The following is a 43573-nucleotide window of genomic DNA, read 5'->3' on the forward strand; positions in this document are numbered from 1 at the left end:
ATCAAGAGACAAAATATATGAGAGGTATTTCAATAAATGAGATAGTAGAACATGTTGTTGTTGATAGGAGGGTAAAGAAGCCTAGGGGTAGGTCTTACTCATTAGAATTTGAAAGGACTAACATTTCCAGAAGATCGGCAGAAGGAAGTGTAGGCACTTTAGCTGCTATGTCCTTAATAACAGAAAAGATTATGCACCCATATAAGTTTTTGGTTTCAACTATTCGAGGGCAACAAGTTTTAATTGAATTAGAGAAGCGTAAGCAAAATATAAACCGAATAGAGGAGAGATAATATAATGGCGAAAAAATTTTTGAAGAATGAAGTAGCGGTGAAAATGACTATGGTCGGTTTTGGACAAGCGGGAACTAGAATGGTAGATAAGTTTGCTGAATATACCTACACGGACGGTACAGCAGTTTATAATTGTCTTGCATTGAATAGTAATGACGGAGATTTAGCAGAACTGAAACATGTTCCAAAAAGTAATCAAGTTTCATTGAAATTAGGCGGTTTAGGTAAGAATCCAGAACGCGCTATAAAGGTTTTAGAATCTAACGATGAAGCTAAAGATAGGTTGAAAAATTTTATAACGGAGCGTGTTCGACCATCTGACGAATTAGTGTTATTCTTTGCAGGATTAGGTGGTGGTACGGGTACATCTACAATTATTAAAGCGATTGAAGAATTCACTGCTTATCATAATAAACCTGTAATTGCTGAAGAACTTAAAAATATGGCAATGAAAATTCCTAGAGAAGAATTAATAGAAAATCAGCAAAAATATGCAAGAATTGCATTTAATAATGCAATAGAGCGTAAGGATTTCATTAAAATGGGGATTGTAGTTACACTGCCAGTTAGAGCGGATGGACCAGATGTGTTAAGACAAGTAAATAAGTTTTCTCAAGAAATATGGAAATTAGCAAATAATCCAGCAAAAGGCGTTGCATTTGTTGTATTTGCAGATAATCAACATTTTTATGATGAGTTTAAAGGGTTAAACGAAAATGAGAAAAAGGGCATTACAAATTCACGAGACTATGCAAATCAGCGCATTGGAGATATTATTCATGAGTTAAATACAGCAGCAAATGGTGGAGGAACATCTGTAATTCTAGATTCTCAGGACTTTAAGCGGATTTTACTAGAAAAAACAGGTTGTTTAGTAATCAATAAAGTTTCGCGGAATATGAATCAAATTGAAAATAGTAAAGAGATTGTAGATTTGTTTACAGAGTCCTTGAAAGGAAGCTCCTTCCATCACCCCATAGACCTGATGAAGACAAATGAAAATGGAGATTTAGAAGCATCAAAGATACATCATTTTGGTATGTTAGCAATTTTAGATGAACAAAAAAATATCGATGATTCATTTATGGATGATGCAAAAGTCGAAGTGACAAACAGACTCCCTATTAACGGCACTGTTTTTAATGGCTATTTAGTCAGTAAAAATGATTTTATGGGGAGTGTATATACGTTTTATAAAACAGATGCACTCCCATCTAGATTATCGAAAGGATTAGTTGAAGAATATAATGAATTTAAAGCAAAACAAAGCCAAATTCATTATACAAAATCCCAAATTACTACTATTAATGAACAAGACTTAGATGATGATTTTAATATTAAATTTGGGGATTATTTCGAATTAGAGCCAGTTGAAGATGACATATCTGAAAAAAAAAGTGATGAAGCATTAGAAGCATTTATGGATCCAGATACCATGTTTGGAGTGGAATAGAAAAATAAGCCTGGAATTTACCAGGCTTATTTTTCTATTTTTAATGTATTTTTCATGTGTTCAATCATATTCTCATCAATATAGTTCTCTATGAAAAGTTGTTTTTTCGCAAGGTCTTCTTCTTTTTTAAACCAACCCACTTTCTTAATACGAGTTTCTTCTGATTGTGTACTCCATTCTTTTTCGGCCTTTTTTCTCAATTCCTTACGTGCTCTATGCTGGATTATCATATTATCTAGCCGTTCTTGTCTTTGGCGCGCTTTTAACATTTCAGGATTCTCTGGTTTAGGTAATATAGTGTGTATAGTATCTTTAAGTTGTTCTTGATATTTTAATTCAATAGTTTGCAAATGCATTTGAACCTTTTGCTCTACTATTCTTTCAATAGTAGTTGCTATTTCATGCATGTTAAATTGAGCTGAGATTTCACTGGTTTGATTTTCTGGAGAAACGGGTCTTAGTTCAAATTGATGTGGTAAAAGCTCAATAATTGCATCTAGTGACCATTTTTCATCCCTCTTTAGCTTTATAAATAAAGCTATGTCTAAATCCAGGGTGTTATATAGTTTTTCATTTGTATTATTGGTTCTTAATGTACCGTGTATCCCCTTTTCTTCTAGAGTATTAAACCAATTGTATACAGTGTTATGATGCCGGCCCACTAATTTTGAGAATTCTGTTATTCTCCATGCTTTTTCAAAAATATCTTCATGACTAGAATGTCCGTTTGTATTATTGGTATCATGTTCAATCATTGTTATACCTCCTTAGAATATAATGGTAAAGACAAAATAGAATTAACATAGCAATGAACATTAACATGTTGAGTAGTTTTCGATAGCGCGAAACTCAATACCTCCTATTAATTGAGATTTACATAAAATATATAATTAACATGTAAAAACACGTACCTGTATGATGGTATAAAATACAGATTTGAATGAACCTACTATCAATGTTATGTCGATAAAAAAATAAGTGCTATTGCTATAAGATTGATAAATAAAACCTATATTAATGATAAGGAAATATAAGTGATTTGTAAACAAATTATATGAGGCCTACAAATATTAAAAAGAAAGTCTTATACTAAGGATAATAAAAATATACAGTGATATTAAAGTAACTAGTGCTAGGTTGATGATTATTAACGGTTGCGAATACTCATACCATAATCTAAAATTGCTATATTTAATGAATGCGAGTAAAACACTATAATGAGACAACCTTCGCTGACTTATTCAACGAATTATACCGAAAGAAATACTCTATTAATGACCGCTACAGCCAGAGCTTTCAAACTTATAGTTCACGAAATAGATTCAAATACCTTGTCAATGTCGTGTTCATAATTCATAGGAAATGTAACTAGAGAGTGGCACTTTCTTCAACTTACGCGATTAATCAAAGGATTTGGTTCGAATCCTTTGTGCGTGGTAGACTCAATTGAGGTAGTGATTACATATCAACACTTCCCTCAAGATAAACAAATAACACAACATGTCAATTCTACATTTCATATCAATGGACAATCAATCTGTTAGTGCGAACGATGCTCCCAGGAGAGATTGTCTTTAAATCATCGAGATAGTGTATGTCAAAATTATTTCTAAAGATGGTAACAACAAACAACACCGGAAGTATTGATATGTAATTGACAATTAACATATCAATACTAAAATTAAACCGAGAAATGGAGTGTGTTCGATTCGTATTGACATGAGGTTAATAAATCAACGTATAATCAATCTAATTTCAAAACATAGCTTATTACTTAATCTATGTGCAGAGTGATCAATTTTAGTAGATGGAGTTTAATTGTTTTAGAAAATACAGTTTCAAATTGTGCAGTTAATCAAAAAATTAAGCGTAAAACTTATTTTTATATACTTCTATAGTAGACGCAATTGATATGTTAAAGGTTTGTCAACAGTGCCTCTGGTGATTAGGAGAAAATAATATACCAATTGCGTATTCCATATCAGTAACAGATTGCTTAGTGTGAATAAGGTTTCGGAAAAATAAAATCGTATTCATACTGTTAATGTTATTTTTATGTGGTATTAACAGCAAGTGACGAAACAAACATCGACATGTTAATATCAATCTACATGTCGATGACAACAAGAGTGTTATGTGTATTATTCGCATTAACATGAAATGAATATGATATATATATATTGGGATTTAATATTGAAAGCTTGTTAAAGAAGGTTTATTACTGGCAATGTACTTCTAGAGCAGTCTATTTTAATAGACAATCACTTCATTTGGAAAATGAGAATTTGATAAATGCATATTAATATTATGTCAATGGTAACTCTGTGCAATCAGAAATCAATAATATAACATGTCAATTCTACATTCTATATTAATGATAAATCGACTTACTAGTGTGAACGATGTTCTGAGAGAAGGAGTTGTTATTTCAATTAATTGTATTATACTTTGTTATTCTCTCCTGATATTAACAATAAGTACGGCGGGAGATTTGACATGTCAATGTTAGGTTATATGTCAATTATAAAAGTGACGATAGAAGACATTGTTATTGTAGTTTTTATTAATAAAAGAGTAAATTTTTGGATATCTTGGGGTTTAATATAAACAGTTCCACGAGATTTTTAGAAAGAAATGGTGAATCGGTGTTTTTAATATCAAACAATGAAGAATAATAGCGAGGAAGTGATACATGTTAATGTTTAAAATAGGATATATCAATATTATTTTGAATATTGACAGGAGATCGATAACTATAAATTTCGTGATATGCTAGTGGGAGCATGGACAGTTGTTTGTGGGTGGGGGGAAGAAGGAAAACTGTGACAAGAATTGATTAAGGAGAGCTCAGGTATAGATATAGGCGTTACTCACAAGAACAACTTAATCACTTTTTGGGTATGAAAGGGAAAATGCAGGTAAATAAAATGGTGATAGGATACTGTAGAGTTCGCTTGCCTAAACAGAAAGATGATTTGGAAAAACAAATTGATAACGTAAAAACGTATATGTTTGCTACAAGTTATCCATTTGAAATCATCACTGATATAGGGAGTGGGATTAACTATAATAAAAGGGGATTACATCAACTAATTGACCAGGCCACTCATTCGGAAGTAGAAAAGATTGTTATTCTATCTAAAGATCGGTTCATTTGATTCGGGTATGATCGAAAACGGATGTAATACATATGGAACGACTATTGAGGTCATTGACCATACAGAAAAGACCGAGGAACAAGAATGAGTAGAAGATTTCATTCAGATTGTCACTGTTTTCAGCTGTAGACTGCAAGGTAAAAGAGCCCATAAAGCAAAAAGATGGGTAAGGAGTTAATGGAAAATGATACTTGCGAGGAAAGTAAGAATAAGACCAAATAAAGAACAAGAACAGCAACTTTGGAAATCCGTTGGAACAGCCTGATGGGCTTATAACTGGACATTAGGTAAACAAGAAGAACATCACAAGTACGGTGGTAATTTTCTATCTGACGGCATCCTTCGTAAAGAATGAATAGTTCTGAAACAAACAGAAGAATACGTATGGCTATACGAAGTATCCAATAACATGACAAAGCAAGCGATCAAAGATGCTTGTGAAGCATATAAGCGATTCTTCAAGGGACTGGCTGATAAACCACGTTTCAAAAGCAGAAGAAAATCTAAGCCGTCTTTTTAGAATGATAATGTGAAGTTGAAAGTTCGAAATAACGAAGTGTGGATTGAAAAAGTTGGATGGATGAAAACTTCAGAATCATTACCAGTCGATGTCAAGTATACGAATCCACGTATTCATTTCGACGGGAAGTATTGATATTTGTCCGTTGGCGTAGAAAACAAGTGTTCCAAAATAGAATGAACAGATGTCTCACTAGGTATTAATGTTGGTATGAAGGAGCTGACTGTTTGCTCGGATGGAGAGAAAAAGAAACATATCAACAAAACCCAGACAGTAAAAAAGGGAGAGAAACGCCTTCGTAGGTTGCAACGTTGTAAATGTCAACATAAACATGTACATGTTTAATCATTTTCTTTACTGAAATGATCTTTAATTCGATACGATTGCCCCACAATGCTCACAACTGTGGCATGATGTAAGACACGATCTAGTATGGCATTCGCAATTTTAGGATCTTGAAAAACTTCATCCCATGACTTGAAATTAACATTCGTAGTTAAGATCGTACTTCGTTTTTCATAACGCATATCAATGAGTTGGAAGAATAGTTTTGCATCCTCCGGATCAATTGGTAAATATCCAATTTCATCAATAATAAGTAATTTATACTTTGTATAGTGTTTTAATCGAGATTCTAAGCGATTCTCAATTTTTGCACGTTTTAAATTTTGAAGTAGATCATGACATTTAATAAAATAAGTACTTGTTCGTTTTTTAGCTGCTGCTATACCAATTGATGTTGCTAAATGAGTCTTACCTACACCACTTGGGCCTAAAAATATTATGTTTTCTTGTTGTTCTAAGAAACGTAGAGAAATAAAATCTAAGATTTGTTGTTTATTAATACTTGGTTGGAATTCAAAATCAAATGCATCAACCTCCTTTCGATGAGGAAATGCCCCCATTTTCACCATAGAATGAATCATATTTTGTTCTCTTACGTCAATTTCATAATTTGTAAGCTTAACAAGCGCTTCCACGAATGACAATTGGTTATTAATACTAAAATCAACGACTTTTCCTAAATGTTGAGCCATTTGTTTTAATTTTAAATATTCTAGGTTTGTTGTTAATTGTTGATAGCTATTGTTCATTTTTATATACCTCACCAATTACGGATAAATTTTATTTCGCTAAATTGTCAATATTCGGATAGTTAGATAATGACTTTGCCAATGCTTTTTTACAGTGTTCTTCTTTATAATTGAGCTTAGATTGGCTGACTTTATGTTGTACGATTAACTTCATGTTATGATAAACATATATTTGATTATCATAAACTTGTAGACAGACGGTCTTACCTTGATAATCAGGTGGTACTGAGTATTGATTTGTAAGATATCATTCCTGATGTATTCACTTTTACAAGCTTATGTTTAATCTTATAGGAATCTCTTATTGTACTCTGGGGGAGTGGCTGTAAGAGATACTTTTCTTGTTTTAAAGCGAACATAGGAATCTTTCCAGTTCCTTGATGAAACATTTGATTAATTCTTGTACATAACTTTTGTACGAAATTATGTAGCTCTTCAAAAGTGAGTTTGCCTTGATAGGCATGAATTTCATCTAAAAGCTTCATTGGTGCTTCTATTTTTTCCCTTTGTATTTGGACGTCCTGCAATACAGGGTTGTACCTTAAAACCAAAGTCTTGGGCAAATTGTGCAAACTTATTATTAATTATCCCTGAAAAGTGTTCTGTTCGTGCTTCGTCCATGACAGTCTTCATATTATCTGTAACGATTACCTTCGGTACACCACCAAACGTTTCAAATGCCTCTGTCATAAATGATAGTAATACACTTTGAGATTTTGAAATGTTTAAATGAAAAACTCTAAACCGTGAATAAGATAATAAAAGTACAGCCACGTTTACATAGACGATTTCACCATCTTTTGTTTCAAATTTGATGCTTTTTTTCCAATCTAATTGTGCTTGTTCACCAGGAGAAGTTTCATATCGAAATTTTCCCGAATTGCTTGAAACAGTTCGTTTCCCTTCCTCGAAATACTTTTTGAATTCTGGTTTTCTATTAATGTAAGCACGAAAAGTAGACTGTGAACATTGTAAGCCATGATTATCTGTTAGATACTGCCATAGTACCCGCATATAATAAAAGGTTTGTTTAGAATTATCCGATAAAAGATCTACAATTACTTCATAATGTCCATCAATTTTTGATGTTTTCTTTTTTGTACCCTTTGGTGTAAAACCATTCATATACTTATCAATGGTACGTCGATCAACATTCAATTCTCTTGCCAACTGACTTTTATTTACTTTCATCTTTAAGTTCTCCATTAAATTTTTAAAATTAGGCAAGTCTGTAAGACTTTTAACCTCAAATTCTGTTGGAATATCTAGTTTGATATACACACCTAACCACCTCAGAATTAGTATGTATAATCCTGTTGAAAATGTACATGTTTATTCAAGCGTTACTGTACATATTTAAACTAGCATTTATACAATGTCAAATTTCTCGCAAATATGAAATGAATAAGGAGGGAAACTGTTTTATCAAAACCGGCAACATGATAAAAGTCGAAAAGAACATACAACACTTGCATAGAAGGTCGACCAATATCAGAATAAATTATCTTCATCAAGTCACAAAAGATATCGTGAAAACCAAGCCATATCGAATTGTGATGGAACCTGGAACATCAAAGGAATGATGAAGAATAAGCATTTGTCTAAAGCTATTGCAAAACAATGCTTATATGAGCTTACGCGACAAATTCAATATAAAGCGAAAAATATGGTATTGAATTTATGGAAGCTGATACATGGTATCCATCTTCTAAGATGTGCTCAAGTTGTGGAAGCATCAAGAAAAATCTAAAGCTATCTGATTGCATATACAAATGTGCTTATAGTCATGTCATAGATCGGGATTTGAATGCAGCCATCAACTTGTCATGAACCAAACGTTATGGCTAATATGTAGGATGCGTTGTATCCGAATTTATGCCCTCGGAGAGTTCTATCAAACAGTAGTTGCTTTGGGCAAAACCGGATTCGTAGAACAGGGAAATAAACAAACTTTATAGACTTTTATAAGGTTTTGGAAATGGGGCTGCGCACGTTTAGTCAATCAAGAATCCCATCTGTTACATCGAAAGGTGTAGGACTTGTAGCTTTAGCTATGGGAGTGTCAAAAGAAATATATCAAAAACAGGATTTTGAGGGATATAATCCGTGTTCATTCCTTATGGAAATAGTGGAAAATCAAATTTAGTATACAAGCATATGATATTTATCATTCAGTTAGAAAGAGATAAAAAGTAGCGCAAAAGATAATTTCAATTATCTTTTGCGTTACTTTTGGGATAGAGTAATGAAAGATAACAATATATAACAGTATTAAGGTAACCAACTTTTAAGGGTTTCCATTAAGTCTTTTGCGCCTTCCTGGCTTAAAATTAAACGTCCGTCATACAATTCAATTTGATTTTCAGATGTTTGTCCTGTGATGAAACAAGCCCCAGGCTGTTGCTTGATGCGAACAGTTCCTTCTAGCACATACATTTCTACAGAAGTATTGGGAAGAAAATCGAGCGTCCGTCGTATCTCTTTAGGAAGAACAATTCTTCCTAAATCATCCACTCTGCGCATAACCCCTGTTTTTTTCATAAGATTCCTACTTTCCTTTTTGAATAGTATGTCCAATGTTTTACTTGTATACAATAAAATGTAACTACTATCAGATTTTTATTCCTTTTCTATTCGCTTGTGATATGTCTGATGCGAAATAAGAGGAAGTTTGTAATATATGTGATAACCATTTTATTTAGTAAAGAATGTCAAGTTTCAATCTAATTCTAACTTACGTATTATTATAATAATAAATTTTTATATAGGGGTACGTCTTTTCTTATCCACTACAATAGAGATATGACATGGGGTATTATGTAAAAATAGAGCGGGTTAAAGAAATTAATGTTAGGTAATTTAGAGCCTAACATTATTGAAATTCTGAAATTAATGGTGCAGTGAAAACAAAAATCAAAACAAGTACTCCCAAGGGAAGACGCTTTTATTTAGATATCAAAGATCGGGGATAAAAAATAATGAAGATTAACACGGCATATCAAGTATCTTTAATAATACATAGGGGGAAATATAGGATTGGAGGGGAGTAACACATGCCCATCAACTTAAGGATAGACACAATATTAACTTTTGTTCATTTGAACTTAAACTTTCCCCACAAGGGAGCCAGTTATTAAATTTCAGCACGCCAAATAACCCCTAACGGGTTTCATTTTTTTCTTATGCAACTTTCTTTTGCTTGCAACATCCACTATACTCATAGATAACACCCATGATATCAAAGACGGTTTTCTTCTCGTATCGATGAGATTTCCGCCCGTTTTTCTCTAGAAGGTGGAACAGGCGGATTAAAAGCTTTGTTATCTCTTGGGTGTCTTTCTGTATAGCTTGATAGAGAAGAAATAGATGATCTTGAATCATTCCAATCGCTTTATATTCACTTAATTCCTTTTGCTTCTTCTGTAACAACAGTTGACGCATTTTAAACATCGTAGAAGAACATAAGAAAATAGCAATCAGTTTCCCATATAAATGGCACTCTATTCGTTCTCGTTTGACAGTGCGACAATGATCAATATCAAATAATGATTTCCACGTTTTAAAAACAATTTCAATCTGCCAACGTAAGGAGTAGAGTTCATGGACTTGCTTCATCGAAACCCACTCCCACGGAGTGTTGGTTACATATACATTTAGCCCAGATAATATTTTGCTTTTTTGTGAATACGGTTTTCCTTTTTTCTTTTCACTTTCTATTTGTTTTTTCTGTCGTTCTCGTAATTGCTGTTCTGTTAGACGATACAGGACCAATCGGGCAAACAAAACTTTTTGATCTCCAACATAAACATTACCTACTTCATAAGTTTCACCAGGTAACAAGCGTCCCACCATCATTTCTAAATTGACTTTCATATATTCTGTTTGTTTTTTGATGTCCCCATTTTTAAAGTATTCTGGGTTTGGATTTTTTACATATACATTCGTATTTAACTTTAATCGAGAAATATAATAGGTCCCACGTTGATCCATTTGATCTAAGTCCTCTAATGAAAAATACCCTAAATCACGAATACATAAATCTCCTGGTCGTAACGTATCTAAACATTCCGTTCCGAATGTTTTATCATTATTTTTTCCAGGCCCCACTTGGAAATTCAGAAATTGTCCACTATGTAAATCATATTCTAATTGAATTTTAATCCCAGCTGTTTGCGCACAACCACCTGAACCAGGATAGATATGTTCTAAAGTATTAGGCACTTGAAACATGGTGGCATCCATGATACGAATACGTTTAAAATAATTATAAAGATGATTAGAAATATGAGTTTGCTCACAGATTTTTTGTTGTAACAACAAAGAGAAAATATGCTTTAAAAATAACACTGATTTTTCATTAAAGCGTTTATTTAAGCCCTCGGGGCTAAGTACAGTACCTGTAACTGCGTGAAGCCTACTACATAATCGGACTAAAGGATCACTGGCCACTCTTTGGCTAATCCAAACACAAATAGTAGCTAAATCTGATCCTGAAAATTTGCGTTTTCTCTTTACAAATTTCATCTCTCTTGCGAGTTTTTCCAAAAAATCAGGTGTGATATAGCGCTGTAATTCTTCTGCAAATGGCTGTAACTCCTCTTGAATCGAGCGATTCATAAAAAAACGTCACCCTTCCTTATAGTCTATTAAGAAAGAATAACGTTTTTTTGTATTTGGGGGTAGTAAAAATGCTTAAGTTGATGGGCATGGGGGAGTAACAGTTGAACTAAATCTATAAAACTTTATAAAAGCCCCTCTAATTATTATAAAGATTGAATTATAATAATTAGAGAGGTGATATAGATGAAGTACTATTCCATAGGTGAGTTTGCTAATTTAATAGGGAAGACAACGCAAACATTAAGAAACTGGGATAAACAAAATGTTTTTAAACCACATCACGTAACAGATAGTGGGTATCGATATTACTCACAAGAACAACTTAATCACTTCTTGGGTATTAAAGGTGAAATGCAGGTAAACAAAATAGTGATAGGGTACTGTAGAGTGAGCTCTCATAAACAGAAAGATGATTTGGAAAGACAAATTGATAACGTAAAAACGTATATGTTTGCTAAAGGCTATCAATTTGAAATCATCAGTGATATAGGAAGTGGGATTACCTATAATAAAAAGGGCTTAAATCAACTAATTGATAAGGTCACTCATTCGGAAGTAGAAAAGATTGTTATTCTGTATAAAGATCGGTTAATTCGATTCGGGTATGAATTAATCGAAAACTTATGTGATAAATACGGAACGACTATTGAGGTCATTGACCATACCGAAAAGACCGAGGAACAAGAATTAGTAGAAGATTTCATTCAGATTGTCACTGTTTTCAGTTGTAGATTGCAAGGTAAAAGAGCCAATAAAGCCAAGAGGATGATTAAGGAGTTGATGGAAAATGATACTTGCGAGGAAAGTAAGAATAAGACCAAATAAAGAACAAGAACATCAACTTTGGAAATCGGTTGGAACAGCCCGATGGGCTTATAACTGGACATGAGGTAAACAAGAAGAAAATCACAAGCACGGTGGTAAATTTCTATCTGATGGCATCCTTCGTAAAGAATGAACAGTTCTGAAACAAACAGAAGAATATGTATGGCTATACGAAGTATCCAATAACATGAAAAAGCAAGCGATCAAAGATGCTTGTGAAGCATATAAGCGATTCTTCAAGGGACTGGCTGATAAACCACGTTTCAAAAGCAGAAGAAAATCCAAGCCATCTTTTTACAATGATAATGTGAAATTGAAAGTTCGAAATAACGAAGTGTTGATTGAAAAAATTGGATGGATGAAAACTTCAGAATCATTACCAGTCGATATAAAGTATACGAATCCACGTATTCATTTCGACGGGAAGTATTGGTATTTGTCCGTTGGCGTAGAAAACGAGTGTCACAAAATAGAATGAACAGATGTCTCTCTAGGTATTGATGTTGGTGTGAAGGAACTGGCTGTTAGCTCGGATGGAGAGAAAAAGAAAAATATCAACAAAACACAAACAGTAAAAAAGGTAGAGAAATGCCTTCGTAGGTTGCAACGTCAAGTTTCTCGCAAATATGAAATGAATAAGGAGGGAAACCGTTTCATCAAAACCGGCAACATGATAAAAGTCGAAAAGAAAATACAACACTTGCATAGAAGGTTGACCAATATCAGAACAAATTATCTTCATCAAGTCACGAAAGATATCGTGAAAACCAAGCCATATCGAATCGTGATGGAAACCTTGAACATCAAAGGAATGATGAAGAATAAGCACTTGTCTAAAGCTATTGCAAAACAATGCTTATACGAGCTTACGCGACAAATTCAATATAAAAGCAAAAAATACGGTATTGAATTTATGGAAGCTGATACATGGTATCCATCTTCTAAGATGTGTTCAAGTTGTGGAAGCATCAAGAAAGATCTAAAGCTATCTGATCGCATATACAAATGTACTTGTAGTCATGTCATAGATCGGGATTTGAATGCAGCCATCAACTTGTCACGTTATGAATTAGTCAATTAACACCTGAACGTTATGGCTAATATGTAGGATGCGTTGTATCCGAATTTACGCCCTCGGAGAGTTCTATCAAACGGTAGTAGCTTTGGCAAAACCGGACTCGTAGAACAGGGAAATAAACAAACTTTATAGACTTTTATAAGGTTTTGGCAACGGAGGAAGTATGGACAGATGTTTTTTCATATTTTAACGTACTAATGAAAGGGAGTCTTTTTCCTCAAAAATTTTGCAATATGATATAATCCGTCTTATAAAAGCAAAGGATTGATATAACATGAAATTAGACATTAACAATCATTCAGTATTCTTATTGGAGTATCGTCTTGTACTAGTTGTGAAATACAGAAGAAATGTATTTGATGATGCGATATCAAACTATGCAAAAGACATGTTTGTACGATTGTCTGAAGGCTATAATATAATGTTAATGGAATCATGATATAGATCATATTCATATTTTATTCAAGGTACATCCGAATACAGAAATGACAAGGTTCATTAATGCATATAAGAGTGTAAGTTCTCGATTGATTAAAAAAGACTTTCCAAAAGTAAAACAGAAGTCTTGTTACATCGCGGAAAAACCGGTAATTCTATTGTAAGAATTACCGGTTTTTTGTAACGTGAAAGAAGAATAAAGTGTGTATATTTTCATTCTACATATAAGCCAATTGCGGCCACGATTGCTTCAGAAGCGTATTCCCATTTTCCATCTGTTAGAGTTCCTAATTGTTGTCCAATCTGAGATAGGAGATTAGGCGTAATCGGAATACCAAAATATTGAGCAATGATTGCACCGATAGGTGCCGTAATTTTCGTCCATCCACCACGATCGATTTTAATTTCTAAATTTTTGATTTCTCCAGCTTCTTTTACAAATCGATAGTATACTTGATCATCCAGGCGAAAACTTAAGTGATGCGAAATTTGGCCATTTACGACAGTTTGATTGCCCTTTTTAGAAATATAAGCCGGTTTTACATTGAATTCATGATCGAATACTTTTAATTTTTTAATTTCAGGCCCTAACATAGCTGCTTGAACCGCTTTATCTAGATTATTCATCGGAATTGCATCTAGAGTTTGTGTTTGTTCAATAAATTTGGGTGAAAACACATGAACGGCTTGTATGTACTGCGGAGGTGTTTTTTTTTCAGCAGCAAATGCGCATGTGGAAGGTCCTGTTATCAATATTGCAGCAAGAGCTGTTGTACCAATTACTTTATACGGTTTCATATTCGTATTCCTCCTTGTGCCTCTTTTTTGTGAAACTTGTCAAATCGTGTCATTTTTAAGATTGGGACCATCATATCACAAGAAAAAACAAATGGGAAGATTAAATTCTGAATTTGGGTATATGTCATTCGCTATATAATGATTAAAAATAACAAAAAACAGAATTCTCCGTTTGCTTAAACGTCCAGCCAACCAATCTATTTCAGATAAAGGAATAAGTTTTATAAACAAATTATGTTTCTTTTGTTATCATAAGAAAAAAGAAAAAATAGGGGAGAATGGAATATGGATGCAAAAGTAACGAGAATTCGAATTATAAATATACAAGAACAACATTGTCGTGGATGTGAATACCTACTAGGCTCTTATCAACATTGCATTGAGAATTGTGAATGGGGAAAAGAAGTGTATCAGTTAGGAAAAAGTTTGTCTGGAGAGGAAAATACGAGTAAAAAGAACGCAGAATGGAAATGGGATCAGTTATGTGAGGATACGGTTCAATTACGGAATACGGGTCTGGACTATGTGGAAATCGCAAAGTGTTTAAAATGTCGCGTCAGTAGCTTACGTGAGCATTTGAAAAAGCGAGGATTATATAAATAATAGACCAATGATTTAAATGTCAGGATGATGTGGTCGTTGTTTGAAATTCATACCGTTGTTCTTATTAGAGAAGGTGCATTTACTGTAATTGATGAGCATAAGTGATATTCTAGCAAAACACAGCCAAAACTTGAGCTCAGGTTTTGGCTGTATAATATATGGTACATGTAAAATTGAATTTTAATTTTTCCATCTGTTAATTCTAAAATAGCTATGAGTTCTATTATACCATTATTTCTATTTTTTCTCTTTGCATGAACCCCAGATTTTAAGGTGGAGGCCTGTTTAAGCTTTATTATATAAAAAGGTGATAATACTAGTTTCTCTACTATGTTTTTTAGTATCCATGTGAGTTTTAAATTCCTGTAAAATCTAAAATAACGTCTTCATATACTTGTTTTGTATGCAACAATATAATTCCTCCATCATTTCGTTTGTCCATCGCTCTATTCATTTATTTAAAAAGGAATAACGTTTTCTTGTATTTGGGGTAGTAAAATTTTTAAGTGAATAGACATGTATGGTGAGGCCTAATAATAAACTCTTCAACTCATTGGATATTAAAAAACTTTGTAACAAAATCGAAAGAGGCCATACATCCTTTATCTTTTTGTTTTTTTCTTTTTAAATTTGCTTAATACTTCATAAACAATTGGAACAATAAGAAGTGTTAATAACGTTGAACTTGTTAATCCACCAATTACTGTTACACCAAGTCCTTTAGAAATTAAGCCGCTACCTTCAAATCCTAATGCAAGCGGGATAAGAGCTCCGATTGTTGCAATTGCAGTCATTAAAATTGGACGCAAGCGTGTTGCACCAGCTTCTAATAAAGCTTCACGTGTTGATAAACCTTCATTTTCTTTATGAATAACGCGGTCGATAAGCACGATTGCGTTTGTTACAACGATACCGATTAACATAAGCGCCCCAATCATTGCAGATACACTTAATGTTTCACCAGAGATTAATAAGGCAACAAGAGCCCCAATAATTGTGAATGGTAGCGAGAATAAAATTGCGAATGGTGCAAGGGCACCGCCAAATGTAACGACAAGAACGAAGTATACAATGGCAATCGCAGCTAACATCGCTAGGCCAAGTTGCTTGAATGATTCTTGAATATCTTTAGTAACACCGCCCATAGAAACATCTACACCAGAAGGAAGATCCATTTTATCTACTTCTTTTTGGACTGCAGCAGATGCTTTTGAAACGTCATCAGATGTTAATTTTGCACTAACCTCTGCATAAACACGGCCATCTCGGTGTGTTACTGTATTCGATGTTTCACCTTCTTTTACAGTCATAACATCTTTCACAGCTACTTCATTACCAAGTGGTGTTGTAATTTTGCGATTTGTTAAGTCATCGATTGTTTCATAATTTTGTTTTTCAGCTTCTACATATACATTGATATCTTTACCGTCTTTTTTAATAGTTGTCAGAACAGGGCGGTCATGTTGATTAGAAAGTCCCATTCCAATTTGAGCAGCCGTTAAGCCCATTTTACTTAGCTTTTCTTGATCTGCGACTAAAGTGTACTCTGCATATGTTTTTGCAATACTAGAATCTATATCTTTTAAGTCTTTATTTTTTTTCATGATATTTTGAATATCTTTTACGACAGGCTTAATGTCTTCTGAGCTATCTCCGTAAACGTATAGTTTAATTTCATTACTACCGCCACTTGCTCCGAAGTCTTGGTTTTTCCATTCACCTTTCCCAGACATCTTCTGTAAATCTTTAACGACTTGTTCTTTTTCTTTTTCGAAGTTTTTCGTGTCGTTATCATATTGAACGAAGAACATAGCTTGATTTGTTTGACCAGGGCTCATTGGGTTCTCTCCACCTAATGAGAACTGAATTGTTTTCACGTCTTTATTATCTTGGAAGTGCTTTTCAGCTTTCGTTGCAATTTTTTCAACGTCTTCTAATGTTTGACCTGGTTCAGGTTTGTATGTTGCGATAATCATTTTTTCTTCTTCAGAAGGTAAGAAACTTACACCGATAACGGGCACAAGTGCGAGACTACCAACTAATAGAAGGACAGCAATACTAGATGTAATAATTTTGTGATTTAAAGCCCATTCAAGTATACGTTTATACCCATTTGCTAATTTGCTCGGTTTCTCTTCATGATGTACCTCTTTTTCTCTCATGCTTTCTTTCTTAAATAAGGAATGAGCAAGCATTGGTACGATTGTAACAGCCACTAGTAACGACGCTAATAAAGCGAAGACGATAGTTAAGGCAAATGGTAAGAACATTTCACCAATCATACCTTTTACAAGTCCTAGAGGTAAGAATACAGCGATTGTCACAATGGTAGAAGACATAATAGGGATAAACATTTCTTTCGTAGCTTCACGAATTAAATCTTTTCCGCGCAATTTCTCTTCTGATAACGACATACGTCGGTAAATATTTTCAATAACAACAATTGAGTCATCAACAACACGGCCTATAGCCACTGTCATTGCTCCAAGCGTCATAATGTTAAGCGTAATATCCATTTGCTTTATGACTAAAACAGCAATTAATAAAGAAAGTGGTATTGAAACGACAGAGATTAACGTTGTTCGAATATTTCGTAGGAACAGCATAATAATAACAATCGCAAAGATAGCACCGAAAATTGCTTTGCTCAGCATTGTTTCAACTGATTTTTCAATAGGTGCACCTTGGTCGAATGTTGAAATGATCTCTAAATCTTTATATTTTTTCTCAAGATTTTTTACTTTATCTTTTACTGCATTTACAACATCAACTGTATTTGCATCAGAGGCCTTCACAATTTGAATTCCAATTGCTTCTTTTCCATTTGTTCGAGAAATGGATTCTGCTTTCCCAACTTCTTTAATGTCAGCAATTTCGTCTAATGTAACTGTTGGAATTCCGTTCATAGCAGCTGGATTCATTTGCGGCGTTTGTGCACCAGCGCCAGCATTTTGACTACCTTGACCGTTAGGTGATGAAGGTATAGCTGGGATTTTAAGTTCTTTTAACGCTTTAATCGTTGTAATATTGCCATCTACAACAACTGATTTTTCCGTGTCTTTAAACGTGTATAAGCCAAGTGGTAAAGATACGTCCGATCCCTTAATCACATTTTTTACAGTATCTTCACTTAGTCCTAATTCTTTCATTTTATCTTTCTTGAAGACGAGCTGTACTTCATCTACTTGTTGACCTGCAATTTGAACAGATGCAACACCATCAAGTCCTTTTAATCCTGGTACAACATTTTTCTCTACATTTTCAGTTAAGGTAGCTAAAGATTCATTCTTGCTTGCTACGCTTAACGAAATAACAGGAAAAGCATTGAAGTTTACTCGTGAAACTTTAGGATCTTTAACACCTTCTGGGAGTTTCACATTCGTGAGAGCCTCTTTAATTTCCGTTTCTGCTTTTTCCATATTTTTATCAAAATCGTATTCTACTTGAATAGAAGATGCGTTTTGAAAAGATGATGAGCTCACAACGTTAACACCGCTTAAATTTTGTAGTTGTTCTTCCATCGGCTTTGAAACTTTATCAGCTACTTCTTCTGGTGTAGCACCAGGATAGACCGTAGTTACTGTCACAATCGGTGTTGTAATATCAGGAATTGTTTCCAGCTTCATATTGAGTCCAGAGTAGATCCCTGCAATAGTAACAATAATGGTTAGTAGCCAAACTGCGAACTTATTTTTTAACGAGAAATTGATGATTGTATTCATGTTTAGCTCCTTTTCATATGTATTGGAAATGGATCAATTGATAGGATTTACAGTAAAAAAAGAGTGATACTATACTGAAATAGTTCTCCATACTATACGTAAAATACAATTATTTTATTCGATGCTGGACAGAAGTTGTAATGCATTTTATTATATATTGAAAAATAAAATTTAATTGTTGTAATTTCGTTTATGTTTAATATGGCTAATTTGAATTTTAATGGATACCAAGGAAATGGTATTTATAAATGCATAAAAAGTCAATTGAAAATGTCTCGATCTTAAGTCTTAGTTATATTCTATATAAGAAAAAAACAGGAGTTTGAAGACTCCTGTTTTTCGATATACAATGAATTATTAGTATAGGTAAAAAACGTAAGAAACGAGGAATTATCTAAAATAATGTAATCATATATGATGAGGACATTTATTTTGCAATTTATGGAGATGATATAGACCGTGTGAAACAAAGAGAGCCTCTTTAAGAAAGGGGGTTACATGTTATTTAATTTGTCATTATAGAAAAAATGAGTTTTACGAAAGATACAGAATGTTAAACTTATAAAAGCCATTGATATCATGCACAAACGCTGATATCAATGGCTTCTGATTTCGATATGTAGCAATCAGTTTTACAAAGTATAAAAAATTATAAGCTCAGTTTTACTATTCACCAGCAATATGTTTGTGGATTTATCTTTCTTGTCCATCTATTTGATTGGCTTGGAACTCCATTTTCAGCGCAATACTATCTCCCTGGAACATATTTTGATCTGTACCATTGTCTTCAAAGATAAATTTTATCCAGAACCAATCCATTTTTCCAGCTTTTAATCCACCTGTCTCGGCCCATTTTGAAAGGAATATTTTTTGAGAAGCAATTTCTGGTTGTTGTGATTTTAATTCTGCTAAAGTTGTTTCGTGTATAGGACTTTTCTTTGGATCCCAATCCCAAAGAAATTGTACTTTAATGTGTTTACCAAAGTCTTCAACACTATTATCTTTTTTAAAATCGTTCACAGTATAATCAACTTTCATCAGAATATCTTTGATATCCAATGTACCGCTATTTTTTATATTGAATTTTTTCAATATTTTATCCCCGGGTTTTAAATTGTCTAGATTAAGAGATGTAGTAGGCTGCATAGAAAAATCTAATGTTCCTGTAGCAAATTTATTATTTGTTACCTCTTGATCGCTAAAATATGCATATGTTCCCCCACCGACTAAAGATAAACCAAGAGCGGCAGAAACCACTCCAACACCTAATTTCTTTTTCAATGACATTTTTTGTTCCTCCCATATAATTTTTATAATCTTTCCTTACTTAATCAATAATGTCCCCTTAATACAGATATAGCATAAATTGTAAGGATTTTATATTAAAATTCAAAGAATACTTGTTGAGAAAATTATGTTGCTGTCTACCTATCCTCCATAAATAAAAAGTCCCAAAAGCTTATTCCAAAAGGGTATGAATTAGATTCGTAGATATGTCATAGTAGGTAATGACAATCAAAATTTAGATGTATAAATTGAAGTACTAAAAAAAAATTGAGTAGGGGAAATTTATCAAAAAAAGTAAACGGTGTATCTGAAAAGCAACCAGATTTAGACAAGTTACTTAATAATCTTCAAGAAGGAGGTACAGTTGTGGTATTTTGAATGGAATGATTAGTCGGAATGTTAAAATATATGTTAGAACTGGTTGGAAACTTATGGTGTTAGGAGCGAGTTGTATAGAAGTATTGTGAAGAATTACACATTTTTATTTTACAAAAAATTTATTTCTATTAAGTATTAATTTAAAGAAGAAATTTGTCTATATAATAATCTTACTATGATGTATCGATGTGGAAGTCAGTAATCTTGGAACTCTGTCTTGTTATTTTTAGATATAATGATTTTTGGAACGATGGTGTCTTTTTCTTTTTTCTACAAAAAAAGTAGAATTTATCATGTTATGTCATCCATAAAACAGCAAAAAGTGCACTCCTTATTTGCTATTCTAATTTGGTTGAATCTTGATTAAGGTATAGGGAGGAATTTTTTATGTTTAAACGTATTTTTATAAGTATTATCGTTGGGTTGTTCTGTGTTTATGTAACTGGATGTGCATCGTATACTACTTCTGTGGATAAAATATCCACTCCTTACACGAATGAAGATCTGCAAAAGGCTTTTCCTATAGGTATGCCGATAGATACCTACATAAGCAAAAAAAATGTAATGCCAATAAAACATATTTTTAATATATCACTTTCAAATGGAGATATTGGCAGAGTGCTACAGACAAAAGATGGATTTGTTATCATTTGTGGAAATGAAAAAGAAATTTTTGATGTGAAAACATTTCAGACAATAGCAGATGTGCAGAATTATAAAGAGAGCGTGCAAAAATAACATGAGAATATCATTTTCTCAATGTTCGTCAAAAGTATATGGGATATGGTGTAGGTAATTTTTATTAGTTGGAATCTATAAAATATTCCAGCTTAATGGAACGAAAAAGGATACATCATTCGATATTTAGAAATGAGGGTTTTCTTTTTTTGCAAGTGAACTGTTATAGTAATTTTTTGTACATAGTAATGTATTGAAATGGTGTAAATGACCAAAAATAAATAGGGAGGTTATTTTGTGAAAAGGGTGGATGGGAAAATGAGTATATTGAAAAATTATTTTTGTGGCAAGCATAAACAATATGAACGGATAAAAAAGAAAAAGACACAAGGCAATTTAAGTATGCGAGATATTGAAGAATTAATGGGACTCCACAGACCTCGTTATGAGCGTAGGCGTGGGGCGTTAAGACAAAAATAACACCAAGAGGTAGTAAGTGATAGAGAGTAAACACATCAAGATCTAAGGTGGTATGGATATCAGTGTTTTTTTTGTAATGGTTACAATAACCAACTAGCCAGTTAACTTAAAAGAAAGAGGGTAAGTTGTACAATCTTTCGAATTGTAAGGAAACAATAATTTGTTACCTTTTTTTGTCTAGTGATTTGATGAAAAGGAATGTGGCTGCATGTACTATGATGCAGGAGGCGCCTTATACTATGTCTTGGGACAACGTTTTATGTTCAGTCAAAATATAAGAGTATTTATCAAATGAGAATATCTATGGAAAAAATGATTGGTTTCAAGTATATAAAGAAGAAGTGCCCCAGTACACCCGAAGAAAGCGTCTAAAGACAAGAGGGAAAATAGATAAATCGAGAAATTAGTAAAACGAACCTCCGTCAATTAGAGACTTTAATAATTACGAATACACATAAAAAAGAAGGTAATGATAGTTCTTAGTTCGGGCACTATAGACCTTTTAGAACGAAAAGAACAGACTATTTTATAGTCTGTTCACAAATTAAGGTGATGTGAAACGGTTTAAAAAATAATAGCTATGAAAATAAAAAAGAACGGATTACATAATCCGTTCTTTAGAAAGGGAATCATAATAGAGATTTATCTTAATTATAACTGAAAACAAAAAAAATTAAATCTTTAAATATTGAGAAAGTGTTTATGATGATTTTAAGGATGTCCTAGGAAATCCAGTTAGAGGTTAAAGATGTAAAAGAACAGATACAGAAAATGCTAGCTGCATTAGAATGACAAAATCAAGTCCATCCCAATAGATTTTGGGGAATTTGAGTATAGAAGAAATATATGAGGTTTATCATATACTTTTAGAAATAGTCCAATCGTTGTTTACTGTGCAACAAGCCCCGAAGATGTAAGGACTAAGTTTACAACGTCAAAATACACAGAAACAGTACAAGCGATTGTTTAACAGGGAGGTCTCGGTCTACTTTGATACCTTTTTCAAGAACGTTGGTAATTCTTACATTTCCATACCGCTATTTGTGCCCCTTAAATAATTTCTATATTTTCTCATTTGACATTTCGTTCTCATGCGTGATCTCGTTCATTTCATATGAGAAGGATAATGTGCGCTTTCATTTATATTTGTGTATTCAACGATATAGAGTATTAGAATGAATTGATAATTTTCCGGCAAATACATTTACAAACATAGTGTCTTCTAATACCAGATGAACAGCAGCTAGTTTAAATGGATGAGTATAGATTTTTCAATCATCTGTCCCACTGAAATTAGTGACGTGGTGTTTCTTTTCATATCAAAAGGAAATAAATGGTATGGAAGGAAATAATAAACAAAAATATATTTTCACATTTCTAATATGTTACGTACCGTAAATTGCATCACTATTTTTGTTGTATTTCTATCATTATATAAATATAATCCGTTTTTCGGATAATTTACTTTTAGTTATGTTGATAAAACCAATTATATATATCGAAAAGGTTTTATCAACCAAATGTATAATTACCTGTTTAAAAATGCTCTTCAGATTATGATGTAAACGTCTTCGGATTGTATATAATACAAAAAACATACGAACTAGTTAAAATGCATACACGAACTTATAAACGCGTTTAAAACGATTGTAGATAATTTCCGTGTCGTGGAAATTTTGTGGTTTATCTATTATCTCTTAAAAAAGATAAAATAAAGGGATGTTCAATCCATGTTTGTATTAATAAGCTCAATGTATAAGTTAACCAAGTGATATTTGTTCAATAATTTTTCCGTCAGAATCCTTTATCAGAGGTAAAAAAGAATAAGTATAATAAGGGATGTTTTTATATAATAAAAAGTGTAATAAAAGAGAGTGTTAAGAAAATAGATTATAAACGAATATGCAGAAATGGAGCATGAATATTGAAACGAGTAACAACAGAATAAAAATATTATATTATTTAAGGTTTTTTTCAAATAAAGAAGGATTTATTAATATTACAAATTGTTCAAATGAAATATTATCATTACCAGGTTTAATTACCTTTTACTTAGAGTATGGTTTTATCCGATTGTTACTGTTCCATCTAGCGAAATCTTGTATTTAGTTAACTGCAAAAAAGGTTGCTATACTTAGAAACAAGTTAAACACACCATTGGTGGAATGGAGAGAGGACACATGCAGCTCATAACATTCTTAGCTGAATTTATAAAACACCCGAAACATACTGGTGCAGTAGCACCAAGTTCAAAAATATTAGCAAAAAAAATGGTGGATGTAATTGATTTTAATAGGGGAAAATGCATTGTAGAGTTAGGTCCTGGTACAGGAGTTTTTACGAAAGAGATTGTGAAAAGAAAGAAAAAGGAGACAACATTTCTTCTTATCGAGCTTAATGAGGTGTTTTTCGAAAAGTTAAAGACAAGATTTAAAAATGAGAAGAATGTCATTATTGTACACGGTTCAGCCGAAAATATAAAAGAGTATGTGGAAGAGTTCCATATAGAATGTATTGATTATGTATTGTCAGGATTACCTTTCACTTCTTTACCAGAAGAAGTTTCAAAGCGAATTTTGAACAATGTAATGGAAGTGATGCATGAGAATGGGGAATTTATTACATTTCAATATTCACTTGTGAAAAAAAGGTTTATACAATATTTTTTTCCTGAAATTACACTAGAAAAAGTATGGTTCAATTTTCCACCAGCGTACGTTTTTAGCTGTAAAAAACTTTAAGGAGAACGCATTTATAATGGAATTACATGAATTATTATCCTATATTGAGCAATACGGTTATTGGGCATTGTATTTCTGCCTATGGTTAGGTATTATCGGTATGCCGATTCCAGACGAAATGATTGTGATGAGTGGTGGTTTTGTATCTTCAGTCGGTATACTAAGTGTCATTCCTACTTTTTTGTTAACATATTTAGGAGTGGTATCTGGACTTTCGCTGGGATATATACTTGGGAAAATATTTGGAACAAAAGTGCTGGATAAGTTAATGAAAAAGAAAAAAGCGAAGTATCTTATAACATCGCAAGAGATGGTTAGAAAATACGGTCATTTTGCTTTAATTATCAGTTATTTTATACCTGTAGTAAGACATGTTGTACCATATTTAGTTGGAATGAATAACATGTCATTTAAAAGGTATGCGATTTATTCATATGTAACAGGATTTGTTTGGGTATTAGTTTACTTCGTTATTGGGTCTATATTTGGGAAACATATAGAAATGATAGTAGTGCTTGTGAATCAATATGGTATGTATTTTGGTGGAATTATTATCGTTATTTCGGTTGTTTCCTATTTGTATTTGAACAAGAGGAAGACAGTATTAAATTGATTTAATTTAATAGACGTGGGAGCTGTTTTGTTTTTTGAAAAAGCGTTGGGGTATGTTCACTTCTTTCCTAGCTTATAAACGAAATGAACAAGGCAACGAAGCGAAGTGATTGCTTATGCGAATCAGGCTGTAGAAAGGTTACAAAGAAAATATCATCGAATGATGTATCAAGGAAAACCTAGAAATGTCGCCGTGATAGCTATCTCAAGAGAACTGGAGTGTTTTATATGGGGATTAGAAACGGGTAAAATTCACCGAAAATAAAGAAGAAGGGATATGAAGTTGATTCATTCATAGTTAGAGACCAAAGGTATCAATTGATGGTATAGATGAGCTTCAGAGATAGTGAATTCCAGGTCTGGCTATCTATGACTCACCTCTTCTGGCACAGTGGAAATTCTGATACACAAGCTATTTATTAGAATGTGAAAAGTTGTAATCCACGCAGTGAGATTATAAGAGCCTAACGACGGACCATTAACCTGAGGTAACTAATCCACTAATAACAGAGTGGTTAACTGTCGATAGATTTTATTTCTGAAGCTTTTGTATGCCATCAAGAAAATATTAGGGGTAAAGAAACTATTGACAAAGGTCACTTCATAACAGGTGAGATACAGAGCGCTACTAAAAAACGTAAGGTTGGGGCACTTTAGTTATCCAAAATGTTGGTTTTATATTTTTTATCTCATTCGTTGTAGTTTGTTTATTAAGCGGATACAATATAATCATAATGAATGATTATAGAAGAAAGAAAACGACCGTATCATGAATAAACTACCATTTTGTATTTTGTCCACAATACAGAAGAAAAGTTTTTCTTAACACAGAAGGAAAAGAGCGTTTCAAAGAGTGGGTTCAGGACATATGTAACGAACTGAACATTATTCTTGTATACGCTTCCAAAAAGTGGCCCTGTTGATACAATGGCAAAAATCAAAGGAAATGTTATTCAGAAGGAACAAAACTTAACCAGGGCATCGCTTCAGAATCGGTTATTGTGAGAAGAAGTGCAAGAGAAAAAGAATGTTACGTTGATTTTGTTGAAAGGCTTTCATATAAAAGGAATAATACAAGTGCATGACTTATATTTAATTTTAGTAGAGGCGGAAGGGGAACGAACGTTGGTATATAAACATGCTGTTTCAACCATTCGTTTTTAAAAGAAAAGAAGCATGAATGTAAAAAAACATGCTTCTTTCGATTAATAGATAATTATTTTTTTACAGCTTCTTTGAGTAGCTTTCCTGCTTTAAAGGCAGGTGTTTTTCCTGCAGGAATGGTCATAGGTTTTCCTGTTTGTGGATTCCGTCCTTCACGTGCAGAACGCTCTCGTACCTCGAATGTACCGAACCCAATTAGTTGGACGGTGTCTCCATTTTGCAAAGCTTTTTGGATGGATTCAAATACGGTATTTACCGCTAGACATGCTTGTGTTTTCTTTAGTCCTGTTTCTATTGCTACTTTTTGGATTAATTCGGTTTTATTCATTGTGCACCTCTTATTATGATAGTTATTTATTTTAGTATAAGGGGAGAAAGGGTACCGTGCAAGAGAGTTCTTGAGGTGTGAAATTATCTTCATTGACAACGAAAAAACGTGTATGTGAGGAAAATAGCCTATAAAAAAATAAGGAGAAAAAAAGATGATAAAAGGTTTTGATATAGCACTAAACGAACTTGAACGAAGTGTGGAAATACTGAAAGTATTGGCGCATCCTATGCGCTTACAAATTGTACATCAATTAGTAAAGGAAAGATCATTAAATGTGTCTGCATTACAACAAATTTTAAATTTACCGCAATCTACGGTTTCACAACATCTTCATAGAATGAGAAATCATAAGGTGTTATCGTATGAACGCAAAGGAACCGAAGTATTTTATCGAGTAGACGATGCACAAGTGAAACGAACGGTGACGATACTTATGGATAGGGAATAAGGGGATATATTTGTGTATCTGACTAGTCATGTACAGGTACACATAATAATCTACATGATTATAGTATAATAGTGAAAAAATTGATTTTTATTTATGCTTACGTAACAAGAATAGCAATCTTTCTTTAATAGGTATTACGGATTCTAGGACAGTTTGTTTCTGAAGAAATTTGAAACCGAATTACCAAAAGTCGTCGGTAGTGTGTACGGAAAACAGAAAGGCCCTCCTAGGATATTAGTTTTTAACGAATTTCCCGAAAGAATTCTCCTTCCTCAAGCGTGTGAAGGGTGTAACCTAATGGTAGGTGGGAGATGAATTTCGGTTTGGCGTAGCCAAAAGGTTTTCCTTTTTATTTTGCCTCTTATATAATCAGTCTTATAAAGTATAAAGGATGTTATATAAATGAAGTGAGATAGTAATAACTATTCAGTGTTCTTGTTGCATTATCATCTTGTGTTGGTCGTGAAATACAGAAGAAATGTGTTTGATGATGATATGTCAGACTATGCAACAGATATGTTTGTTCGACTATCTGAAAACTATAACATCACATGAGTTGAATGGAATCATGATGTAGACCATGTTCATGTTTTATTCAAGGCACACCCTAATACAGAAATGACAAAATGCATCAATGCTTATAAAAGTGCAAGTTCTCGACTTATTAAAAGAAACTTTCCACAAGTGAAAAAGAAACTTTGGAAAGAGATGTTTTGGTCAAGAAGTTTTTGCTTGCTAACTATTGGTGGTTCGCCAATAGACGTAGTAAAAACATATATTGAAAATCAAAGTGAAAAGTGAGGTGAAATGATAGGGAAAAGCAGAATAAAGCATATACATTCCGTTTGTATCCAACAGAAGATCAAGCACATCTTATGCGTAAAACCTTCGGTTGTGTACGTTTCGTGTATAACAGAATGTTAGCTGAACGGTCATATCAAATTGCCAAAACTGAAAATGGTACGTATCAAACAGCATAGAGAAATACCACAAGACCATATAATTAAGTCATGTACTATGTGTCCATTTTGCCTGCATACGAAAAGAGATCGTACACAAATAAGTAGAAACAGTTGTTGGATTAGACTTTGCGATGGATCAATTATACGTCAGTTCTGAGGATGAGAGAGCCAATTATCCTAAGTTCTATCGTGAAATGGTAGACTGATTAGCAAATGCTCAACGAGCATGATCAAGACGTACAAAACAGGGCGCTGGAATAAACAACGTATCCGTGTAGCTAAGCTGCATGATTCACGCGTATCTATGTACATTAGAATTATATATACCCATGTACGTTCTAACAAGAAAAGTGTAAAATAGCGATAGATTTTGTAGGATTTGAATTTAGGGATGTACGACTATGCGCCATCTGCTCTTACAGCCCTTCCCGAACGAGAAAGCCCATCCTTTAGGCATGGGATGAAAGTGAGGTTGGATACGGAGTGCTACCAAAAAATCGTAAGGTTTGTGGCACTTTAAGTATCCAAAATGTTGGTATTATTTTTTTATCTTTTTGTCGCAGCTTTATAAACTAACTGATACAATATGAACATGATAAATAAGTATAGAAAAACCAAAACAACTGTTTCATTTATTCACTACCATTTTGTGTTTTGCCCAAGATACAGAAGAAAGATTTTTCTTCATACAAAAGTAGAAGAACGTTTCAAAGAGTTGGTTCAAGAAATATGCGGAGAATTGGATGTTTCTATTGTTACAATGGAATGCGACAAAGACCACGTTCATTTGTTCTTGCATACACTTCCAACACGCAGTCCTGCTGATACAATGGCGAAAATCAAAGGAGTGACATCAAAGCGTTTAAGAGAAGAGTTCCCTCATCTCGCGCACTGGCCAAGTCTGTGGACTCGTTCCTATTTTGTGTCTACTGCTGGAAAGGTATCAAGTGAGACAAAACAACAAATCAAGCAATGAAAGATGCGAAAAGTGTATTTTCTACAAAGGTGAAAAAGAGTGCATACAAAATCGTTCCGATTTTAAAAAGACCAGTTTGTGTGTGGAATAACCAAAACGATTCCTTTGACTATACGCACTTTTCCATCCCGTTCATGATAAAAGGCAAGTCAACACGTTTACAGGTTCGTGCTTTATGAATCGACAAACATAATCGCAACTTCGACTTATTGAAACACAAGTTAGGTACCCTTCGTATCACAAAGAAATCTGGTAAATGGATCGCTCAGATATCTGTCATTCGATTAGAGCAATTAACGAACATCAGACAGACGGCACGAACAAGCCGTAAAAACGAGAAAAATCTACACACTTGGTCATTCTTTCGCGTAGCGCAATTCATCGCGTACAAAGCGAAAGTAGTTGGTATAAAGGTTGAATATGTGAATCCTGCTTATACAAGTCAAACGTGTCTAAAATGCACGGAGAAAAACAAGGCGAAAGATAGAAAATATAAGTATCCATGCGGATTTGAGAAACACCGCGATATCGTTGGAGCGATGAATATTCGCTACGCAACTGTGGTTGGCGGTAATAGTCAATCAGCCTAAGAACCTATATGGTCTGTCTTAGGAGGGGTGATGACACACCCTCATCTTGAAGGCTGTTCAAAACAGAAATGGACTGCGAACGTTTCGTCATTCAGGAATCCCATCCGTTACACCGTAAGGTGTAGGACTTGCGGCTTTAGCCGTGGGAGTGTCAATAAATACAGCTAAAGGTTCATAATACGATAGTCTTTCTACAAATTGTATTCGTATACATATGAATATTAAAAATAGTCACAGAAAAAACACTCTTACGAGTGCTTCTCCCTTGACTTGATAACCACTTTAATTTTAATAACATCTTGTTTCACAGAAACAATTGTATGCATTATTCCCATCCCATATATATTCTATCATGAATACTTAATTTTTTTATCAAGAAAATGATGAAACATAAAAAATATATAAAACTATTAAGGGTATACAAGAAAACATAGTAAGATAAGTGCTTTTATCGTACAACAGTATCCAGCAATTTGAGTGAACTACCTCTATTTTTACTTCGTGTAGAAGAGGGGATTTGTAAGTAAAGAGTTCTAACGGACTCTAATTTATGGTTTTTCCACATATGAGATCCTTTATATCAATCATATCGTGGTTTTTGATACTTTCAGTTGAGACTTTGTCTCAGAAATCTTTTCTAGCATGCGTTATGTATCATGAATATTAGCTACTTTTACTCGCTGTTTATGCCAGCTCGAAGATCCTTTTATTCTTCTAGCAAGAACATGCTACGCTTTCGCCAACTTCTCTTCTCATGACCGAAAATACTTCGGATTTTTATAGGTTGTTCCATCTGACAAAAAGGCCAAATCTTTTCCTCCCACATCCATTCCGATGTAAGGTTGTGTTTTCGGAAGTTCTTGCACTTCTGTTTCAACTCACCATGACACAAAGTATCTGCCAGAAGAGTTTCATGTACCGGTAGTACGTACAATAGGTCCCTTTACTTCACGACCTTTGGCAAATCGAATAAGTAAGATGGCTTCTATCATCCTTTGTTCGAAGCTCATTCATCGTTCACTGACTCACTTCGCGTTCCTTGAGGAAGGAATATTCTTGGCTAAAATGCTTTTCAATATGTGTTAATTTGAGAACATATTCGCCCTACAAGGTCACGTTTTATTTTCTCCACTTCATATTTCTCAATACATTGGTAAAGGTTAAAAAGTTGATTTGCCATATATAAGTAATGTTGGGATGTTTTTTAAACAATAAGTGATAGGCAAAAAATCATACAAGTTAGATGCCTGTATATTGGTATAATCCCAATAAGACAAAAGAGAAGAATGGAGGGATGTTTATGAAAAACATACATGTTTTTCGTGAAGCATTTCCATAGTTAAACTATTTAGTTTCCATACTCTATGAAAAAATCTGAACTATCATGCGACAGTCAGCTAGAATTTTTTGATTTTTGGAATGGAGGAATTGGATGAAACGTATAGGTAAGATTATGATACTGTTTTGGTGTTGTACGATTTTAGCTTCCGTCCATGTTATACAGGCGAGCTCTATACACGCTTTTAGCAAATTAATTGTATCTAAACCGTCCTATGTCATATCACACGATATACTTGGAAATACATTAGTACCACCATTTTATTTGAACCAACAAGGCTTACATGCGCATTCGTCGAAAATAAACCGACAATATATGTCCCAAAATCTTTTTCACAAACCATATCCATATACTCCAAATTTGTTCTCTATACCATTTCAAATCGACCGATCGATTCAACCATCTGTTCAGAAAGTAAACTTTGCAACGCTCACTGCTACATCAGCCATTCAACAAACATATACGATGGCACAATTACAAGCACTTAGCTATGCAAATCTTGAACAAGTACTGTCAACAATCCGATGGAGTGACATTACGGATTTATTTCAATTTAATACAGACTCTCTGGCATTCTATCAAGATCAAAATCGTGTCCAATTCTTAATTCAAGTATTAGAAAAAAGAGGAAATACGTATACTGCAACAAATTCAAATGGGATAGAGACGTTAGTGGAAGTATTGCGTTCAGGATTTTATTTAGGTTATTACTATAAAGAACTTGCCTATCTCAATGAGCGTAAGTTTCATGATACGTGCTTACCGGCTTTAAAAGCCATCGCAAGTAATCCAGCTTTTCGACTTGGAACAATGGAACAGGATCGAGTCGTGGCGGCTTATGGGAATTTAATTGGAAACGCTTCAAGTAATCCAGAAATCGTGTCGTTAGCGGTTCCGATTTTAAATCAATTTAATCAAAATTTACAGGCGTATGCGAAAGAATATTCGTAACTACTCAGCTTCCTCACGGAGGCTTTTTTCATTTACTAGTCTGATATGTACTTTTTGTGTGAATACTAGATATATCAGACAAGGAGGTGGTATTTATGTTGAAAAAACAAGAAATTCTAGCTGTCTATCAAAAGGGACCTCAAGCTATTTACGATTTTGTTCATCAATTAGAAAGTCAAATACAGAATTTAAAAGAGCGTATAGAAGAATTAGAAAATCGTTCAAAAAAAAACTCTACAAATAGTCATAAACCACCCTCTACAGATGGTTTTCGTAAGCCTATTACAAAAAGTTTGCGAAAATCATCCCAGCGTCAAACCGGTGGCCAGTTGGGCCACAAAGGACATACACTTCATTTGACAACGACTCCTGACAATATGATTACCTATTCTCCTACGCATTGTATTTGTTGTCACACGTCCTTAAAACATGAACCTGTAAAAGGATACCGCATTCGCCAAGTGTATGATTTACCACCTATCCTGATAGAAGTCACAGAACATAAAGTGGAACAAAAAGAGTGCCCACATTGCCATTCTATCCAAGAATCCCAGTTTCCCTCTACTGTCTCTCGTCCTGTTCAATATGGTCCAAATATAAAAACACTGATTCCTTATTTAACACATTATCAATGCCTTTCTTTGAAACGAACAAAAGAATTCTTTCAAGATTGTTTTGGACATTCGATAAGCGAAGGGACGTTAGTCAATCATACCCATGCTTTTTCTGCTCAATTGCGGCCGTTTCTCGAAGAAGTAAAAGAACAGATTCTGCAGTCTTCTGTTGTCCATTTTGATGAAACCGGTATGCGAGTAGAAAATAAAACACAATGGTTACATACTGCGAGTACACCGGAGGTGACATTTCAACATATTCATGAAAAACGCGGAAAAGAAGCGATGGATGCAGGTGAAATCTTGCCTTCTTTTTCTGGAATTGCTATGCATGATGGGTGGAAACCGTATGATGTGTATACAGATTGTCGTCATGTTTTATGTAATGCCCATCTCTTGCGAGATTTGCAAGGGATTATAGATAGTACCGGAGAAACATGGGCACAACAAATGAAAGAATTCCTTACACAAGCTTTGACAATAAAAAAGCAATACAAGGGAAATATTCCAGAAATAGAGAAAAAGAATCTGTTTGCCGCATACCAGGCCATATTGAAAGGCAAACAGGTGCCTTCTGCAGAACAAAAAAAGAAAAGAAAACAGACGCCTTCTCAAAATTTATGGAATCGCTTTGCTAAGTATGCGGACAGAATTCTAGCGTTCTTAGAAAGTCCAGATATTCCATTTGATAACAATCAAGCGGAGCGAGATATTCGGATGACGAAAGTCAAACAAAAAGTGTCTGGGACGTTTCGAAGTAAGGAAGGTGCAGAATCATTTTGCCACATACGTAGTTTTATGAGCACCATGAAAAAACAAAATCAATCAGTATTACAAGCGATAAGTCAGGTGTTAAAAACCGGAACGGTTCCTTGGAATACCACTCTTTCGTAAGAGAATGTTTCTATTTCATATAGATTCTTTCTCTTATCGGAGTGTGTTCTTTTTCATGTTTTCGAACAGGAAACATGTATTTGGCATGCTTTTTTGTTTAACTAAGCTGAGTAGTTACGAATATTCAAAAGGAACAGCCATATACAGTCTCTTAAGTGGGATCATGATCTTCAAACGTATTTGTATCAAACTGGTATATCACCTAACCAATCGCCTTGGTATGGGGAAATAAACGCTTTTATCGATGAAATTGGAAAGGTAGCATTATACGGTCAAGTCAATGCCGATACAGCATGGATGATTAATAATGGGATTTATTACACAAGTAGAGTGGGTGTCTTTCATACTACGCAACAAAAGGGGTTACAAATGATTACGAATGCATTACAGGTATATCCCTATTTAAGCGAAGCGTATCTAACTGCCGCTCAACAAATCGATGAAAGATATAATGGAAAGGACTTCAAGGGAATCCCCATTCAGTACAAACAAATACAAGAAGAAGGTAAGAAAAAATATATACCGAAAACCTACACATTTGATAATGGATCCATGATTATCAAAACTGGGCAACAAGTAAAGGAAGAGAACGTGAAAATACTCTATTGGGCGTCTAAAGAAGTACAAGCACAATTTTATCGTGTGGTGGGGACAGATACGCCATTAGAGCAAGGACATCGCGATGATATTTTGACTATGGTGATCTATAATAATCCAGAGGAATATCGGTTGAATCGTTTATTATATGGATATGACACAAATAATGGTGGAATTTATATTGAACAAGATGGAACCTTCTTTACGTATGAGCGAACGCCACAGGATAGTATCTATAGTTTAGAAGAGTTATTTCGTCATGAATATACACACTATCTTCAAGGACGCTATCTCGTTCCAGGATTATTTGGTGAAGGGAAAATCTATGAAAATGAGCGTTTAACATGGTTCGAAGAAGGCAGTGCAGAGTTCTTTGCTGGCGCTACTCGTATCCATCAAGTTGTACCAAGAAAAACAATCGTTCAACAGTTAGCGGTGAATCCTTTGAACCGATACACATTACAGCAGACGTTATATGCCACATATGGAAGTTGGGAGTTTTATAATTATGCATTTGCCATGCAGTCCTATCTGTACAATAATCGGTGGGATTTATTTTCTCAATTGCACAATATCATAAAAAATAATCAATTGATACAATATGATCAATATCGTGAAACATTAAGTAAGGATATGACACTAAATACAGCGTACCAAAACTATATGCAGGTGCTAATTGATCGTCAAAATGAATACACGATTCCAGCTGTATCAGATGAATATTTACAACAACCAACAGCGAAGCCGTTGACGGAGGTGCAAAAAGAAATTACACAAATCTTACCACTTCAAAATATTAAGATGACGGAACAACAATCTGACTTCTTTCGTACATTTACCTTACGAGGTACGTACATCGAAAAAAAAACAGCAGGTGTAGAGTCCGATAGGAGAAATATAAATACGGTATTAGATACAATACTGCAACAGTTAGCTAAGAAACCTTGGAATGGCTATAAAACAGTGACAGCCTATTTTACAAATTACCAGATGAATACAAATAATCAAATGGAATGTGAGATTGTTTTTCAGGGCATTGCAAATAATATGGTGGAATCCAAAGAACCAAATGAATCTACGAAAGATGCAACTCCACTACCTTTTCGAACAGATTTTATAGGTCACTTTGATTCAGATAATTCCTTAGATATTTATCAATTAGATGTACAATCACCAAACAAATTGGTTATTGAGGTAATCAATCAAAATCAGATTCAAATGAATTGGGTCCTATACCATGAAAAAAACTTCCAAAATCCAGTAGCGTATGCTGCATTTCAAGGACAACGATTATTTGAAACATATATGGCACAACCTGGGAAATATTATCTGTACGTATATAATTATGACCATCAATCAGGTAGGTATCAGGGGATGGTTACGATAGAATAAAAAAAGCTAAAGTCCGTTTTTGTACAGTATGGGATGTAATCCATACTGTTTTTTAGTTTTCTCTCCTTTTCTATGAATTTATTTCTCAACTTATGCAATCTAGTAAAGCTGAATTCAGTATTGTATGGTTGTATATGCAACTATTTATTCGGAGGGATTTTACAAGATGAAATTACGAAAAAATAAATCTAAAATGATTTCTAGTATTCTTGTTTGTAGTAGTTTTACAATAGCAATTCCCTGTTCTGCTGCAGCGTTATCGATAGGAGAATGTAAAGGTGCTGTTAGGCAAGTCATAGAGACCAATCAACCAGGTAGTCCTACCTCGTATCAGTACGTAGGAGCGGAATCTTTCGATGTTTCAAAAGTGTTTCAAAAAAATAATACCGTTTATCTTCGATTGGCTCCAGAGGGGGCAGTGGATGCACCAGGACCATTGGTTTTACCCCGAAAAATAAGCGACCTATTCATACAAAATACAAATAATTTAAAAGGGTGGTACATCTATAAATACATGCGATATATAAATCATCCACATGTACAAGAACTTCGATTTGATTTTTATGATAAAAATCAGCAATATCAAGGAACAGCATCCACTACTTATTGGTTACCTTAGGCGAGGAATACTTATCAGGGATGGAAAAACATGTTTGATAGAGTCTTCTATCCCTGATTAAAAAACCTTACGTTAAGATTAACAAAATAGTTCGTACAAGGTAACTGTGTTGTAGGAGAAACAAACACTTCAGGAATTGTTAGCAAAATTGGAATGAAACCAAATTGTACAAAAATTTTTGGTTTACAGATATTTAATAAATATATCCAAAATGATATCGAGGAAGAAAACTAAAAGGAACAAACTATGTAAGAAAAAGCCCTTATGTGGTCTTATACCTGTCAAGTAGACAGTATTAAAAAGACTAAGCAGCCATCGAGATTCGATATTCTATCGGAGCTCGATGGTTGAGTTGTTTTTGGAAACGTTTATAGTTATAAAAGTAAATATATTCTTCAATTGCTTGTATGAAATCCGCTTCTGTTTTAAAATGACTCACATACAACATCTCTGATTTAAAATGGGAGAAAAATGACTCGATACAGGCATTATCATGGCAGTTTCCTTTGCGAGAGTGGCTGCCAATGATACCCAAATCGAACATTCGTTTGTTGTAGGCATGAGATGTGTACTGGAGCCCTTGATCTGAATGGAGAATGGTTCCACGCACATCTCTTTTTTGTGCCAACAGTTCAATTGTATCTAATACAAGTTCAGTATCATTACGCTTGGATATTTTCCAAGAAACAACTTCGTTATTATAAATATCTTGTACAACAGAAAGATAGCGGAAGCCCTCTTGAAATCGTAGGTAGGTAATGTCTGTAACAAGCGACGCTTCTTCCGAATAATAGACTGAATGTTAAGCTCACTCATGAATCAATATACCTTTTTGTGATTTATAAAATAGCCCTCTTCTTCTAAAGCAATTTTCATACGTGGATAACCATATTCTTTGTGCTCTAGGTGAATAAATTGAATTACCTTTTTTAATCGTGTATCGGATTCTAGTCGTATGTGGTTCATACTTTTTGTATGAACCCACTGATAGTAACTTGAGCGATGTACACCCGCAAAATTAGTAAGCCATATAACGAGATATTTTCTTTTTAGTCATTCAATGATATGATATCGTTTTTTATATTTTAGTACGCCCCCATTTACAGGTTTGGATACTGCTTTTTTAAATATGCAACCTGGGCCTTATAGTAATCACGCTCTTCTTCAACAGTTTTAAAATGAATCCGTTTGCCTTTTAAAGGGTTCGGTATGCCTTTCATTTTATTGTTTTCCCCACGAGTATCTGTAATTGCACCACATTCTTTATATTTTTTCACCCCATTTTAAGTTGTGTAGAGCTTCTCAACTGATATTTCTCCGCTATCATATCGTAGCTTCCTTCCCCGTTTAAATAACTTTGAACAGCTGATAACTTTATCTCATTTGAGCATGTATGAAATATTGTACCTTTTTTGGCCATGAAAAATCCCCTCCAAGTAATAGTGTAACATCCATGTGTATACATGGTCTTTTTCACACTGCCTACCTAAAGGGGATAATATCAATGCGTCGGACTTTTTCTTACATAGTTTGTAGTGGCTATATCCAATAAATTGGCACGTTTTTTTGTAAAGACATTGCAAAATGATAGAATGTATACTAGGTGTACCTTGTATATTTTTTATATGAAAATACAGTTCGTATATTGCTATTTAATTCCTACCGCATCAAAAGCTTGTTTGACAGTTTGTACTTCTGCAGAATTCGTGCCATATAGATCTGCTGCGGCTTTCATACAAGAAGCTTTAGCTTGTGAAAATGTAGTAGAAGCTGTAAAGTATTTTGTATTGGCACGATAAAAAATGTCTCCCATTTTTTCTTTTCCCATTCCGTTTACTTTTGTCTTGAAATGTTCTCCTCCCTCTGCTATTAAATACGCTGTTTTATTGATAATCCCGCTATTGGTATGTACAAATTTACTTTGATCATCTCCTGTGTATCGTTTGGAATAATGATCAGGATCTCCATATTGTGTCGGGTCACTTAAAGAGCGGATTGCTTTCCCGGATTGTACAAATAAATCTTCCCCTATTATATAATCTGGATTCTCTCCTTGATAATATTCTACAAGTGTTCCAAAAATATCAGAAAGTGCCTCATTCAGTGCACCAGACTCATCTTGATACAGTAAATTTGAAGTACTATCTGTTATCGCATGGGTAATTTCATGTCCTACTACATCGATAGAAGCTGTGAAAGAACGAGTTGAATCATCCCCATCACCATATACCATTTGACGTAATTCGGGACTCCAAAACGCATTTCTATATTGTTGACCAAAACGAACTGTAGATACAATTTTTGCGCCCCTATTATCATAGGAATCTCGTGCGTGTACTTTTTTGTAATAATCATATACCTTACCTGCAAATACATGTGCATCTACTGCGGCTTGTGAAGTAGGTGACATAAATGTATTGGTTAAACTCTTGACCAATATACCTGGCAGCATGGAAGTATCTGTTTCATCTCCTCTGTTCTCAGCATCATAGGTATAGATACCTTGTCCACGTGTGACATCCACTAGTTGATAGAGATTTTTGTCTTGTGTAATGTTTAATATTCTCGTCTTACCTAAAGAGTCCTTTCCTGTACCCGTCACACCCTTTTCTTGTATATCCGTTTGTTGTTGCATTGCATGTAATATTTCCAATTGATCTAACACTTGTCCTGTAGCTGGATCAATAAAGTAATCGTAACTAATCGGTTTAGGCAATAACACTGCAGCATGGACATGGTACGCATACGACGGTTGTTGTCCCTTTGTATAAATGACAAGTTCGGATGTAGGAGATACTACATATTGAGCAGGGTAGTGGAGATGCTGATTGACGACTTCAATCGCTTGCTGGGGTGAAATATGTTGTTGTAATGTTGGTGTGTTGTCCAGATGAGAAACGATAGCTCCAGATAAAACCGTCAAAACACCTGTATCTGTGATATGTGCAACTTGTGTAGATCCCCAAACAGGTATACCTCGATATATTTGTTGTAAGCGGATAATAGTTGTTCCGTGAAGATCTCGTTCCTTCTTTTGTATACGGAACGAATCCTTTACAGACTCTTTCCCGAAAGAAAAATACTGTTTTTGAGACTCTATATATTGATATAGAATGTCCTCTTCTTTTTTAGAAGAAGGTGCTGTTAACTCTCCAGATAAAAATTCAAGCGATGTTCCTTTTCCCCCATATTGTTCAGTTGGAATAACATGTTTTGTTTCGGCAGAACTACTAGAAGGCATACAACTTATGAATAACAAGATCCCACTTAACGCACATAAACTTTTAGATAATTTGTAACTACTCAGCCACCTTTCGGTGTCTTTTTTAAATTTTACTAGTTTCATATGCCTCCCATTTGTAAATACTGAGTATATCAAACAGGGGAGGTGAATCTTATGGTCGATCGAAAAATTATTTTAGATACATATAAAAAAGGACCTGAAGCTGTTATTTCTTTATTTGAAGAAACATTTTCTAAGTTAGAAAAACGTATACAAGAACTAGAAAATGCTTCAAAAAAAAACTCCAAAAATAGTCATAAGCCACCTTCTACAGATGGTTTGGGTAAGCCCGTTACAAAAAGTTTGCGCAAACCGTCTCATCGTCAAACGGGTGGCCAGTTGGGCCACAAGGGACATACTCTTGGTTTGACAGCGACTCCAGATCATACGATTACACATTCTCCTACATATTGTACTTGTTGTCATACTTCCTTGAACCACGAGCCTGTAAAAGGGTATCGCATTCGCCAAGTGTATGACTTACCACCTATTCAGATCGAAGTGATGTTAGACTAAAAAGTAGACACAGGTTATTATAATAAAAATGAACCGAACGAGGTGTTTACATGGGGAAAGTAAAACAATATGAAGAAGAATTTAAACGCCAAAGCGTAAAACATGTTTTCCAAACAGGTAAAGCTGTAGCTCAAGTTGCCCGAGAGTTAGGAATTTCAGTGAATACCCTTCACGGTTGGGTAAAGAAATATAAACAAGAGCCCAAGGTGATACAGCAACGAACGTTCCGTTCTGAGGACAAAAAAACAAATGAAATGGAGCGACGTATTCGAGATTTAGAGGAAGAAAATGCAATCTTAAAAAAGGCGATGCACTTCTTCGCGAAAGACCATCGGTAAAATTTCAATTTATCCATCGACACCGCTTCACATACCGAGTGGAGAAGATGTGCCAAGTTCTACATGTATCCCGAAGCGGATATTACAAATGGAAACATCACACCAAAAGCCCCAGGCAAATACAGAGAGAACAAATAACCAAAGAGATCCACCGCATTTTTCTAGAATCGCGTTGTTTATATGGAAGTCCGAAAGTAACGTCTGTCTTACGTCAAAAAGGAAAGCAAATCTCACAAAAAACAGTGGCCAGAATCATGAAAGAACAGGGATTACAATCAAGAACTGTAAAAAAATATAAAGCTACTACAAATTCCAAACATTCTTATCCGGTACAGGACAATGTGTTAAATCGTCAATTCAAGGTAAAAAAGCCAAATCAAGTTTGGGTAGCTGATATTACCTATGTATCGACGAAAGAAGGATGGTTGTATGTGGCAAGTCTGATGGACTTGTATTCTAGAAAAATTGTGGGCTGGCATGCTGATCGTACGATGACAAAAGAATTAGTATTGAAGGCTTTACAACAAGCTTATTTCCGTCAAAAACCGGAAGGTTCAGTCTTGCATCACTCTGATCGAGGAAGTCAATATGCTTCCCATGATTATCAAAAACAATTACAACAGTATGGAATGCAATGTAGTATGAGTAGAAAAGGGAACTGTTATGATAACGCTTGTATCGAATCCTTCCATGGTGTCTTGAAAAAAGAACTTATTTACCAGCAACAATACGCAACACGTGCCCAAGCACAGCAAGATATTTGGGAATACATTGAAATTTTCTATAATCGTAAAAGAATTCATTCAGCGAATGATTATTTATCCCCGACAGAAAAAGAACGTATGTACGACTTGGAGGCTACATAATTAAATTTATCTGTGTCTATTTTATTGACTTAATATCAAAGTGACAGAACATAAAGTAGAACAGAAAGAATGCCCACATTGCCATTCTATCCAAGAAGCCCAATTTCCTTCGACAGTATCTCGTCCTGTTCAATATGGTCCAAATATAAAAAGACTGATTCCCTATTTAACGCATTATCAATGCATTTCTTTGAAGCGAACAAAAGAATTCTTTCAGGATTGTTTTGGACATTCTATAAGCGAAGGAACCCTGGTAAATCATACACAGGCTTTCGCTTCTCAATTGCAGCCATTCATAAAAGAAGTAAAGGAAAAGATTCTGCAGTCTCCTGTTGTCCATTTTGATGAAACTGGTATGCGTGTAGAAAACAAAACACAATGGTTACATACTGCCAGTACACCGGAGGTGACATTGCAACATATTCATCAAAAACGTGGAAAAGAAGCAATGGATGCTGGAGAAATCTTGCCATCTTTTTCTGGAATTGCGATGCATGATGGTTGGAAATCGTATGATGCGTATACAGATTGTCGTCACGTTTTATGTAATGCCCATCTCTTACGAGATTTACAAGGAATTATAGATAGTACTGGAGAACAATGGGCACAACAGATGCAGAAATTTCTAACGCAAGCGTTGACGATGAAAAAGCAATCCGAAGGTACCATGCCAAAAGCGACGCAAAAGAATCTGTTTATTATGTATCAATCCATATTGAAAGAACAACAGATTCTTTCCACGAAACAAAAGAAGAAAGGAAAGCAGACGCCTTCTCAAAATTTATGGAATCGCTTCGTCAAGTATTCTGACAGAATTCTAGCGTTTTTAGAACATCCAGCCATTCCATTTGATAACAATCAAGCAGAACGGGATATTCGGATGACGAAAGTAAAACAGAAAGTGTCTGGGACTTTCCGAAGTAAGAAAGGCGCAGAATCTTTTTGTCAGATACGAAGCTTTATGAGTACCATGAAAAAACAAAAACAATCGGTCTTACAAGCGATAAACCAAGTCATAGAAACTAGAACGGTTCCTTGGAATAACACGACTTCATAAGAGAATTTCTCTATTTGGCATAGATTCTTTCTCTGATTGGAGTATTTTCTTTTCATGTTTTCGAATCGGAAACATGTATTTGGCCTGTTTTTTTATTTGAAGAAGCTGAGTAGTTACGATAATTTCAATGTATTCATCCCTTTTTATTATAATTTTCTTTATTTTCAAAATATGATAATAGGGATGTAGATATTTGTAAAGAGTTATCGAAATGTTGCAGAGTTGAGAAAGTTTTTAGCAAATATAAGCAAAATAGAGTTCACAGATAAGCAGATACATGAAACAGAATGATTCAATGCAGGAGTTATCTTGGCGGTTTCCTTTGCAAGAATGTTAACCTATTATACCAAAGTTTCTAATTTGATTATGGTATCTTTTATATGTGTATGGGAAACCTTGGTTTAAAATAAGAAATTTCGTCTTGTACCTCTCTTTTTGAAACTTCTTAATGTTTTATATTTGGAACAGAATGTTTAGATTTTTAAAAATCATAATAGTTATATTAGGGGGCACCATACATGCCCATCAACTTAAGAAGTTTTACTACCCCAAGTAGAAAAAAACGTTATTCTTTCTTAATAAGCTAGATAAGAAAGGATGATATTTTTTATGAATCTTTTGATTCAAGATGAGTTACAACCATTTGCGGAAGAATTAAAACAATACATCACACCTGTATTTTTAGAAGAACCGGCAAGCGATCCCTTAGTCCGATTATGTAGTAGACTTCATGCAGCCAAGGGTACTCTTCTTAGCCATGAGGGCTTAAATAAACGTTTACATATAATGGTAATCAACATAATAGATAATAAAACGACTGGATGCAAATAGAGCGGATTTTTGGTTACATAGATGACGTAACAAGAAAAAGAAATCATGAATAATAAGAAAGCAACGAAATTAGATTTATACATGCGAGAATTCCTTTCTCAAAAAAATATGTAAGCATTGACGAATTGCAGCGAATCTGTATGTGTTTTGTACGAAGGATGTCGAATCAAACATTTGTTTAAAACATAAAAATTGGGATAGAGGTCCTCTATCGTTGATACATCAACATTTTACCGTCATGGAAATCCCCTTGATAGGCAGTGTGTATTCGCCATATGTTGCAATTGAATCATGGGATAGTAAAAAATATGAAAAAAGATTGAGCGAATGCGCTCAATCTTCCAAATAACAGCTTACCATAGCTTATAAATTATAAAGGATGTTATATAAATGAAATGAGATAGTCATAACCATTCAGTATTCTTGTTGTATTATCACCTTGTGTTGGTCGTAAAATACAGAAGAAATGTGTTTGATGATGATATGTCAGACTATGCAAAAGATATGTTTGTTCGATTATCTGAAAACTATAACATCACATGAGTTGAATGGAATCATGATGTAGATCACGTTCCTATTTTGTTCAAGGCACACCCTAATACAGAAATGACAAAATTTATCAATGCTTATAAAAGTGCAAGTTCTCGACTTATTAAAAGAGACTTTCCACAAGTGAAAAAGAAACTTTGGAAAGAGATGTTTTGGTCAAGAAGTTTTTGTTTGCGAACTACTGGTGGTTCGCAAATAGACGTAGTAAAAACATATATTGAAAATCAAAGTGAAAAGTGAGGTGAAATGATAGGGAAAAGCAGAATAAAGCATATACATTCCGTTTGTATCCAACAGAAGATCAAGCACATCTTATGCGTAAAACCTTCGGTTGTGTACGTTTCGTGTATAACAGAATGTTAGCTGAACGGTCATATCAAATTGCCAAAACTGAAAATGGTACGTATCAAACAGCATAGAGAAATACCACAAGACCATATAATTAAGTCATGTACTATGTGTCCATTTTGCCTGCATA

Annotated in this window: 26 protein-coding genes and 19 pseudogenes (1 of these 45 cut by a window edge); 31 read left to right on the plus strand and 14 right to left on the minus strand. The window is 34.2% G+C overall.

Going from position 1 to position 43573, the window contains the following annotated elements:
• Together MHI28_RS33060 and MHI28_RS33065 are read left to right on the plus strand one after the other, a co-directional pair.
• Positions 1–293, plus strand: partial view of a hypothetical protein gene (locus tag MHI28_RS33060; RefSeq protein WP_078187463.1) — the 3' portion only. It extends 139 nt beyond the left edge of the window; 293 of the gene's 432 nt are visible here — the last part of the coding sequence; its start codon lies off the left edge, out of view; it ends in the stop codon at positions 291–293.
• Between the two features lie 4 nt (positions 294–297).
• Positions 298–1746 carry a cell division protein FtsZ gene (locus MHI28_RS33065; RefSeq protein WP_340828742.1) on the plus strand — a complete coding sequence of 483 codons (1449 nt, stop codon included), beginning with the start codon at positions 298–300 and terminating at the stop codon, positions 1744–1746.
• Between the two features lie 26 nt (positions 1747–1772).
• Here MHI28_RS33065 and MHI28_RS33070 read toward each other — a convergent pair whose 3' ends face one another.
• Positions 1773–2501, minus strand: coding sequence for a terminase gpP N-terminus-related DNA-binding protein (locus MHI28_RS33070; protein WP_340828744.1), 729 nt, complete (start codon positions 2499–2501; stop codon positions 1773–1775).
• Positions 2502–4604: 2103 nt separating this feature from the next.
• Here MHI28_RS33070 and MHI28_RS33075 point away from each other — a divergent pair.
• A pseudogene (locus MHI28_RS33075) lies at positions 4605–5126 on the plus strand (IS607 family transposase); the annotation flags it as partial.
• Positions 5089–5736, plus strand: a pseudogene (locus MHI28_RS33080) (RNA-guided endonuclease InsQ/TnpB family protein); the annotation flags it as partial. The pseudogenes MHI28_RS33075 and MHI28_RS33080, both read left to right, overlap by 38 nt.
• A gap of 29 nt (positions 5737–5765) precedes the next feature.
• Here the strand turns inward: MHI28_RS33080 and istB are convergent.
• Positions 5766–6518, minus strand: coding sequence for an IS21-like element IS232 family helper ATPase IstB (istB, locus tag MHI28_RS33085; RefSeq protein ID WP_340828746.1), 753 nt, complete (start codon positions 6516–6518; stop codon positions 5766–5768).
• 31 nt (positions 6519–6549) lie between these two features.
• A pseudogene (istA, locus tag MHI28_RS33090) lies at positions 6550–7799 on the minus strand (IS21 family transposase).
• A gap of 92 nt (positions 7800–7891) precedes the next feature.
• Here istA and MHI28_RS33095 point away from each other — a divergent pair.
• Positions 7892–8348, plus strand: a pseudogene (locus MHI28_RS33095) (RNA-guided endonuclease InsQ/TnpB family protein); the annotation flags it as partial.
• 441 nt (positions 8349–8789) lie between these two features.
• Here MHI28_RS33095 and MHI28_RS33100 read toward each other — a convergent pair.
• Positions 8790–9059, minus strand: a complete 270-nt coding sequence (locus MHI28_RS33100) for an AbrB/MazE/SpoVT family DNA-binding domain-containing protein (RefSeq protein ID WP_340828748.1) — start codon at positions 9057–9059, stop codon at positions 8790–8792.
• 639 nt (positions 9060–9698) lie between these two features.
• Positions 9699–11135: an IS4 family transposase gene (locus MHI28_RS33105; RefSeq protein WP_340828013.1), complete on the minus strand. Its 1437-nt coding sequence runs from the start codon at positions 11133–11135 to the stop codon at positions 9699–9701.
• A gap of 186 nt (positions 11136–11321) precedes the next feature.
• On the opposite strand from MHI28_RS33105, the gene MHI28_RS33110 reads away from it, so the two are divergent.
• From MHI28_RS33110 to tnpA (MHI28_RS33120), 3 genes and pseudogenes are all read left to right on the plus strand, one after another.
• Positions 11322–11963 (plus strand): IS607 family transposase, encoded by a 642-nt coding sequence (locus MHI28_RS33110; protein WP_340828751.1) that lies wholly within the window; start codon positions 11322–11324, stop codon positions 11961–11963.
• A pseudogene (locus MHI28_RS33115) lies at positions 11926–13044 on the plus strand (RNA-guided endonuclease InsQ/TnpB family protein). The gene MHI28_RS33110 and the pseudogene MHI28_RS33115 overlap by 38 nt, the downstream one beginning before the upstream one ends.
• 271 nt (positions 13045–13315) lie before the next feature.
• A pseudogene (tnpA, locus tag MHI28_RS33120) lies at positions 13316–13604 on the plus strand (IS200/IS605 family transposase); the annotation flags it as partial.
• Positions 13605–13692: 88 nt separating this feature from the next.
• On the opposite strand, the gene MHI28_RS33125 reads toward tnpA (MHI28_RS33120), so the two are convergent.
• Positions 13693–14277: a methyltransferase gene (locus MHI28_RS33125; protein WP_078188049.1), complete on the minus strand. Its 585-nt coding sequence runs from the start codon at positions 14275–14277 to the stop codon at positions 13693–13695.
• Between the two features lie 285 nt (positions 14278–14562).
• Here MHI28_RS33125 and MHI28_RS33130 point away from each other — a divergent pair, with 285 nt between their 5' ends.
• The gene (locus MHI28_RS33130; protein WP_078188048.1) at positions 14563–14880 is read left to right on the plus strand and encodes a hypothetical protein; all 318 of its coding nucleotides are present in this window, start codon (positions 14563–14565) and stop codon (positions 14878–14880) included.
• 602 nt (positions 14881–15482) lie between these two features.
• On the opposite strand, the gene MHI28_RS33135 is transcribed toward MHI28_RS33130, so the two are convergent.
• The gene (locus MHI28_RS33135; RefSeq protein ID WP_340828755.1) at positions 15483–18602 is read right to left on the minus strand and encodes an efflux RND transporter permease subunit; all 3120 of its coding nucleotides are present in this window, start codon (positions 18600–18602) and stop codon (positions 15483–15485) included.
• Positions 18603–19295: 693 nt separating this feature from the next.
• A complete protein-coding gene (locus MHI28_RS33140; protein WP_340828757.1) occupies positions 19296–19889 on the minus strand; it encodes a TasA family protein in 594 nt (197 codons plus the stop codon).
• Positions 19890–20654: 765 nt separating this feature from the next.
• Here MHI28_RS33140 and MHI28_RS33145 point away from each other — a divergent pair.
• The 7 genes and pseudogenes from MHI28_RS33145 to MHI28_RS33170 all read left to right on the plus strand — a co-directional run bounded on the left by MHI28_RS33145 (position 20655) and on the right by MHI28_RS33170 (position 25942).
• Positions 20655–21005, plus strand: coding sequence for a hypothetical protein (locus MHI28_RS33145; RefSeq protein WP_078186810.1), 351 nt, complete (start codon positions 20655–20657; stop codon positions 21003–21005).
• A gap of 237 nt (positions 21006–21242) precedes the next feature.
• Entirely contained in the window at positions 21243–21425 is a 183-nt protein-coding gene (locus tag MHI28_RS33150; protein WP_340828817.1) for a hypothetical protein, read from the plus strand.
• Between the two features lie 2180 nt (positions 21426–23605).
• Positions 23606–24166: a class I SAM-dependent methyltransferase gene (locus tag MHI28_RS33155; RefSeq protein ID WP_340828758.1), complete on the plus strand. Its 561-nt coding sequence runs from the start codon at positions 23606–23608 to the stop codon at positions 24164–24166.
• Between the two features lie 16 nt (positions 24167–24182).
• A complete protein-coding gene (locus MHI28_RS33160) occupies positions 24183–24779 on the plus strand; it encodes a DedA family protein (RefSeq protein WP_078186812.1) in 597 nt (198 codons plus the stop codon).
• Between the two features lie 93 nt (positions 24780–24872).
• Positions 24873–25043, plus strand: a pseudogene (locus tag MHI28_RS36345) (IS110 family transposase); the annotation flags it as partial.
• 508 nt (positions 25044–25551) lie between these two features.
• A pseudogene (locus MHI28_RS33165) lies at positions 25552–25723 on the plus strand (transposase); the annotation flags it as partial.
• Positions 25706–25942, plus strand: a pseudogene (locus MHI28_RS33170) (RNA chaperone Hfq). The pseudogenes MHI28_RS33165 and MHI28_RS33170, both read left to right, overlap by 18 nt.
• A gap of 52 nt (positions 25943–25994) precedes the next feature.
• On the opposite strand, the gene MHI28_RS33175 reads toward MHI28_RS33170, so the two are convergent.
• Positions 25995–26270, minus strand: a complete 276-nt coding sequence (locus MHI28_RS33175) for an HU family DNA-binding protein (protein WP_078186814.1) — start codon at positions 26268–26270, stop codon at positions 25995–25997.
• 154 nt (positions 26271–26424) lie between these two features.
• Between MHI28_RS33175 and MHI28_RS33180 the strand changes: the two genes are divergently transcribed.
• From MHI28_RS33180 to MHI28_RS33200, 5 genes and pseudogenes are all read left to right on the plus strand, one after another.
• Entirely contained in the window at positions 26425–26721 is a 297-nt protein-coding gene (locus MHI28_RS33180) for an ArsR/SmtB family transcription factor (RefSeq protein WP_078186815.1), read from the plus strand.
• Between the two features lie 429 nt (positions 26722–27150).
• Positions 27151–27522, plus strand: a pseudogene (gene tnpA, locus MHI28_RS33185) (IS200/IS605 family transposase).
• Between the two features lie 44 nt (positions 27523–27566).
• A pseudogene (locus MHI28_RS33190) lies at positions 27567–27975 on the plus strand (helix-turn-helix domain-containing protein); the annotation flags it as partial.
• Between the two features lie 300 nt (positions 27976–28275).
• Positions 28276–28659, plus strand: a complete 384-nt coding sequence (gene tnpA, locus MHI28_RS33195) for an IS200/IS605 family transposase (RefSeq protein ID WP_340828816.1) — start codon at positions 28276–28278, stop codon at positions 28657–28659.
• Positions 28647–29249: pseudogene (locus tag MHI28_RS33200) on the plus strand (zinc ribbon domain-containing protein); the annotation flags it as partial. The gene tnpA (MHI28_RS33195) and the pseudogene MHI28_RS33200, both read left to right, overlap by 13 nt.
• A 627-nt stretch (positions 29250–29876) precedes the next feature.
• On the opposite strand, the pseudogene MHI28_RS33205 reads toward MHI28_RS33200, so the two are convergent.
• Positions 29877–30223 (minus strand): annotated as a pseudogene (locus MHI28_RS33205) (transposase); the annotation flags it as partial.
• A gap of 458 nt (positions 30224–30681) precedes the next feature.
• Between MHI28_RS33205 and MHI28_RS33210 the strand changes: the two are divergent.
• From MHI28_RS33210 to MHI28_RS33225, 4 genes are all read left to right on the plus strand, one after another.
• Complete coding sequence (locus MHI28_RS33210) at positions 30682–31539, plus strand: M9 family metallopeptidase N-terminal domain-containing protein (protein WP_340828762.1); 858 nt, start codon at positions 30682–30684, stop codon at positions 31537–31539.
• 95 nt (positions 31540–31634) lie between these two features.
• Entirely contained in the window at positions 31635–33047 is a 1413-nt protein-coding gene (tnpC, locus tag MHI28_RS33215) for an IS66 family transposase (RefSeq protein ID WP_197233369.1), read from the plus strand.
• 180 nt (positions 33048–33227) lie between these two features.
• Positions 33228–35036: a collagenase gene (locus MHI28_RS33220; RefSeq protein WP_340828764.1), complete on the plus strand. Its 1809-nt coding sequence runs from the start codon at positions 33228–33230 to the stop codon at positions 35034–35036.
• Positions 35037–35202: 166 nt separating this feature from the next.
• The gene (locus MHI28_RS33225; protein WP_340828766.1) at positions 35203–35655 is read left to right on the plus strand and encodes a hypothetical protein; all 453 of its coding nucleotides are present in this window, start codon (positions 35203–35205) and stop codon (positions 35653–35655) included.
• Positions 35656–35959: 304 nt separating this feature from the next.
• Here the strand turns inward: MHI28_RS33225 and MHI28_RS33230 are convergent.
• The 4 genes and pseudogenes from MHI28_RS33230 to MHI28_RS33240 form a co-directional block, all read right to left on the minus strand.
• A pseudogene (locus tag MHI28_RS33230) lies at positions 35960–36418 on the minus strand (IS3 family transposase); the annotation flags it as partial.
• A 56-nt stretch (positions 36419–36474) separates the two neighbouring features.
• Positions 36475–36621, minus strand: coding sequence for an IS3 family transposase (locus MHI28_RS36350; protein WP_139362491.1), 147 nt, complete (start codon positions 36619–36621; stop codon positions 36475–36477).
• Positions 36622–36928: 307 nt separating this feature from the next.
• Positions 36929–37075, minus strand: coding sequence for a transposase (locus tag MHI28_RS33235; RefSeq protein ID WP_340828769.1), 147 nt, complete (start codon positions 37073–37075; stop codon positions 36929–36931).
• Between the two features lie 228 nt (positions 37076–37303).
• Positions 37304–39001, minus strand: a complete 1698-nt coding sequence (locus MHI28_RS33240; protein ID WP_340828771.1) for a M4 family metallopeptidase — start codon at positions 38999–39001, stop codon at positions 37304–37306.
• A gap of 51 nt (positions 39002–39052) precedes the next feature.
• Between MHI28_RS33240 and MHI28_RS33245 the strand changes: the two are divergent.
• The 6 genes and pseudogenes from MHI28_RS33245 to MHI28_RS33270 all read left to right on the plus strand — a co-directional run.
• A pseudogene (locus MHI28_RS33245) lies at positions 39053–39442 on the plus strand (DUF6444 domain-containing protein); the annotation flags it as partial.
• 62 nt (positions 39443–39504) lie between these two features.
• A protein-coding gene (locus MHI28_RS33250; RefSeq protein WP_340827731.1) for an IS3 family transposase occupies positions 39505–40658 on the plus strand; the annotation gives its coding sequence in 2 pieces (ribosomal slippage) (positions 39505–39760 and positions 39760–40658; 1155 coding nt in all).
• Between the two features lie 28 nt (positions 40659–40686).
• A pseudogene (gene tnpC / locus MHI28_RS33255) lies at positions 40687–41715 on the plus strand (IS66 family transposase); the annotation flags it as partial.
• Positions 41716–42324: 609 nt separating this feature from the next.
• Positions 42325–42498, plus strand: a pseudogene (locus MHI28_RS33260) (IS4 family transposase); the annotation flags it as partial.
• Positions 42499–42969: 471 nt separating this feature from the next.
• Positions 42970–43335: pseudogene (tnpA, locus tag MHI28_RS33265) on the plus strand (IS200/IS605 family transposase).
• A 44-nt stretch (positions 43336–43379) separates the two neighbouring features.
• Positions 43380–43573: pseudogene (locus MHI28_RS33270) on the plus strand (helix-turn-helix domain-containing protein); the annotation flags it as partial.

Source organism: Bacillus sp. FSL K6-0268, assembly GCF_038005425.1.
In the GTDB taxonomy this organism is placed as follows: Bacteria; Bacillota; Bacilli; order Bacillales; family Bacillaceae_G; genus Bacillus_A; species Bacillus_A thuringiensis_S.

Coding starts and splice junctions, on each gene's coding strand:
- MHI28_RS33065 (WP_340828742.1), top strand. CDS start 298: ATGGCGAAAAAATTTTTGAAGAATGAAGTAGCGGTGAAAATGACTATG.
- MHI28_RS33070 (WP_340828744.1), bottom strand. CDS start 2,501: ATGATTGAACATGATACCAATAATACAAACGGACATTCTAGTCATGAA.
- istB (WP_340828746.1), bottom strand. CDS start 6,518: ATGAACAATAGCTATCAACAATTAACAACAAACCTAGAATATTTAAAA.
- MHI28_RS33100 (WP_340828748.1), bottom strand. CDS start 9,059: ATGAAAAAAACAGGGGTTATGCGCAGAGTGGATGATTTAGGAAGAATT.
- MHI28_RS33105 (WP_340828013.1), bottom strand. CDS start 11,135: ATGAATCGCTCGATTCAAGAGGAGTTACAGCCATTTGCAGAAGAATTA.
- MHI28_RS33110 (WP_340828751.1), top strand. CDS start 11,322: ATGAAGTACTATTCCATAGGTGAGTTTGCTAATTTAATAGGGAAGACA.
- MHI28_RS33125 (WP_078188049.1), bottom strand. CDS start 14,277: ATGAAACCGTATAAAGTAATTGGTACAACAGCTCTTGCTGCAATATTG.
- MHI28_RS33130 (WP_078188048.1), top strand. CDS start 14,563: ATGGATGCAAAAGTAACGAGAATTCGAATTATAAATATACAAGAACAA.
- MHI28_RS33135 (WP_340828755.1), bottom strand. CDS start 18,602: ATGAATACAATCATCAATTTCTCGTTAAAAAATAAGTTCGCAGTTTGG.
- MHI28_RS33140 (WP_340828757.1), bottom strand. CDS start 19,889: ATGTCATTGAAAAAGAAATTAGGTGTTGGAGTGGTTTCTGCCGCTCTT.
- MHI28_RS33145 (WP_078186810.1), top strand. CDS start 20,655: ATGTTTAAACGTATTTTTATAAGTATTATCGTTGGGTTGTTCTGTGTT.
- MHI28_RS33155 (WP_340828758.1), top strand. CDS start 23,606: ATGCAGCTCATAACATTCTTAGCTGAATTTATAAAACACCCGAAACAT.
- MHI28_RS33160 (WP_078186812.1), top strand. CDS start 24,183: ATGGAATTACATGAATTATTATCCTATATTGAGCAATACGGTTATTGG.
- MHI28_RS33175 (WP_078186814.1), bottom strand. CDS start 26,270: ATGAATAAAACCGAATTAATCCAAAAAGTAGCAATAGAAACAGGACTA.
- MHI28_RS33180 (WP_078186815.1), top strand. CDS start 26,425: ATGATAAAAGGTTTTGATATAGCACTAAACGAACTTGAACGAAGTGTG.
- tnpA (WP_340828816.1), top strand. CDS start 28,276: ATGATAAATAAGTATAGAAAAACCAAAACAACTGTTTCATTTATTCAC.
- MHI28_RS33210 (WP_340828762.1), top strand. CDS start 30,682: ATGAAACGTATAGGTAAGATTATGATACTGTTTTGGTGTTGTACGATT.
- tnpC (WP_197233369.1), top strand. CDS start 31,635: ATGTTGAAAAAACAAGAAATTCTAGCTGTCTATCAAAAGGGACCTCAA.
- MHI28_RS33225 (WP_340828766.1), top strand. CDS start 35,203: ATGAAATTACGAAAAAATAAATCTAAAATGATTTCTAGTATTCTTGTT.
- MHI28_RS36350 (WP_139362491.1), bottom strand. CDS start 36,621: ATGAACCACATACGACTAGAATCCGATACACGATTAAAAAAGGTAATT.
- MHI28_RS33235 (WP_340828769.1), bottom strand. CDS start 37,075: ATGGCCAAAAAAGGTACAATATTTCATACATGCTCAAATGAGATAAAG.
- MHI28_RS33240 (WP_340828771.1), bottom strand. CDS start 39,001: ATGAAACTAGTAAAATTTAAAAAAGACACCGAAAGGTGGCTGAGTAGT.